This window comes from Arcobacter caeni (assembly GCF_003063245.1).
Classification (GTDB): domain Bacteria; phylum Campylobacterota; class Campylobacteria; order Campylobacterales; family Arcobacteraceae; genus Aliarcobacter; species Aliarcobacter caeni.
This window is the reverse complement of sequence record NZ_MUXE01000015.1, coordinates 1-57,671: the sequence shown is the minus strand read 5'-3', so window position 1 is coordinate 57,671 and position 57,671 is coordinate 1. Positions and strand designations below refer to the sequence as shown.

51 protein-coding genes and 4 tRNA genes (1 of these 55 running past the window's edge) are annotated in these 57,671 nt (G+C 25.9%); 28 read left to right on the top strand and 27 right to left on the bottom strand.

Annotated features, from left to right (window positions below; genetic code table 11):
• Positions 1–481 carry the 3' portion of an exodeoxyribonuclease III gene (locus B0174_RS09950; RefSeq protein WP_205663521.1) on the top strand. 305 nt of this gene lie to the left of the window's left edge, so 481 of the gene's 786 nt are visible here — the last part of the coding sequence; its start codon lies beyond the left edge, outside the window; its stop codon occupies positions 479–481.
• Between the two features lie 12 nt (positions 482–493).
• Here B0174_RS09950 and B0174_RS09945 read toward each other — a convergent pair whose 3' ends face one another.
• Positions 494–1,900 carry a restriction endonuclease subunit S domain-containing protein gene (locus B0174_RS09945; protein ID WP_133174796.1) on the bottom strand — a complete coding sequence of 469 codons (1,407 nt, stop codon included), beginning with the start codon at positions 1,898–1,900 and terminating at the stop codon, positions 494–496.
• Positions 1,901–2,001: 101 nt separating this feature from the next.
• The gene (locus tag B0174_RS09940) at positions 2,002–4,167 is read right to left on the bottom strand and encodes an HsdM family class I SAM-dependent methyltransferase (protein ID WP_108560239.1); all 2,166 of its coding nucleotides are present in this window, start codon (positions 4,165–4,167) and stop codon (positions 2,002–2,004) included.
• A 185-nt stretch (positions 4,168–4,352) separates the two neighbouring features.
• Between B0174_RS09940 and B0174_RS09935 the strand changes: the two genes are divergently transcribed.
• Positions 4,353–4,547, top strand: coding sequence for a hypothetical protein (locus B0174_RS09935; RefSeq protein WP_108560237.1), 195 nt, complete (start codon positions 4,353–4,355; stop codon positions 4,545–4,547).
• Positions 4,548–4,579: 32 nt separating this feature from the next.
• Here the strand turns inward: B0174_RS09935 and B0174_RS09930 are convergent, their stop codons facing one another.
• The gene (locus B0174_RS09930) at positions 4,580–5,056 is read right to left on the bottom strand and encodes a MarR family winged helix-turn-helix transcriptional regulator (protein WP_108560235.1); all 477 of its coding nucleotides are present in this window, start codon (positions 5,054–5,056) and stop codon (positions 4,580–4,582) included.
• Positions 5,057–5,165: 109 nt separating this feature from the next.
• Here B0174_RS09930 and B0174_RS09925 point away from each other — a divergent pair, with 109 nt between their 5' ends.
• Genes B0174_RS09925 through B0174_RS09915 form a run of 3 tightly spaced genes read left to right on the top strand, consistent with a single transcriptional unit; the run spans position 5,166 to position 10,601 of the window.
• Positions 5,166–6,398: a TolC family protein gene (locus tag B0174_RS09925; RefSeq protein WP_108560233.1), complete on the top strand. Its 1,233-nt coding sequence runs from the start codon at positions 5,166–5,168 to the stop codon at positions 6,396–6,398.
• Positions 6,395–7,480 carry an efflux RND transporter periplasmic adaptor subunit gene (locus B0174_RS09920; protein WP_108560231.1) on the top strand — a complete coding sequence of 362 codons (1,086 nt, stop codon included), beginning with the start codon at positions 6,395–6,397 and terminating at the stop codon, positions 7,478–7,480. The genes B0174_RS09925 and B0174_RS09920 overlap by 4 nt, the downstream gene beginning before the upstream one ends.
• A gap of 1 nt (position 7,481) precedes the next feature.
• Positions 7,482–10,601: an efflux RND transporter permease subunit gene (locus tag B0174_RS09915; RefSeq protein WP_108560229.1), complete on the top strand. Its 3,120-nt coding sequence runs from the start codon at positions 7,482–7,484 to the stop codon at positions 10,599–10,601.
• Here the strand turns inward: B0174_RS09915 and B0174_RS09910 are convergent.
• On the bottom strand, positions 10,598–11,716 hold the full coding sequence (locus B0174_RS09910) for a hybrid sensor histidine kinase/response regulator (protein WP_108560227.1): 1,119 nt from the start codon (positions 11,714–11,716) through the stop codon (positions 10,598–10,600). The two genes, B0174_RS09915 and B0174_RS09910, sit on opposite strands and share 4 nt — an antisense overlap.
• A 1-nt stretch (position 11,717) precedes the next feature.
• Complete coding sequence (locus tag B0174_RS09905; protein ID WP_108560225.1) at positions 11,718–13,337, bottom strand: hybrid sensor histidine kinase/response regulator; 1,620 nt, start codon at positions 13,335–13,337, stop codon at positions 11,718–11,720.
• 152 nt (positions 13,338–13,489) lie between these two features.
• Between B0174_RS09905 and B0174_RS09900 the strand changes: the two genes are divergently transcribed.
• From B0174_RS09900 to B0174_RS09885, 4 genes are all read left to right on the top strand, one after another.
• A tRNA-Gln gene (locus B0174_RS09900) sits at positions 13,490–13,564 on the top strand.
• A 23-nt stretch (positions 13,565–13,587) separates the two neighbouring features.
• Positions 13,588–13,672: transfer RNA gene (locus B0174_RS09895), tRNA-Tyr, on the top strand.
• A 24-nt stretch (positions 13,673–13,696) separates the two neighbouring features.
• Positions 13,697–13,772, top strand: a tRNA-Phe gene (locus tag B0174_RS09890).
• 31 nt (positions 13,773–13,803) lie between these two features.
• Positions 13,804–13,890 (top strand) — tRNA-Leu (locus tag B0174_RS09885).
• A 66-nt stretch (positions 13,891–13,956) separates the two neighbouring features.
• Here the strand turns inward: B0174_RS09885 and B0174_RS09880 are convergent.
• Complete coding sequence (locus B0174_RS09880; protein WP_108560223.1) at positions 13,957–15,867, bottom strand: sensor histidine kinase; 1,911 nt, start codon at positions 15,865–15,867, stop codon at positions 13,957–13,959.
• A 148-nt stretch (positions 15,868–16,015) separates the two neighbouring features.
• On the opposite strand from B0174_RS09880, the gene B0174_RS09875 reads away from it, so the two are divergent.
• Positions 16,016–16,525, top strand: coding sequence for an NADPH-dependent FMN reductase (locus B0174_RS09875; RefSeq protein ID WP_108560220.1), 510 nt, complete (start codon positions 16,016–16,018; stop codon positions 16,523–16,525).
• 9 nt (positions 16,526–16,534) lie between these two features.
• Here B0174_RS09875 and B0174_RS09870 read toward each other — a convergent pair whose 3' ends face one another.
• The gene (locus B0174_RS09870) at positions 16,535–18,220 is read right to left on the bottom strand and encodes a bifunctional diguanylate cyclase/phosphodiesterase (RefSeq protein ID WP_228156448.1); all 1,686 of its coding nucleotides are present in this window, start codon (positions 18,218–18,220) and stop codon (positions 16,535–16,537) included.
• Positions 18,221–18,366: 146 nt separating this feature from the next.
• Here B0174_RS09870 and B0174_RS09865 point away from each other — a divergent pair, with 146 nt between their 5' ends.
• The 4 genes from B0174_RS09865 (at position 18,367) to B0174_RS09845 (ending at position 22,882) form a co-directional block, all read left to right on the top strand.
• Entirely contained in the window at positions 18,367–19,743 is a 1,377-nt protein-coding gene (locus B0174_RS09865) for a PhoH family protein (RefSeq protein ID WP_108560218.1), read from the top strand.
• Positions 19,744–20,138: 395 nt separating this feature from the next.
• Complete coding sequence (locus tag B0174_RS09855; protein WP_228156447.1) at positions 20,139–21,740, top strand: HD domain-containing protein; 1,602 nt, start codon at positions 20,139–20,141, stop codon at positions 21,738–21,740.
• Between the two features lie 42 nt (positions 21,741–21,782).
• On the top strand, positions 21,783–22,424 hold the full coding sequence (pdxH, locus tag B0174_RS09850) for a pyridoxamine 5'-phosphate oxidase (RefSeq protein WP_228156450.1): 642 nt from the start codon (positions 21,783–21,785) through the stop codon (positions 22,422–22,424).
• Positions 22,425–22,513: 89 nt separating this feature from the next.
• Complete coding sequence (locus B0174_RS09845; protein WP_108560210.1) at positions 22,514–22,882, top strand: hypothetical protein; 369 nt, start codon at positions 22,514–22,516, stop codon at positions 22,880–22,882.
• Here the strand turns inward: B0174_RS09845 and B0174_RS09840 are convergent.
• The 5 genes from B0174_RS09840 to B0174_RS09820 all read right to left on the bottom strand — a co-directional run bounded on the left by B0174_RS09840 (position 22,868) and on the right by B0174_RS09820 (position 28,255).
• The gene (locus tag B0174_RS09840; RefSeq protein WP_108560208.1) at positions 22,868–23,149 is read right to left on the bottom strand and encodes a peptidylprolyl isomerase; all 282 of its coding nucleotides are present in this window, start codon (positions 23,147–23,149) and stop codon (positions 22,868–22,870) included. The genes B0174_RS09845 and B0174_RS09840 overlap by 15 nt on opposite strands.
• Positions 23,150–23,209: 60 nt before the next feature.
• On the bottom strand, positions 23,210–25,618 hold the full coding sequence (locus B0174_RS09835; protein ID WP_108560206.1) for a diguanylate cyclase domain-containing protein: 2,409 nt from the start codon (positions 25,616–25,618) through the stop codon (positions 23,210–23,212).
• Positions 25,619–25,641: 23 nt separating this feature from the next.
• On the bottom strand, positions 25,642–27,009 hold the full coding sequence (dbpA, locus tag B0174_RS09830) for an ATP-dependent RNA helicase DbpA (protein ID WP_108560204.1): 1,368 nt from the start codon (positions 27,007–27,009) through the stop codon (positions 25,642–25,644).
• Positions 27,010–27,078: 69 nt separating this feature from the next.
• Complete coding sequence (locus tag B0174_RS09825) at positions 27,079–27,618, bottom strand: DedA family protein (protein ID WP_108560202.1); 540 nt, start codon at positions 27,616–27,618, stop codon at positions 27,079–27,081.
• Between the two features lie 4 nt (positions 27,619–27,622).
• Positions 27,623–28,255 carry a hypothetical protein gene (locus B0174_RS09820; RefSeq protein WP_108560200.1) on the bottom strand — a complete coding sequence of 211 codons (633 nt, stop codon included), beginning with the start codon at positions 28,253–28,255 and terminating at the stop codon, positions 27,623–27,625.
• Positions 28,256–28,403: 148 nt separating this feature from the next.
• Here B0174_RS09820 and B0174_RS09815 point away from each other — a divergent pair, with 148 nt between their 5' ends.
• Together B0174_RS09815 and B0174_RS09810 are read left to right on the top strand one after the other, a co-directional pair.
• On the top strand, positions 28,404–29,651 hold the full coding sequence (locus B0174_RS09815; protein WP_108560198.1) for an EAL domain-containing protein: 1,248 nt from the start codon (positions 28,404–28,406) through the stop codon (positions 29,649–29,651).
• A complete protein-coding gene (locus B0174_RS09810) occupies positions 29,623–30,435 on the top strand; it encodes a diguanylate cyclase domain-containing protein (protein WP_108560196.1) in 813 nt (270 codons plus the stop codon). The genes B0174_RS09815 and B0174_RS09810 overlap by 29 nt, the downstream gene beginning before the upstream one ends.
• 22 nt (positions 30,436–30,457) lie before the next feature.
• Here the strand turns inward: B0174_RS09810 and B0174_RS09805 are convergent, their stop codons facing one another.
• Positions 30,458–31,192, bottom strand: a complete 735-nt coding sequence (locus tag B0174_RS09805) for a 5-oxoprolinase subunit PxpA (protein WP_108560194.1) — start codon at positions 31,190–31,192, stop codon at positions 30,458–30,460.
• Positions 31,193–31,201: 9 nt separating this feature from the next.
• A complete protein-coding gene (locus tag B0174_RS09800; protein WP_108560192.1) occupies positions 31,202–31,486 on the bottom strand; it encodes a hypothetical protein in 285 nt (94 codons plus the stop codon).
• A gap of 236 nt (positions 31,487–31,722) precedes the next feature.
• Here B0174_RS09800 and B0174_RS09795 point away from each other — a divergent pair, with 236 nt between their 5' ends.
• The gene (locus tag B0174_RS09795; protein WP_108560191.1) at positions 31,723–32,556 is read left to right on the top strand and encodes a DUF4197 domain-containing protein; all 834 of its coding nucleotides are present in this window, start codon (positions 31,723–31,725) and stop codon (positions 32,554–32,556) included.
• 9 nt (positions 32,557–32,565) lie between these two features.
• Here B0174_RS09795 and B0174_RS09790 read toward each other — a convergent pair whose 3' ends face one another.
• From B0174_RS09790 to htpG, 5 genes are all read right to left on the bottom strand, one after another.
• The gene (locus B0174_RS09790) at positions 32,566–33,147 is read right to left on the bottom strand and encodes a hypothetical protein (RefSeq protein WP_108560189.1); all 582 of its coding nucleotides are present in this window, start codon (positions 33,145–33,147) and stop codon (positions 32,566–32,568) included.
• A 70-nt stretch (positions 33,148–33,217) separates the two neighbouring features.
• Positions 33,218–33,697 carry a GNAT family N-acetyltransferase gene (locus tag B0174_RS09785; RefSeq protein WP_108560186.1) on the bottom strand — a complete coding sequence of 160 codons (480 nt, stop codon included), beginning with the start codon at positions 33,695–33,697 and terminating at the stop codon, positions 33,218–33,220.
• An 11-nt stretch (positions 33,698–33,708) separates the two neighbouring features.
• Positions 33,709–34,062, bottom strand: a complete 354-nt coding sequence (locus tag B0174_RS09780) for a hypothetical protein (protein ID WP_108560184.1) — start codon at positions 34,060–34,062, stop codon at positions 33,709–33,711.
• Positions 34,040–34,504, bottom strand: coding sequence for a DUF2971 domain-containing protein (locus tag B0174_RS12155; protein ID WP_119187495.1), 465 nt, complete (start codon positions 34,502–34,504; stop codon positions 34,040–34,042). Before B0174_RS12155 ends, B0174_RS09780 begins: the two co-directional genes overlap by 23 nt.
• Positions 34,505–34,610: 106 nt before the next feature.
• Positions 34,611–36,521, bottom strand: coding sequence for a molecular chaperone HtpG (htpG, locus tag B0174_RS09770; RefSeq protein WP_108560182.1), 1,911 nt, complete (start codon positions 36,519–36,521; stop codon positions 34,611–34,613).
• A 171-nt stretch (positions 36,522–36,692) separates the two neighbouring features.
• Here htpG and ciaB point away from each other — a divergent pair, with 171 nt between their 5' ends.
• Positions 36,693–38,579, top strand: coding sequence for an invasion protein CiaB (ciaB, locus tag B0174_RS09765; RefSeq protein WP_108560180.1), 1,887 nt, complete (start codon positions 36,693–36,695; stop codon positions 38,577–38,579).
• A 27-nt stretch (positions 38,580–38,606) separates the two neighbouring features.
• Here the strand turns inward: ciaB and B0174_RS09760 are convergent, their stop codons facing one another.
• Complete coding sequence (locus tag B0174_RS09760) at positions 38,607–39,476, bottom strand: aldose 1-epimerase family protein (RefSeq protein WP_108560178.1); 870 nt, start codon at positions 39,474–39,476, stop codon at positions 38,607–38,609.
• A gap of 68 nt (positions 39,477–39,544) precedes the next feature.
• Entirely contained in the window at positions 39,545–40,915 is a 1,371-nt protein-coding gene (locus B0174_RS09755; RefSeq protein WP_108560176.1) for a DEAD/DEAH box helicase, read from the bottom strand.
• Positions 40,916–41,182: 267 nt separating this feature from the next.
• On the opposite strand from B0174_RS09755, the gene B0174_RS09750 reads away from it, so the two are divergent.
• Together B0174_RS09750 and B0174_RS09745 are read left to right on the top strand one after the other, a co-directional pair.
• Positions 41,183–43,060: an AAA family ATPase gene (locus B0174_RS09750; RefSeq protein ID WP_108560174.1), complete on the top strand. Its 1,878-nt coding sequence runs from the start codon at positions 41,183–41,185 to the stop codon at positions 43,058–43,060.
• Entirely contained in the window at positions 43,053–44,048 is a 996-nt protein-coding gene (locus B0174_RS09745) for a hypothetical protein (protein WP_108560172.1), read from the top strand. The genes B0174_RS09750 and B0174_RS09745 overlap by 8 nt, the downstream gene beginning before the upstream one ends.
• 18 nt (positions 44,049–44,066) lie before the next feature.
• Here B0174_RS09745 and B0174_RS09740 read toward each other — a convergent pair whose 3' ends face one another.
• Positions 44,067–44,495 (bottom strand): hypothetical protein, encoded by a 429-nt coding sequence (locus tag B0174_RS09740; protein WP_108560170.1) that lies wholly within the window; start codon positions 44,493–44,495, stop codon positions 44,067–44,069.
• Between the two features lie 141 nt (positions 44,496–44,636).
• Between B0174_RS09740 and B0174_RS09735 the strand changes: the two genes are divergently transcribed.
• From B0174_RS09735 to B0174_RS09715, 5 genes are all read left to right on the top strand, one after another.
• On the top strand, positions 44,637–46,259 hold the full coding sequence (locus B0174_RS09735; RefSeq protein ID WP_108560168.1) for a YcaO-like family protein: 1,623 nt from the start codon (positions 44,637–44,639) through the stop codon (positions 46,257–46,259).
• A gap of 163 nt (positions 46,260–46,422) precedes the next feature.
• On the top strand, positions 46,423–47,886 hold the full coding sequence (locus tag B0174_RS09730) for a methyl-accepting chemotaxis protein (RefSeq protein ID WP_108560166.1): 1,464 nt from the start codon (positions 46,423–46,425) through the stop codon (positions 47,884–47,886).
• A gap of 41 nt (positions 47,887–47,927) precedes the next feature.
• Entirely contained in the window at positions 47,928–48,305 is a 378-nt protein-coding gene (locus tag B0174_RS09725) for a DUF302 domain-containing protein (RefSeq protein WP_108560164.1), read from the top strand.
• Between the two features lie 13 nt (positions 48,306–48,318).
• The gene (locus B0174_RS09720) at positions 48,319–48,792 is read left to right on the top strand and encodes a DUF2721 domain-containing protein (protein WP_108560162.1); all 474 of its coding nucleotides are present in this window, start codon (positions 48,319–48,321) and stop codon (positions 48,790–48,792) included.
• 14 nt (positions 48,793–48,806) lie between these two features.
• Positions 48,807–49,037: a transcriptional antiterminator Rof gene (locus B0174_RS09715; protein WP_108560160.1), complete on the top strand. Its 231-nt coding sequence runs from the start codon at positions 48,807–48,809 to the stop codon at positions 49,035–49,037.
• A gap of 46 nt (positions 49,038–49,083) precedes the next feature.
• On the opposite strand, the gene B0174_RS09710 is transcribed toward B0174_RS09715, so the two are convergent.
• Complete coding sequence (locus B0174_RS09710; RefSeq protein WP_108560158.1) at positions 49,084–51,318, bottom strand: methyl-accepting chemotaxis protein; 2,235 nt, start codon at positions 51,316–51,318, stop codon at positions 49,084–49,086.
• A 111-nt stretch (positions 51,319–51,429) separates the two neighbouring features.
• The gene (locus B0174_RS12210) at positions 51,430–51,576 is read right to left on the bottom strand and encodes a hypothetical protein (RefSeq protein WP_165790414.1); all 147 of its coding nucleotides are present in this window, start codon (positions 51,574–51,576) and stop codon (positions 51,430–51,432) included.
• 236 nt (positions 51,577–51,812) lie between these two features.
• Between B0174_RS12210 and B0174_RS09705 the strand changes: the two genes are divergently transcribed.
• A complete protein-coding gene (locus tag B0174_RS09705) occupies positions 51,813–52,634 on the top strand; it encodes a ribonuclease HI (RefSeq protein WP_108560156.1) in 822 nt (273 codons plus the stop codon).
• Positions 52,635–52,701: 67 nt separating this feature from the next.
• Positions 52,702–53,670 (top strand): aldolase catalytic domain-containing protein, encoded by a 969-nt coding sequence (locus B0174_RS09700; RefSeq protein ID WP_108560153.1) that lies wholly within the window; start codon positions 52,702–52,704, stop codon positions 53,668–53,670.
• A gap of 33 nt (positions 53,671–53,703) precedes the next feature.
• On the opposite strand, the gene B0174_RS09695 is transcribed toward B0174_RS09700, so the two are convergent.
• A complete protein-coding gene (locus B0174_RS09695; RefSeq protein WP_108560151.1) occupies positions 53,704–54,012 on the bottom strand; it encodes a monooxygenase in 309 nt (102 codons plus the stop codon).
• 123 nt (positions 54,013–54,135) lie between these two features.
• Here B0174_RS09695 and B0174_RS09690 point away from each other — a divergent pair, with 123 nt between their 5' ends.
• Positions 54,136–55,623: an inorganic phosphate transporter gene (locus B0174_RS09690; RefSeq protein ID WP_108560149.1), complete on the top strand. Its 1,488-nt coding sequence runs from the start codon at positions 54,136–54,138 to the stop codon at positions 55,621–55,623.
• Positions 55,624–55,669: 46 nt separating this feature from the next.
• Here the strand turns inward: B0174_RS09690 and B0174_RS09685 are convergent, their stop codons facing one another.
• Together B0174_RS09685 and B0174_RS09680 are read right to left on the bottom strand one after the other, a co-directional pair.
• Positions 55,670–56,941, bottom strand: coding sequence for a Y-family DNA polymerase (locus tag B0174_RS09685; protein ID WP_108560147.1), 1,272 nt, complete (start codon positions 56,939–56,941; stop codon positions 55,670–55,672).
• Between the two features lie 132 nt (positions 56,942–57,073).
• Positions 57,074–57,535: an Hpt domain-containing protein gene (locus B0174_RS09680; protein ID WP_228156449.1), complete on the bottom strand. Its 462-nt coding sequence runs from the start codon at positions 57,533–57,535 to the stop codon at positions 57,074–57,076.
• Positions 57,536–57,671: the final 136 nt, after the last annotated feature.

The window sequence follows — 57,671 nt, the reverse complement described above, 5'->3', positions numbered from 1 at the left end:
ACTTGGAGATAAAAATATCGCATTTTTTAATGTGTATTTTCCAAATGGTCAAAGTAAAGAAGAAAGACTTGTGTATAAAATGGAGTTTTACGATAGATTTTTAGAACATTGTGAAAGCTTGAAAAAACAAGGCAAATCAATCATAGTTTGTGGCGATGTAAATACAGCTCACAAAGAAATCGATTTAGCACGACCAAAAGCAAATGAACAAACATCAGGATTTTTACCAATGGAACGAGATTGGATTACAAAGTTTTTAAATCTTGGATATATAGATACTTTAAGACATGTAATTGGTGATGAGCCACACAAATATAGCTGGTGGAGTTACCGAGCAAATGCAAGAGAAAATAATGTTGGCTGGAGAATCGACTACTTTTATGTAAGTGAAGATTTAAAAGATAATGTTAAAGATGCTTATATTATGAGTGATATTTTTGGTAGTGACCATTGCCCTATTGGCTTGGAGATGGAGTTTTAATATTTTGAGAATTTAATTCTCAAAATATATCTTTATCTCTTTCTCATTTACAATATTATCAATGGTTTGGTTTAAAATTTCTTTTAGTTGTTTGGCTGTTTTGTCTAATTCATAAATTCCTGCAAGTAAATTATATTGACTATCTTGTTCTAAAAAACTTTCTAATGTAAATGTTTTGGTTTGGTAGTCAATATCTGGATTATGATAGAATAAGGCTATTTCATCTTGCTTTATTTTATCAAATTTTGGGAAAGGTATTATCTCCCAATATTTTTGGGCTAAACTACCACCATTTCCACCAACAGCATAAAGGTCGATTAATCCTTTATTACGCAAATAATCCAAACAACATTTAACAAATATTGCTTTGTTTACATCGTGTTCTTTTTGTTGAATTGTAATTCCATGTATATTTGTAATTGCGCTACTTTGTTCTTCAATAATTACAATAGAACGACCTTTTTCAAATCCTTCTGCTCCAAAAATCAAATCACCTTTTTGTAAAGTTTTTAAATCATTTGGATTTCCTAAATATTCAATTTTATCAACTGTTCCATATTTTGAAAGAAACTTAGGTAACATCAATGTATAAAAATTAGTATAATATTTTTTTGAATAAATACTTTCGCCAATATTTGAAACCTGTAAATTTTGACCACGAGAAAGGCTAAAGCCTAAATCTGAGATAGTTTGAGAGCCATTTTTATAATTTTGAATTTCAAAAACGATATTCTTAAAATTTTCTCTGTAAAGATTTGTATCTAATCTTCCAACTTCTTCTAACTCATTTATTCTTGGTAATTCAAATCTGAACTTATTTGCTTTTTGATTTTCTAAAAGTTCAATTTCAATGGCTTTTAAAATGGCTTCATGTCTTTCTTTGATTAATTTTTCTTTGTTAATTATAGCTTTAGTTAATATTTCAACAAAATTGATTACATTTTCTGCATTTTTATTTGGCATTGGTATTTTGCAATCCAAAAACATTGTTTTAGCATGGCGAATGGTTGCACCTTTAGGAACCATAAAATCTAATTGTTCTCTAAATATTGAATGTTTTATAAATGCTAGAAGATAGTATTTATTTTCAATTATGGGCAATCGATAAATTGCACTCGATAGCATAAAATTAGGATAGTCTTTATCTAAAATTACTATTTCTCCTATATTACTGTCTTTTGAAATTAGTATATCACCTTGCTTCAAATTCATTTTCACAAATGAGTTTGGCATTATTGGTAAAGCAGTTTCAGGTGTAATTTCTGGTAAAAATGAATGCTTTTGTAATGCCTTCGTTCTTATAAAATAATGGGTTGATTGACCAATATAGTTTAATGAACCTACTTCTTCACCTAAATCTTTTCGTTGCAAATCTCTTGTTAAAAAGTCTTTTACAAAAAAGAAGTTCTTATTTGGCATTATCAAATCCATATATTGAGAGGAAGACAAAGTATAGTCTTTCTCAATAATTGAGTTGAAAGAAATTGAATTTGGTATTTTTATATATGAATTACTCATAATTATTTATCTTTTATAAAAATATCTTGCAAAGATTTTTCTTGTTTCAAACACCATTTTTTAAAATCTTCAATTGTATTTGTAAATTCTTCATCAAGTAAAGCTCTTCCGTCTTTGTCAATTTCTATTTCAAAATTTTCATAATTTATTTTATAGTTTGGTGAAAAGAATTTAACTCTTTTACTTGTTTTAACTTCATAACCAACTTTTTCAATACCTTTAAAATACACTTCATAATTCTGTGCCTTTAATTTGATTAATTCAGTTTCTTTTGGTTTATACGCAACAATTATAGAAGTATTTACTCCTGTTTCAGCAAATACATTAGCAGGTAAATCAAAGATGGCAACAATTCGCATTTTATCCATTAGCCATTTTCTTGCAATTTTATGGCTATCTATACTTGCAATAGAATTAGAAATTACAATTCCCATTCTTCCATTTTCTTTTAAAATATGGTATGCATTTTCTAAAAAAACTACTCCTAAATCGATTTTTGTGGCTTGTTTTCCAGCTTTTTTCTTTTTACCTTCAGTAGATTCTTCTCCTTTATTACTATATAGATGCCAAAGTTCATAACATTGTATCATTTCAAGGTCTTTATCATCTTTTGGTACAAAAGCTCTATCTTCCCCAAATGGAGGATTAGTTAAAACAACATCAAACTTTTTCAATTGATTTTCATCTGGTCGGTTATCCCAATTTCCTTTTTGGTTCATACTTGGTATAAGTTCCAAAACTTCACCTTTATGGTCAAATTTTGAAAGTAAAGAACCATAACCTGCTTGTGCTTTTATTTTTGCATTTCCATCACCATTTAACAACATATTTAAAGTAGCAAGCATTACCATTTGTTCATCAATGTCCATTCCAAAGATGTTATTATCATCTAATTTACTATTTGAGTTTACATAAGAAACAGAAAGAAAATCAGCAATTCCAACTGTTGGGTCTATTACTGTTTCCCCATTTCTTGGATTTACAATATTAACTAAAAAATCAATTAGTGGTAATGGCGTTACAAATTGGGCATTAGCATCTTTTGAAAAGGGAGTAGCAAACTTATAAAATACCAATTGATAAAGGTCTGTTTTATGAGAACGAACAAAAGAATAATCTTGAAACTGATAAACAACTTCAATTAATACTTTTATATGATTTTCATTTTTAGAATTCAAAGGATTATCTTTTAAAATACGATAATAAGTTCCTGATGCTTCTTCTCTTAAACCATTGTTTCGTTTAATAAATTCTTGTAATGATTTATCTGCAAGTGATTTAAAATTTCTCTCTTCTTCTGTAATATAAAAATCTAAAAAACGGCTTGCCATTTTTTCATTTCTTTTCTCATCATAAATTTTCAAAGAAAGAATTTGAATTAATATCTCAAATCCTTTTTGATTTGTCATTCCTACTTTGTCCATTGTACGTAAAATACTACTCATAGCATCATTGATTTGTGTCGAATGAACCCCTGAAATAATATCTAATTCTTTAGTTCCACGCTTAGAACGGTCTATAATTTTTGCTTCTGTCCATTCTAAAATATCTTCAAAACTTGGAATATTTATATATGGATCAGGAAGATGTAAAGCTAATTCTTTCGTTTTACTTTCTTCACCTTTGGTGTTAAATTCTTCACTGTATCGTAAAAATTTATTGTTATGTTTACGAAATAAATAAAGCCTTTCTGTATCGTATAAAACAGCTAAACAAAAAGTTCTTCTACTTTCATTTAAGTAAGCTTTGAGCTGTTTATCCCAAACATCAATTACATTTTTATTATCTTCTTTTTTAAATTCAAGAGCAACAATTAAATGTTCTCGTAACCATTCTAAACTTTCATTGTTTCCATTCTCGTGATAGTCTTTATACTTATCAAACCATGTGATGTCATCAAAAATTGCTCCATCAAGTTTCAAAGGTGCAGAAGATTTATTACCTTTTGGGAAATGGACTTCTGTTCCAATAAAATCTTTAGTAAAAAGTCCTGATTGAATAATTGAATAAAAAAATTGCCACTTGTAATATTGTTCATTTTTAGTTCCATTTTTCTTTTTTAAATTTATTTTCTTTCCAAAAGTTAAATGTTCTTGAATAAAACAATCAAATTCTAATGTGTTTTCGTATTTATTATCGAATTTTTGCTTCGCTTCTGAAAAAGTCATATTAAATTTCTTCTTTTTTTAACTATTTTTATTAATAATAAGGGCATTTAAGTCTCTTTTTTATTGGTTTTCGGAATATATTTCCGAAATAAGAAAAGATTATATACATATAATTCCTAAATATTAATAAAATAGGCTTATTATTCCGAATTTTATTGACATATTTTTTTGTGTAAAGTTTTTTTATGAAATTAACTCAACAAGATAAAGCAAGACTATTAGGCATTGATGCGAGAACTTTACGAAAATGGCGAAAAGAAAAACCTTATTTATACGAAATAATAATGAAAGGCTTTGCCTTTGAAGAAGCAGTAAAAAAAGCACAACAAAATGCAGATGAACTAAAAGCTTTGGAAGAAGAATTTAAAATTAAGAGATAAATAATAATTAGTTTAACAAAAATAAAGTTTATCTAAATCATTGAATATATTACTTTTGCTAAAATTTTTTGTAAATCTTTTTTCTCTTTTTGAGTCAATATATTAAACAGTTTTTCTTTTGACTCAACAAGAGATTCCATACACTCTTTTATTAAAGTTTCACCATCATTTGTCAAACTTATTAGCATACTTCTTTTATCATTTAAAGAAGGTATCTTTTCTATGAGTTTTCTATCTTCTAGTTTTTTTAAAACCTTTGTCATTCCACCAGAAGAAAATAAGGTTGCATCATATAATTCTGTTGGAGAAAGGGCATTTTTATTGAAATATAGTGATGCTAAAACAGATATATCTGAATGTAATAAATCATATGTTGTTTTAAAAAAATGTTCATTTTTATTAAACATATCTTTATGTAATAGAGTAATTGGCAAAGTAAGTGCAAAAACTTCATATTCTTTTAATTTAATTGTTGTGTTGTAGAAGTTATCTATGTATTTTTTTTTCATGTTTCAATTTTAGCGGAATAATTATTAAAATAAATTTATCTTGCTAGCAAGATAAATTTAAGCCTTTTTATTCTAAAATCCAAAATCAAAAAAATTATAAGGAGTTATTTTGAAAAAATTATATTTTATTTTTTTAGTTCCTCTTTTTTTATCCGCTCAAAATTTGGAAGAGTTAGTTAATTTATCTATTCAAAATAAATTAGTTGATTCTTCTCAAAAGAGTTTAGATTCAATAAAAGACGAATATAAAAGTATTAAAAGTGGCTATTTGCCAAGCGTAGATGTAGGTGCAAATCATTCAATAACAGATAAAGAAACTACAAGTGTTCCAAAAAATTCATCAAAAACTTATGCAAGTATTAGTTATGAATTATATGATGGTGGAAAAAAATCAGATATTTATGACAGTTATGAATCAAATATTAAAAGTAGTGAGAAATCACTAGAAGCACTAAAAAATGATATTTCTTTAAATGTTGTGACTTATTATTATAACTATTTATCATATATTTCACAAAAAGAAGCAAAAGAAAAAGAAATAGAACAACTTGATTCAGAATTAACAAGATTATCTAGATTTTTAGATGCTGGAACAACAACTGAAGATGAAGTTCAAAAAATTATTTCTAGATTAGAAAGTTCAAAAGTAACTTTACAAGAATTAGAACTTGAAATTTTAACTATACTTCACAATTTAGAGTATATCACAGGAGAAAAAGTTACTATTAGTGCTGGTTCTAATGTAAAAGAGCTTGAAAACAATGCTCAAACTGATTTAAGATTTGACTTAAAATCTTTAGAATATAATGTAGAAGCAAAACTTGCAAATTCAAAAAGTGAAAAAAGTGGTTATTTACCAACAATAACTCTTGATAATACTTATTCATATTATGATTCAAACTTTGATAATAAAGCTTATGAAAGTAATGCAATCGATCATCAAAATATTGCATCTGCAAATTTAAAATGGAATATATTCTCTTTTGGTGAAACAAAATACAAATATGAATCAAAATACAAAGATTATTTAAGTTTAAAATCTCAATTAGAATATGAAAAAAACAAAGCAAATGTTGATTTAGAATTAGCAATAAAATCTTATGAAATTTCAAAATTAAAAATAAAATCTTCGGAAGCTAATTTAAAAGCAGCAACAACTGCATACGATGTAATTAAATCAAAATACCAAAATGGTTTAATTGATAATGTGGCTTTTTTAGAAAGTCTAAGTGAAAAATTTACAGCTCTTAGTCAATTAAAAACTTCACAAAATGATTTAGAAATTAAAAAAGCAAAAATACTTTACTATAGTGGTAAAAAATTAGAGGAATATATAAAATGAGAAAATCAATAATAGCAATAGCATTTATTTTTTTAGGATTAAATACATTAAATGCTGAGGAAAAACCGCAACTTCCACCTCTTCCTGTGGAAATATTTAAAATAGAAAATAAAGCATCAACTACAATTAAAACTTACCCTTCAATAATAAAAACTTATGAAGAAGTAGAAGTAAGAGCAAGAGTAAAAGGTATTTTAGTTGAAAAATATTTTAATGAAGGAGAATTTGTAAAAAAAGGAACTTTATTATATAAAATTGAACAAGATACATATTTAGCAAATTTAAATGTTGCAAAAGCTAGTGTAAAAACTGCTGAGGCAAATTATAAAAAATCACAAAAAGATTATGAAAGATCAAACTCTTTAATAAAAACAAAATCAATAAGTACTCAACAATATGATGAATATACTTATTCTTATGAAAATGCTTCAAGTCAACTTGAAAGTGCAAAAGCATCATTACAACAAGCACAAATTCAGTTTGATTATACAAAAATTCATGCTCCAATTGATGGAATTGTAGGAATTAAAAAAACTGATTTAGGTAATTTAGTTGGTTCTAATGATTCTGATTCTTTACTTGTTACTATTACAAATACAAATCCTGTTTATGCAGAATTTGCACTTTCAAAAGATGATGTGACAAGATACCTTTCACAAATAAAAGCTAAAAGTGCAAAAGTAAATTTAGTTACAAGTAATAAAACTTATGAAAATGGAGCAGTTGATTTTATCTCACCAAAAATAGATTCAAATACTGACACACTTTTATTAAGAGCCAAATTTGAAAACAAAAATAATGAAATTCTAATTGGCGAATTTGCAAAAATACAAGTATCAAATCTTGATTTAGGAAAAGTTTATATTATTCCTGAAAATGCTATTTTAAAAACTTCTCAAGGTAGTTTTGTTTATGTAGTTACTGATTCAATCGCAAAATTAAGACCTGTACAAACAGGTATTTTAGTAAAAGAGGGAATCACTATAGAAAGTGGACTTAATGAAAATGATGTAATTGTTATCAGCAACATGGCAAAACTAAGACCTGATACAAAAATACAAATTTTAAATAAAGAGAAATAATATGTTTTCTTCATTTTTTATAAAAAACCCAGTATTTGCAGCAGTTGTATCTATTATCATAGTTTTAGCAGGACTTGCTGCTATGCTAAATTTACCAATTGAGCAATACCCAAGGGTAATTCCTCCTCAGATTATTGTAAGTACAACTTATCCAGGAGCAAGTGCTGATACTTTAGCAAAAACAGTTGCTGCTCCTATTGAAGAGCAAATTAATGGTGCAAAAAATATGCTTTATATGAACTCAGTTGCTGAAGATAGTGGACGAGTAAGTATAAATGTATTTTTTGAAGTAGGAACAGATGCTGATTCTGCAAAAATTGATGTAAACAATAGAGTTCAAGCATCTTTGGCAAAACTTCCAGAGCAAGTACAAAGACAAGGTGTAAATGTAAGAGAAAGAAGTCCAAGTATTTTACAATTTATTATGCTTAATTCTCCATCAAATACATACGATACAACTTATTTATCTAACTATGCTTTAATGAATATAGTTGATGATTTAAAAAGAGTAAGTGGTGTTGGTGATGCAATGATTTTTGGAGCAAAAGATTATGCTATTAAAATTTGGATTGATCCTTTAAAACTTTCTAAATATTCACTCACAACAACAGATGTAATAAATGTTGTAAAAGAACAAAATTATCAATACTCAGCTGGAAAAATAGCAGCAGAGCCAATAAAAGAAAAACAAATGTTTACTTATACTATTCAAACTCCTGAAAGATTGAGTAGTCCTGAACAATTTGGTGATATTGTAATTAGAGCAAATGAAGATGGTAGTTCATTGATGTTAAAAGATGTTGCAAATATAGAACTTGGAAGTTCAAGTTATGATATGGTGACAAAATTAAATAATTCACCTGCTATTCCAATAGGTATCTTTTTACAAAGTGGTTCAAATGCTTTAGAAACTGCTAAAGCTGTTAAAAAATCTTTAGAAACTGCAAAATTAAACTTTCCAGATGGTGTAGAATATAGTGTTCCTTATGATAGTACACAATTTGTTGAAATTTCTATTAAAGAAGTTGCAAAAACATTTGTTGAAGCGATTTTATTAGTTATCTTAATTATATTTTTATTTTTACAAAACTGGAGAGCAACTTTAATTCCTATTTTAGCGGTTCCCGTATCAATTATTGGTGCATTTGCTGGAATGTATGCTTTAGGATTTAGTATTAACTTACTAACACTTTTTGGTTTAGTTCTTGCTATTGGTATTGTTGTTGATGATGCTATTATTGTTATTGAAAATGTTGAAAGACATATGAGTGAGGGAATGTCTCCAAGAGAAGCATCATTTAAAGCAATGAAAGAAGTTTCAGGAGCAATTGTTGCAATTGTTTTAGTTCTTTCGTCAGTATTTATTCCTGTTGCATTTATGGGTGGATTAAGTGGGGAAATGTATAGACAATTTGCCATAACTATTGTTATTTCAATCGTTATTTCAGGTTTTGTTGCATTAACATTAACTCCATCACTTTGTGCTTCTTTATTAAAAGATGACCATAAAAAACCAACATTTTTCTTTTTTGTATGGTTTAATAACTTTTTTGAAAAGGCAACAAGTAGCTATACCTATTTAGTTAAAAAAACTATTAGATTTTCTCTTATTTCAATTTTACTTTTTGGTGGATTGATTTTTATATCTTATGATATGTTTAAATCTATGAAAACTGGACTTATTCCAAATGAAGACCAAGGAACTATTTTCGTATTTTCTTACAATCCAGGTGGTGCTTCAATTTCAAGAACAGATGAATTTACGACTGAATTAAATAGTATTATTGCAAAAGATTCAAATGTAAAAGATATTATTACACTTGCTGGATATGATTTAACATCATCATCTCAAAGAACTCATGCGGCAGCAACAATTATAAAACTTAATCCTTGGGATGAAAGACCAAATGCTGATCAACATGCTGATGCGATTCTAAAAAAATTAAGTGGTCAAGTACTAGCAACTTCAGATGGATTCTCTTTTGGAGTTTTACCTCCTCCTATTATGGGAATGAGTGTTGCTGGTGGATTTGAAATGTATATTCAAGATAGAACAGGTGGAAATATTCAGGATTTAGAAAAAGTTGTAAATCAAATTATTGCAAAAGCTAAAGATAGACCTGAATTAATGGGAGTAAGAAGCTCACTTGCAGCAAATATTCCTCAATATAAAATTGATGTAAATATTCCAAAAGCTAAAGCAAAAGGTGTAGCTGTGGATGATATTTATAACACTTTAAATGCAACTTTTGGAAGTTTTTATGTAAATGATTTCTCTTTATATGGAAGAACATATAAAGTAAATTTACAAGCAGAAAGCGAATATAGAAAAAGTGCTGATGACTTAAAATTTGTTTTTGTTAAAGGTAACAATAATGAACTTTTACCAATTAGTTCATTTGTAAATATCAAAAAAGTTGTAGGAGCTGACTTAATTGAAAGATTTAATCTTTTCCAAGCAGCAAAAGTATCAGGACAACCTTCACTTGGATTTAGTTCAGGTGATGCACTAAAAGCTATTGAAGAAGTATCAAATGAAGTTTTACCATCTGGTTATACTATTAGTTGGGTAGGAACTGCATATCAAGAAAAACAAATTTCTAGTAGTTCCAGTACAGCCTTTATTTTTGGTTTAGTTTTATTATTCTTAATTTTGGCTGCATTGTATGGAAAATGGTTATTACCAATTTCAGTTGTTTTAGCTGTTCCTTTTGCAATGTTTGGAGCAATCTTAGCAACATTATTAAGAGGTTTGGAAAATGATATTTATTTCCAAATAGGACTTTTAGTTCTAGCAGGACTAGCTGCAAAAAATGCCATCTTAATCGTAGAATTTGCCTTACAAAAACAAAAAGAAGGCTTTGGATTATTGGATGCTGCATTTGAAGCTGCTAAGATAAGATTAAGACCAATTATTATGACTTCATTGGCATTTACTTTAGGAACTGTTCCATTAGCTATTAGTAATGGTGCAGGAGCTGCAAGTAGACATGCGATTGGAACGGGAGTAATTGGAGGAATGTTAGCAGCTACTTTTATAGCTATTATATTTATTCCATTATTTTATGTTTTAGTTTCAAAAATAGGTCTAAAAAAAGACAAAACAAAAGAAGAGATTTAACTCTCTTCTTTTTGTGGTAAAGCCATAATATATCTCAAACCTTTTTCACTATTATTTATTTTTAAATCCCCTTGAAAACTATTTTTTATTACAAGTTTCACCATATAAAGACCTGTTCCAGTTCCTGTTGATTTAGTAGTATAATATGGATCAAAAAGCTTTTCTAAGTTCTCATCTTTTACGCCACCTGCATTATCTTCCATAATTAAAATTGTATATGATTGTTTTGATAAAACTTTTATATTTATCTCTTTATTTTCAGTTTTTCTTTCTTTAAATACATCCAAAGAATTATTTAATATATTTAAGATTACTTGCTCTAATTCTGTTTTTATTCCATAAACTTTTTCATCTTTATATTCTATGTTTATTTTAACTCTATTTATTTCAAACTGATTTCCCATAAATTTTAGAGATTTTTCGATTGCATCTTTTATTTCAAATACTACCTTTTGTTTATTTGGATTAAAAAAATCTCTAAAATCATCTATTGTTTCACTCAAAAAGCTTATCTGTTCTTTCGCATTTTTTGAAAAATCATCAATAAATTTCTCATTTATTTCATTTGAAAAAAAAGAGTCTTTTACATCATTACAACATAAAGATAAAATATTCAAAGGTTGCTTTAACTGATGTGAAATTACGCCTATCATTTCACCCATTGTTGCCATTTTTGATTGATGAATTAATACTTTATCCTTTGAAGCTATTAACTCAATATCTTGTTTTCTTTTCTCAAAAATATCAATATAAACTCTTAATTTAGAATTTAGCAAAATATCATGAATAGGTTTTGTAATATATTCAATAGCACCTAAATTATAACCTTTGGTTTTATACTCATCTTTATCATAAATTCCTGTTATAAAAATAACTGGAATATTTTTTGTTTTTTCAATATTTTTTAAGTACTCAACAAATTCAAAACCATCAATCTCAGGCATTTGAACATCTGTTAAAATTAAGTCAATATTTTCTTTCATAAGTATTTCCATACCATCTTGAGCACTTAATGCAGAAAAAATATTAACATCAAAACTATCTTCTATCATCATTTTTAAAGAATATATATTTTCAGAGACATCATCTACTAATAAGATATTAAATTTATTCACTTTATCTTCCTAAATAAGTTAAAATTTTATTCATCAGTTCATTTTTCATAAGTTGTTTTTGTAAATAATCTTTTTCCTCTATATTTTCAGAAGAAATTACAATCTTTTTCAACTCATTTTCTTTACAATAATCGAGAAAATCAAATATATCTAAATCAGAATTATCTTCATCAATAATCACTAAATCATATTTATTTTTTAATATATCATAAGCTTCCTCAAATGATTTACAATAAGTTAAAATAAAATTTTGTTTTCGTAATAGAACTGCAATTGGGAAAAAAGCCACATAATCACTATTTATTATTAGTAATTTTTCATCTTTTTTAATAATATTATCTTCTTGTTTTAAAGATTCTTCCATATCAAATAAAATAATATCATCAATAACAATATCAGTATTCTTAGATGAAATAGTAACTTTATCATCAGATATATTTTTTATATTTGTTTTTTTAGGCAAAATTAATTCAAAAGTACTTCCTTGTCCCAAAGTGCTAAAAGCTTTAATTTCTCCACCTAATAAAGAAGCTAACTCTTTAGAAATTGCTAAACCAAGTCCTGTTCCACCATATTTTCTTGTAGTACTTCCATCAGCTTGTTTAAATCTTTCAAAAATATAATCTAACTTTTCTTTTGATATTCCAATACCTTCATCAATTACTTTTATTATAATATCATTTATATTTTCTTCTAAAATAATTTCAATACTTCCCTTGTCAGTAAATTTTATTGCATTACTCATCAAATTTTTTACAATTTGTTTAATTCTATTTAAATCAGATAATAAAAATAACTCCTTATTATTTGAATTATAATTTACAACTAATCCTTTTTCATTAGCCAAAGGTTGCATATCTAAAACTAAATTTTCAAGTAATTCAAATAGATTTATTTTAGATAAATTTATAGATAATTCTCCAGCTTCAATTTTTGAAATATCTAATATATCATTAATTAAAATTAATAAATCATTTCCACAACTATTAATGATTTTCATATTTTTTATTTGTTCATCATCTAATTTTTGATTTCTATTTTTTGCCATTATTGAAGATATTACAATGATAGAATTTAATGGAGTTTTTAATTCGTGGGACATATTTGCCAGAAAATTACTTTTGTATTTATCAGACTCAAGTAACTGTTTTTGTTGTTCTTTTAATTCATTAGCCAAATGATTTAGCATTTTATTTTTATTTTTAATTTTTTGTACATTTAAACAAGCATCAATACTTATATTTAACTTTACAATTAAATCTTGAAACATGGAAATTACAAACTCAAATTTTGAATAATCTTTTTCAAAAACTATAAAAAAAGCAGCTTTTTCTAGAGGTAAAAGTAAAATTATTTCTTTTTGATTATATTCAAAATATTTAATAACTGCTAAATCTTTTATTTGTTCTTGAAATATTGTTTCATCATAAGCAAAATTATCATCATAGGCTAAATATTTATATAATTTATTATTTTCATCAATTAAATAAAAAAATCCTTTTATGGCATTTGTTTCTTCCACAAAAGATGTTAGAACTTCTTTAATCATAATATTTAAATCTAAACTATTGCCTATTGAACTATGACATTTATATGTCAAGGCTAAATGTTCCATAAACATATCTTTACCTTTTTAGAATTAAAATAATTTTTTCTTCATAAAAATAATAGCATAAATAAGATTCTTAGTAAATAAAAATTAACAAAAGAAATATTCTACAATTTAGCTAACTTTAATTATTAAAATATTATAATTCCGTCCACTTAAATTATTGGGGTATCGCCAAGTGGTAAGGCAACTGCTTTTGGTGCAGTCATTCCTAGGTTCGAATCCTAGTACCCCATCCATTTAGTTTAAGTACATATTCAACGGTGAGGTTGGAGAGTGGTCAAATCCTGCGGACTGTAAATCCGCCGCCTACGGCTTCGAAGGTTCAAATCCTTCTCTCACCACCACTTTTTAAATTTAAAAGAAATAATGGCTCGATAGCTCAGTCGGTAGAGCAAAGGATTGAAAATCCTTGTGTCGACAGTTCGATTCTGTCTCGAGCCACCACTTCTTTTGAAGTCTTTTTATATACACATGTGCGAGTGTGGCGGAATAGGTAGACGCGCGGGACTTAAAATCCCGTTCCGGTTTCGGAGTGTGAGTTCGATTCTCACCATTCGCACCATTGTATTATAAATCTCTCATAAAAATTACATTCTAAATTTTAAAAATCATTAGCTATGTTAAAATTTTATTCTTTATCATCATTTATATTTAGTATTATTCGAAATTGAGCACCTACATATTTTTTATTATTATAAACAAACTCTTTGTTTTTTACAGAAAGATGACCATTTAAATGTTTTGTAATAATCTCTTCAGTCATATAAAGCCCTATTCCTGTACCTTGAGACTTATGTTTAGTTGTAAAATATGGTTCAAAAATCTTATTTAGATATTCTTCTTTTATTCCACCTGCATTATCTTTTATTATAATATATACTTGATTTTTGTTATTTTTATATACATCAATAAATATATATTTTTCTTCTTCAACAGATTTTTTAACTAATTCATCTCTTGAGTTATTAAAAATATTAATAAGTGCCTGTATTAACTCATTTTCATAACCAAGAAGTTCTATGTCTTCTATATTTTTTATTATAGTAATATCTTTTGTACTAAATTGTACAGAAATTAAATCCAAAGTTATTGCAAATGTATTTTTTAAAAAAAACTTTGTTTTTTCTTTATTTGGACTAAAGAAATTTCTAAAATCATCTATTGTCTTAGAAAGATATTGTGCTGAACTATTTATTTTTTTAGATGCTTCAAAGAAAAAATCATCTGTTAAAATTCCCATTTCTTTTTGCAATACCATTCCACTTGAAGCAGTTGTTATTGTTGATAAAGGCTGTCTCCATTGATGTGCGATATTACCTATCATTTCACCCATTGCAGCCATTTTTGATTGTTGATGTAAAATCATTTGTTGCTTATTTAACTCTTTTTTATATTGTTTAAATTTATTTTCTAAAAAAGTTGAAACATATTTTGAAATGATTAATAAAATAATCAATAAAATAGCTCCAATAACTAAAATATTCTTTATATAATTTTCGTACTTTTCATCTAATCTTTTTTTAGTTTCTGAAATTTCAAGATTTACATCATCTTCATAAAAACCTGTTCCAATTGCCCATTTCCAATTTTCATAACCTCTTATATAAGCTGTTTTTGTTACAGGTAAGTCTAAATCTGGCTTTTTATATTGTAAGTATGTTAAATAACCATCTCCTGCTTTTGCTATTGATACTAACTCATTAGTTGTTTTATCTATATTATTTACATCTAAAATTTCTTCTGGTTTTTTACCTATAAAATTTTTATTTACATGGCTTAAATAAACCTTATCATAATCTATAATAAAAATATATCCAGCTTTACTATATTTAAGTAAACTAATATCATCTAATGCTTCTTGTTGTATTCCTTTTTCAAAGTCATCAACATATTCACCTGTTCCAATAGCTATATTTAGTGGCTCAAAATATTTATAAAATGATATTTTTCTTGCTATTTCTTTATTTGTATTTGGTTTATACCAGTAATATTCATCAAATCTTTCAGTTTTTTCTTTTATTGTATTTACAATAGCATGAAATAATTTATAACCTTTTGGGTCTGTGTATTCTAAAAAATTTTTACCTTCAATTGAAACATCAACAGGATGAGATAATTTATTTCCATAAATATCATCCATAAAAAAATATCCCCGTCCATCATTAAATCTAATATTATGTAATGCAACTTTTATTAATTGAAAAATTTCTTCTTTAGTTTTTGTATCTTTATATTTTTCATAAATACCTGTTGCTATTGCATGGGCTTCATAAACTCTACTTTTAACACTTTTTTTCAATTCTATTTCTGTAGTTTTTTGAAGATGTTCAATAAAGTCATACACTCTATTTACTTCTTCTTTTATGAGTTCTTTATTTTCTAGAATATATCTTTGTTCAATATCTTTTTTCTCTTGATTAAATGTACTTTTATTTTCAAAATATAAAAATAAAATAACGCAAAATGAAATGAGAATTACAAATATTGATGGTGTAAATTTTATTATTTTTAGGAATTGTTGTTCTTTTTCAATTTTCATATTATTACTTATTCTTAATTTAGGGAACTAATTGTAGCAGTTTTTATTTAAAATATACAGCCGTTAAATATTTTATTGATTTATTATTATATTGGATAAAAGTATTCCTTAGATATAATTAATTATTATAAAAAAATTAAGGATAATTATGTCAAAAATAGGAATATTAGTAGCTAGTTCAAATAATAATTTAAAATTAGGATTAAAACTTCAAGAACTTACTATAAAACTAGGTTATGAAGCAGAATTAATAAATTTAGTAGATTTAAGATTACCATTATATAGCACAGTTGAAGAACAAGAAAATGGAATTCCAGAAAGTGTTTTGGATTTAGCTTCAAAAATATTAGCTTTAAAAGCTTTTATTGTGATTGCACCTGAATACAACGGTGTAATGCCACCTGTACTTAATAATGCAATGGCGTGGACTTCAAGAGCTACAAAAGATTGGAGAGATGCTTTTAATGAGAAAATAGTTGCCCTTGCAACTCACAGTGGTGGAGGTGGAGCGAAAGGTCTTCAAGCTATGAGAATACAATTTCAACATTTAGGTGCAAATATTCTTGCAAGAGAAATTTTAACAACTTATGAAAAACCCTTAAATGAAGAAACAGCTATTTCAATGATTAATAATCTTGTAAAACTATCTATTGCTTAGAATAAATTTCTAAGCAATAGGAGCTAAAATTTCAGGTTTTGGCTCATGAATATAATACCCTTGTGCATAATCAAGCCCTAATTCTTTTACTTTATCAAAAATTTCTTTTGATGATACAAACTCAGCTATTGTTTTAAATCCTTGTCTTTTTGCAAAGTCAACTATTGTTATTACAATTTCTTGATTACTTTTATTTAATAAAATATCTTTTATCAAAGAACCATCAATTTTTATATAATCAGCATTTAGTTTTATTAAATACTCGAAATTTGAATATCCTGAACCAAAATCATCAATAGCTATTTTACAACCTAATTCTTTTACTCTATCAATAAAATTATTTACATATGTAAAATCTTGGATTCCCTCTGATTCAACTATTTCAAATACTACCTTTGAAGCAATGTTATACTCTTTTAACATCTCAATTATATACGAAGAAATATTTTTATTTGTTATATCTTCTAGCGTTAAATTTATTGAAAACTCATAATCTTTATCTTTAAAATATTCAAATGATTTTTTAATTACTACTTTAGTTAATTTCAAATATTGTTTTGATTTTTTTGCAACATCTAAAAAATAATATGGAGATATTGCTATTTTATCCTCATCAATTAATCTAACTAATGCTTCATATTTTTCAATTTTTTCTGTTTTTAGATTATAAATTGCTTGATAATATGGAACAATATTATCATTTTCAAAAGCTTTTTTTAATTTTGAAGTCCATAAAATATTTTTCTCATGAATTTTTTCAATACCTAAATTTTTATCATATACAACAATATCTTTATTAGATTTACTATATCTTTTTATAGTATTTGCAGTTCTTTTTAATTCATTTTTTTCTTCAAATGAAATACTATAAGTCATCTGAATATAAATCTCTTTTCCTTTGATATTCAAAGGAGATAAAGAAATAGAATCTACAATATATTTTATAAATTTTATAAAGTGCTCTTTTTCATCATTATCAGCTAATATTGCAAATTCATCTGAATAAATTCTATATAATGAATATTTATTTCCAGTATGTTCTCTAAATATTTTAGCAACTGTAACTAAAACTTCATCTCCTATTTCATATCCATAAAAATCATTAATATCTCCAAATCTATTTATGTCTAAAAGAGCTAAAAATGGCTTTTTAAATTTTTTTATATCTTCAAGTAATTTAAATCGATTACCCTCTTTTGTTAAATTATCTTCCCTTAAAATTTTTTCTAATTCTTCTGTTTTATGAATTAAGTCTGTAATTTCATGTCTAATTGCAATATATTCTATAATTTCATCATTTTCATCCAAAATTGGCTTAATTGTAATATTTACATAATAAAATCGCCCATCTTTTCTTCTATTTTTCAAAACCCCATGCCAAGTTTTTTTATTTTGAATAGTTTCCCATAACTCTTTAAAAATCTTTTTTGAACTTTCACCTTTTAATAAGTTATGAGGTTGACCTAAAATCTCATTTTTTGAATATAAAGTAACATCACAAAATTTATCATTTACATAAGTTATATTGCCTTTTAAATCAGCAGTAGAAATTATATTACTCTCTTCAATTGCGTGTTTATATTGTTTTAAAATGTGATTTTCTTTTTTTAATTCTTTATTTTTTTTTGAAAAAAAATACATTAAATAAGAAACTAAAAAAATAAAAAAGATAGATATAAATAGAGAAATGCTCAAACAATTTCCTTTTGATTATTTTCTTTCTAAGATAAAAAAGTCGGTTATTTTAACATAAAGTTACTAAGTTTTATATTCTAATAAAATTAGTTATTATTTATACAAAATTGTTTCTAACCTGTAATTACTTTATGTAATTATTTCATATGAAAGAAAAAGTATATGTCCTTGACACAAATATCATTTTACAAAATCTTCAAAATCTCTACAAAATTTCAGACAATAAAACTAACCACATTGTAGTACCTGAAACTGTACTTCTTGAATTAGAGGATAAAAAGAAGTTAGTTAATGAACTTGGGTATTATTCAAGAGAGTTTGCAAGATTATTAGCAAAAATGAAAATAAAAGAAGTTGATTATAAACTTGGCTTTAAAGTTGTGAAACTTTTTAATGATGAAATTAATATTGACATAATCTCAAAAGATAAATATGACACTGTAATTGAACAAATTCATATCTCTGAATCAAATGATAAAAGAATTATTGAAGTGGCTTCAATAGCCCAAGAATATTATAAAGGTTGCCAAACAATCTTTTTATCTTTAGATGTATATGCAAGAACTTTTGCACTATTTAAAAGCATCAAAACAGAAACTTTACATGATGATAAATCAACTGTTCCTAAATTTAATTTTGTAAAAAATATAGAATTTGATTCATCATTATTTAATAGTTTAGAAAATAAAGATATAACATTGGTGGATGAAAATTATGAACCTGAAAATTTTGCTTATAGTTTTGAAAGTGCCGATGGAAATATTGAATATGGAATTATTCATGATAAAAGAATCGATACTTTAAAAGAAAATGATTTTAAAACTTTAAATGTAAAACCTGTAAATCTAAAGCAAAAACTATTCACAAAAGCAATTTTGTCAAATATGTATGATTTACTTGTAATTGACGCAAAAGCAGGAAGTGGAAAAACTTTGATGTCGGTTGTTAGTTCCATGAGACTTATAGATTTAGGATTATATGACAAAATTGTTTATGTAAGAAATTCAATAGAATCTATTGATAAAGGTGCAGATATTGGATATTTATCAGGAAATGATGAGAAGTTTAGAATTTATAATATGGCTTTGAGTGATACCTTAGAATTTATTGCAAAAAAACATCTTAAAAAAAGTGAAAATAAAGAGAATCAAGAATCAATTGAATCAAAAATAGATGAACTAAAATCAAAATATTGTATAGAAACTTTATGGCCAGGAGAAGCTAGAGGACGAACTTTATCAGCTTCAATTGTAATAATGGACGAATGGCAAAACTCTAGTGAAAAAACAACTCAACTTGTACTTTCAAGACTTGATGAAAGTTGTATGGCTATTGTAATTGGATCAAACAGACAAATTGATAATTTATATTTAAATAAATATAACAATGGTTTAACAACTCTTTTAAAACAAACAAATGAGTTGCATCCTGAACTTAAAATGTTTGCAATAGAGCTTGAAAAAGCAGTTCGTGGTAAGTTTGCTCAGTTTACAGAGCGAATTTTTGAAAATAGAAAAGATTGAGTTATAAACTAGTTTTGAATAAGAAATAGAATAAATTATTCTATTTCTTAGAACATTTGCTTTCACCAGAACAACCACAACCTGAATTTTTTCCAAAAGTTTTTTTAATTAAATAAAAAGCAGCTAATAACACTATTGCATATATAAAATAATCTTCCATAATTTCCTCTTTTTGATAATAGTTATTAGTATGATATACTATATGTAATTAAATAGAAATTAAATTACATATAGTTTGAAATTAAGCAACAATACACTTGAAGCAAAATATAATATAAAAGAAAATATACAAGGAATATCTCATCCAAAATAGACTTATAAATGACACTATATACAATCATATAGAGTATACAAAACTTGAAGATAAAATTCTTCAAACAAAAATAGTAAATAGATTGCAATTCATAACTCAAAATGCCTTAGCATATTTTTCATATCCATCTATTACAACTAAAAGATTTATTCATTCTTTGGGAACTATGCATTTAGCCTCTTTTATGTTTAAAAATGCCCTTTTAAATGCAGATAAAAAAACAAAAAATAATTTTTTATCCTCTTTAAAAAAAATCATAGTTTCAATAATAAAAGAAGAAAATCTAAAAGTTAGTCTTGATGATATGGAATATTTTGATAATAAAGCACTTTATCAGTTTACCATTCCTACAAAATCAAAAACTCAAAGAGCAACATATACTATTTTCTTACAAACTTTACGAATAGTTGCCCTACTTCACGATGTTGGTCATTTACCATTTTCACATCAAGTTGAATATGCTTTGAAAAAAGTTTATGACAAAATAAAAGAAAAAGAGTTAAATCAAGAAAGCCTTTGTGAAAAAGAAGTGAAGTTCAAAGATAATTATGAAAGCATAACAAACTATGGTAAAGAAGTTTTACATGAAGCAATTGGAGAAAATCTTTTAAAACTTTTATTTGATTATGAACTTGAAGAACTTATTGTAAAATCTTATGAAAAAGAGTATTTAAAACTAATCAAAAGATTATCAATTTTGATTTTAGAAGAACAAGTTTTTGAAGGTTTTGATTTTAAAGTTTTACATAACTTTATTGATAGTACAGTTGATGCTGATAGGCTTGATTATATAAATCGTGATATGTTGGCAAGTGGTTATATAACAGGACCTAATGACCATATTAGAATCACTAAACAAGCTGTTTTAGTGGAAAAAGATGCAAAATTTTATTTAAGTTTTTTTGACATGAGTTTAATTGATATTGAACATATGCTTGAAATGAGATTTAATTTATATAAAAAAGTACTTTTTAATCATGGAATTGCAAAAACAGATAATTTACTTGAAAATGTTGTTCAATACTTATCAGATAAATATTTTGAAAATGGAGATATAAATGAAAAAATTTCAAATAATATCTCTATGTTATGGAATTTTAAAAATGCACAAGATAAAAATAAAGAACTTGATATTATCTCAATGCTTGATGAAAACTGGCTAATTTCTTTATTTAAAACTAAATATTTTGAAATCAAAGACAAAGAGAATCAAACCCAAGAAGATATAAAATATATGTACTGTTTTGAAGAGGTTTTATTTGGAAAAAGAAGATTTAGAAGCCCTTGGAAGAATCTAAATGAGTTTTATAAAGTCCTAAATTTCACAACAGTTGAGAGATATAAATTTAGAGAGAGTTTTGGATATATCTCACCAATTAATTTAAAAAAACTTCAAATAGCTTTGGATGAATTTATAAAAAAACATGAGGGAACGGTTGATGAACTATTTTTTTCATATCAAATAGTTTCATTTAAACTAGGAATTGCTAAAGATTTTTATTTATATGATGGAGAAGAACTCATAAATATTGATGAAATTTCAACTTTGAGAAAAAGGTTAAAATATTCTATGAGAAATACTGTTCCTTTTTATTTGTATTCAACCAAAAAATATTTAAATGAAGAGATGAAAATAGAACTTAGAAATATATTATTCGACATTTTTGAGGAATCAAATAAATAGTTATTTCGATAAAATAAATTATATTAATAATTCAAAGGATAAATTCTGGATTTAACAAGTTTACGAGCCAAATATACAACAAAAGGTTTAGATATAAAAGATTTAAACCCAAACCCTTTTTTAGAGTTTGAGCTTTGGTTTAATCAAGCAATGGATGCAAAACTAACAGAACCAAATGCTTTTAGTTTAGCCACCGTTGGAGCTGATATGATGCCTAGTATTAGAACTGTGTTACTAAAAATATTTGATGAAAAAGGTTTTGTTTTTTTTACAAATTATAAAAGTAATAAAGCAAAACAAATTGAGCAAAATCCAAAAGCTGCTGCTCTTTTTGCTTGGCTTGATTTAGAGCGACAAGTAAAAATTGAGGGAAATATTGAAAAAATCTCAACAACTGAATCTTTAAAATATTTTTTATCAAGACCAAAAGGAAGTCAAATTGGAGCTTGGGTTTCACACCAAAGTCAAGTAATAAGCTCAAGAAGTTTATTAGAGCAAAAATTTGATGAAATAAGAAGAAAATTTGTAAAAGGAGAAGTTCCTTTTCCTGATTTTTGGGGTGGATATATTATAAAACCCACAAAAATAGAGTTTTGGCAAGGTGGTCAAGATAGACTTCACGATAGATTTGTTTATGAACTTCAAAGTGATAATTCATGGAGTATTTCAAGATTAGCTCCATAAAATAAAAAGATATAACAAATTGTAAGATTTTTGAGACTTCTTTTATATTTTAAGTAAAATTCACTTATTAAATATTTGGAGTTTAAAATATGATATTAGGAAAATGTCCATATTGCAAAGGTAATGTTCAAGCTATAAAAAGCACTGCAAATGGGAAAAAAGTAAATCTTTATTCTTGTGAAAATGCTAAAAAAGAGTATGACGATAGTGAACAATTTGTATTTACATCAGATTCTACTTGTACTTTTAGAGTCTATTCAAATGTATTTTTACGATGGAATAAAAGAAGTTTCTCAAAATATGAAATGAAAACATTATTAGAAGAAGAACAAGTAATTGTTAGGCTTCATGGACGCCGTGGAACACGTGAATATTTTAAATATGTAATTACAGATAAAGAGTATGGAGTTTCTATTTTATGGGATGAAGAAGTAGAAGAGAAATTAATCTCTTCTTGAAGTTGTTTCTAATAAATGAAAACCAAAATCAGTTTTTACAGGACCATGAACTACATTTATAGCTTCGTTAAAAACTACTGCATCAAATTCAGGAACCATTTGTCCTTGAAAAAAGTTACCTAAATCTCCACCATTTGAACCCGATGGACAAGAAGAATATTCTTTTGCAATATCTTCAAATTTTTCACCAGATGCAATTCTATTTTTTAATTCTAAACATAACTCTTCACTATCAACCAATAAATGTCTTGCTGTTGCACTTTTCATAATAATTCCTTAATAAATTTTATAAGGGCGCAATTCTAGCATAAAGAATTAATCACTTCCTTAATCAAAAAACTCTATTGAGTTTTTACCTTGTTTTTTAGCCGCATACATAGCTGTATCTGCTTGTTTAATAATATCTTTTACACTAACACTCGAATCATTAAATAAAGTGATTCCAATGCTTGGAGTTGATACATTTATATTTCCTTCAATATGAGTAATAGCATTTAAAGTATCTTTTATTTTCTCTGCAAGAATATTAATATTTGTTTTTGCATCTTGTTTATTATTTCCAACATTATCAAGTAAAACAATAAACTCATCTCCACCAATTCTAGCAATTGTATCTTCTTCTCTTATTACTTCTTTTATCTTTTTAGCGACCATAATAAGTAAAGTATCTCCAATATCATGTCCTAAAGTATCATTTACTTCTTTGAAATTATCTAAATCAATAAATATCAATCCACCAACTATTTTATGTCTTACAACCTTTGTAATCGCTCTCTCAATTCTATCAAGAAGTAATAATCGATTTGGAAGACCTGTTAAATTATCATGGGTTGCTTGATATTCTAAAACTTTTTCTTTATCTTTTTGTTCACCAATATCTATGTATTGACCTAAAAAGTGCGTAATTTTTCCACTTTTATCTTTTATTGCCGTTATTGTACTTCTTAAAGGAATAATTTTTTCATTTGCTTTTTTATTATAAACTTCTCCACTCCAGAATCCTTTAACTTTAAGTTCATTCCATAAAGCATCCCCAAATTCTTTATCTTGATGAACTGATTTGAAAATTCTTGGATTTCTACCTATTATCTCATCTTTTGTGTAACCCATCGTACTACAAAAAGCTTGGTTAACTTTTATAATATTTCCATCACTATTTGTAATAATCATAGGTTCACTTGATTCAAAAGCATAAGAAGACAATCTTAATTCATCTTCTTGTTTTAATCTAATTTGCTCATAATCAATTTTTTCTAAACAGTGAGTTACATCACTAATTAATTTATCAAATAAAATTTCCACTTCTTGATCAAAGAAATTTAATTCTCTTGAATAAATAGCTAAAGTTCCAATAACTTTATTAAATTTTTTTATTGGAAAACAAGCCATTGATTTGATATCTAAAATTTTTGCTTTATCATAAAAAATCGAAATATTTTTTTCTAAAAAATCATTCGCAATAATATTTGTTTCCCATTTAATAGTTTTAGAAATAATATTATCTTTATTCTTATCACTATAATAATGGCTTTGAGTTAATAGCTTTTCTTTTAATTCTCCCTCTTGAGCAATTATTTCTTTTGATGTTAAGTCATAAATAAAAGAGAATTGAATTTTATCAGTTTGTGAAAGTAGCTCACAAATATTTGAAAACAATAGTTTTCTATCATCAATTTTTAATAAAAACTTATTTGCTTTGTTTAATAATTCATAAACTTCTTTATGTTTTTGAACTTTATAGAAACTTTTTTGTTCATTAAAAATAATATTTCTTAACACAAATAATAAACTAATCAAAGTCGCAAAAGAAACAAATAGAAAAATAAGACTTTTTCTTTTTTCTAACAAAGCATCATCTTCAAATTTTGTTATATGTTTACCAGCTGAATAAATTAGATTTTTATAAATATTATTTAATGTTTCAAGATTTTCAAGTGATATTTTTTCCCATTCTTCAGAGGTCAATTCAAGATGAGAAAAATTCTTATTTTTAATACCATTTCTTATTATAAATATCTTATTATAATACTCTTCATTAAGTTTTGAATTATATCTTTGAACTATTTCTAGATTTACATTATTTAAAAATATATCTTTATTTATTTCAAGTAATGAATAATTTTTCATAAGCATAGAATAAAGTTTATCATTTATTTTAGTATTTATAAAATATGCATTAACCATCGTTTTTTCAACACATATAGCTTCTCTAAAACTTAAAAAATGTACTATATTTCTAAATTCATTGTTAAAGTCAAAAGCCAATTTTATTGGTTTTAACAAGAATAATGAATCTAATAATACTTTATCAAATTGATTATACTCTTCAAAGATTTCATCCAAAGTTGCATCTGAATTATCAATTCTAGCTCTAAATAATTCTAATTTATTTATTTCAGCTTTTAATTCAATAACTTTATTATCTAAATTTTGATTTAGATTTTTCAAAGTTTTTTCTAACTCTTCATAATTTTTTGTAGATAATTCTCTACTTTTTTCTAAAGAAGATTTTTCACTTTTTTCTAAAAGCAATAATACGCTTAGTTCTCTTTCTTCTTGTAGTGAATTAATTAATTTTTCTGTATTAATTAAGTATGTTAAGTTATGATTAATTCCATCAACTTCATTATATGATTGTATTTTTTCATAAACTAAAATAGAACTAAAGTATAAAATACCTAATGCAGGTAAAGTAAATATTAAGATTATTTTAAGGAATAATGTATTTTTAAACAATAAATATCTCCTTTTTTAATTTGTCACTTTTCATAGATTCTATAATATTTACCTTTAATCTTCTCTTTTGATAGCTTTTCTAAAACAAAAGAAATTTTTTCTTTATTAATTGCAACATAAGAAGCAAAATCTAAAATATCAATTTTCCCTATATCTTCTTTTTGTAAACCAATTCCAGCCGTCATTGCACCCAGAATATCTCCAGCTCTTAATTTTTGTTTTTTCCCACCATTTATAAAAATAGTTCGTAAGCCTGAATCAATTTTATAAGATAAATCATCTTCAATTTTTTCTATATTTTCATCTTCAATATCTAAAAAAGCATCTTTTATAAGTTCAACCCTATCAAAATCATTTGAAGTATATAAAGAAACAGCCATTCCACCTTTTCCAGCTCGTGCAGTTCTTCCAATACGATGCGTATGAACTTTTTCATCTGAAGATAAATCATAATTAATAACTAAATCAACATCATCAATATGTAATCCTCTTGAAGCTACATCAGTTGCTATTAAAATTGGATAAGATTTATTTGAAAATAAAATAATTGTTTCATCTCTTTGTTTTTGTTCTAAATCTGAATGTAGCGTTAAAACATCTAAACCTAAAGCATATAAATCATCAGCTAATTGGTCACATTTTATTTTCATATTACAAAAAATCAAAATTGATTTTGCTTTATTTGATGAAATAATTGCAGGAATTAACGCTGTTTTATTCTCTTCTTTAACTTCATAGAATTTTTGTTTTATATGAACTTTTTCTTCATTTTCAATTTTTACAATAGTTGGATTTTTTAATACATTTGAAGCTAATCTTTCTATATTTTTTTCAAAAGTTGCTGAGAAAAGAAGTGTTTGTCTATTCTTTGGCAAAGTATCAATAATTTGCATAATATCGTCATAAAAGCCCATATCTAGCATTTTATCTGCTTCATCCAAAACTAAAGTTGTGATATTTTCTAAATCAATATTATTTTGTTCTATATGTTTTAAAACTCTTCCAGGAGTTGCCACAATTATGTGTGCTTCGTGGCTTAAAGATAAAACTTGAGGTTTAAATGGAGTTCCACCACAAAGTGTAAGAACTTTTAAATTATGAATATGTCTTGAAAGTTTTCTAATTTCCAAAGCAATTTGATTTGCTAACTCTCTTGTGGGAGCTATAATCAATGATTGGATTCTAAAATTTTTAATATTTAATTTATTTATTATTGGAATACAAAAAGCCACAGTTTTTCCAGAACCTGTTTTTGCTTGAGCTATTAAATCACTATTATTTAAACTTAAAGGTAAACTTTTTTGTTGAATTGCTGTTAATTTTGTATAACCTAGAGAATCTAAGTTTGTTAAAAAATCTTTTGAAAGATTTAAGTTTGAAAAATTTTCGATTAAAATGGGAAAGCCTTTATAGTTTTTTATTTATTATATCCAAAACTATAAAGTACTTTTGTGTAACTCTTATTTTTTTTCTATTTTTTTGAAAATATAAGATATTGTTAAAATAATTACAAGAATAATTCCTAAACCAACATATTTAAAATCATCACCTAAACTAAGAATATATTCACCTGCTGTAAAACTCAAATATCCAACAATACAAGCCCAAATAACAGTTGCAAAACCATTAAATATACTAAATTTCAAAGCTGAATATTTTGTAAGTCCCATAGCGAGAGGAATTAAAGTTTTTATTCCATAAATATATTTTTGTATAAAAACTACAAAAGAACCATATTTTCTCATCATCAAATGAGCAAGAGCAATTTTTCTACCATATTTTTTCATCATATCTTTTGCATAGTTTTTATTTTTTCTAGCTAGATAAAATAAAAATTGGTCACCTAAGAAATTTGAAATACCAGCAACTAAAATAGAAATATAAATATTTAAATCCCCGGAATATGATAAAACTCCTGCAAAAACTAAACCTACAAATCCACCACCAAAAGAGTATAAAAATAAAGCTAAATAACCCCAATCTCTTATAATATCTTCCATTTATTTACGCCTTTATTCCAAAAAATTCCAATGCTTCAATAACATCATCTTCTTCTAAATCAATTATTTCTTCTTTAATATTTTCTTTTGTTTTAGTAATAATATATTCTTTAACTTTTTGTTTAACATCATTTAAATCATCAACTATTACAAAACCACTAAATTGAATTTCATTATCATAACAAAGTAAAACTCCCTCGCATGATTCTTCTATAAATTCAGAAATTTCTCTATAATTTATATCTAAAGCACTAGCATTCCAACCATAATCTTCAAGTTCTTTGTCTTCAAACATTTCAACACCATCACTTTGGTGATCAAAATAAAGCATATTTGTTTTATTCATTTCTATAATATTTTGCCAATTCACAACTGGTTTTATTTTACAAATTGTTCCTACAATATTTGGTTTATAATCAGCAAAAAGTTGCGAAGCTATAGCTTTTGCATCTAACATTGAAGATAATTGTTTTAAATCCATATTTTTATAAATTACTGCTTTTTTTTCAACTTCTTCAAGTTTTGTGTAAATATTTCCATCTACATCAATAATAATTGGAGTTTTTAAAGCATATAAATTTAAAATATGTGTAATATCAATATTAAGTTCTAAATCTTTTATATTTATTTTTCTCATTTTTTTATATTCCTATTCATAAAATGTCACGATTTTATCCAAAGTTTGATTAAATCTAAAATTTTGCTAAATTATTTGTTTTTTCACACTTATTAAAGAAAAATAATATATAATTAAACTGATATTTAAGTTCTAGAAAGGGTTAGTAGTGTTATTTAAGAAAATTTTAGACATTTTTCAAAAAAAAAATAATATTAAGACTCTTTTTTTAGTAGATATTTTATATATGAAAGATTTAAATGCTATTTATGACTTTAAAAATGGTGATTTTATAATTAGACAATTAGACTCTATTTTAAAAACAAGCATAAAAGAACTTATAAAACAAGAATTAAAACGAAATATCTCTATTAATATTAGAAATACACACGCAGATGTATTTGAAATTTACTTATTAGATGATTTAAGTATTCAAGAAATTGTTATTGTAAAAAATATTATTTATGAAAGTGTTGTATCAAATGACTTTAAACTTCTAGATAATTACGGCACTATAAATATCGATATTACAATTGGTTGTGCAAAAAGTGAAGACCCGCATATAAAAATTTATGCAGAAAAAGCTTTATATAACGCAAAATTGAATTTTATTCATTATATGTATTATGATTCCTTTTTATATAAAAATGAATCAGTAAATGAAAATCTTCTTGATGTTTTAAATTATAGTATAGAAAATAATTTAGTAGAGCCATATTTTCAAGCTATTATGGATAATAAAACAAATAAAATCGTAAAATACGAAGCTTTAATGAGAATATTTGACAAAGAAGGTCGAATGTTAATGCCAAATAATTTTATTTATAAAGCAAAAAAATGCAGACTTTATAATAAACTTATGGAGATTTTGATTGATAAAATCATAGTTTATATTTTAAAGTATAAAATTCATATTAGTATTAATCTTGATTATACGGACATCTTAAATCCACAAATTAAAAAAGCTTTAGTTAGTAAAATTAGAAAAAATAATATTGGTGAATATTTAACCATTGAAATATTAGAAAGTGAAAAAGTTTCAAGTTTTGATACTGTAAATGAATTTATAAATGATGTAAAACAATTTGGTGTTAAAATTGCAATTGATGATTTTGGTACTGGATTTTCTAACTATGAAAATATTTTAAATTTAAATATTGATTATATAAAAATTGATGGTTCATTAATTAGAAAAATAAATGAAGATATTTATTTAAATCTAATAAAAAGTATTGTTTTATTCTCAAAACAACAAAATATAAAAGTAGTTGCCGAGTTTGTGAGTGATTTGAAAATTTTAAGATATGTAAAAAATATAGAAATTGATTATTCACAAGGTTATTACATAGGAAAACCGAAACATATTCAAGAATTATTTGGAGAAGAAAATGAGACAACAACTAAAAAAGATAACTGATTTAACAATAAATGACATTTTAAATAAAAATATTATACTTCCTTCTACTTATTTTGATAAATTTAATTATCATGCAAAAGAGTTAGAAATTGATTTAGATGATGAGAAATTCAAACATGAAATAAACAAACTTATTTCAGAAGATTTTCATGAGATAGAAAATTATATGAATTTAATTGCTACAAATGCTGCATCATTAAAAGAAAACACAAAAAATGCAGCAGATGCGATATTAAATAATGACATTGATTCTTTAAATGATATTTACAAAAAAATACTTAACTTGGAATTAGAAGTAAAAAACTTAAATGATAAACTTTTTGTAGATGATATTACTAATACTTTTAATAAAAAATGGATTTATAAAATATTTTTAAATGATAATGCTTTATTTCAACAAAATGGTATTTGTATCTTGGTTGATGTAATTGATCACAATTATATTCAAAATGAATATGGTGATCTTTTAGCAAATAATTTATTGATTTTTGCAACAAAATTTATAAAACAAAAACTAAAAGATGAAGACTTTGACTATGATATGGTTAGATATAGTGAAAATAAATTCATAATTTTTATACAAAATCTAACTGAAGAAAAAAAAGATGTTGTAAATTTTATTTTAAATTTAGAGCAGTTGTTATCAAGTACAACTTTAAAAAGTAATTCAGGTCTTTTTATAAAAGCAAAATATGAATTTAAAATTTGTTCATTTAAAATAAATCAAGATTCAAAAGAGATTTTTGAAAGCCTATTAAGTAAAGAAAAAAAAAGAAAAATATAAGCTCTTAATAATATAAAACTAATCAATAAAGAGTTTTTTTTACAAGTTTTATAAAATCAAGAGCTTTTTCATTATCTGCATGAACACAAATAGAATCACTTTTTAGAAATAACATTTGTCCATTTATACTTGAAATAAAACCTTTTTCTTTTAGATTTACAACTCTTGCAATTACATCTAATTCTTCATGAATAATCGCATTTTCTTCCATTCTTGAAACCAAAGTTCCATCATCTTTATAATTTTTATCAGCAAATACTTCAAAAAGTAATTTTATATCATAAAGTTTTGCTGTATATTCATACTCTTCATTTTTGGGACCTGATATAACCATAAGCTTTATATTTTTATTAAAAGATGAAATAGCATTTAAAACTGCTTTAAAAATATTTTCATCTCTCATCATATCATTGTATAAAGCACCATGAGGTTTTACATAAGAAACAGCAGTACCATTTGCTCTGCAAAAGGCATTTAATGCTCCTAATTGATATAAGACTATAGATTTTATCTCTTCAAGTGAACATAAAACTGTTCTTCTTCCAAAACCTAACAAATCATGATATGATGGATGTGAACCAATTGTTACATTATATTTTTTTGCTAAGATTACAGACCTACTCATTGTAACCGCATCACTTGCATGAAAACCACAAGCTAAATTTGCCATATCAATATAAGGCATTATTTCCTCATCATTTCCCATTTTCCAAATACCAAAACTCTCGCCCATGTCGCAATTTAATCTTATAGCCATAACCTATTCCTAATATTGATACATATGATACTTTTTATTTTCTGCTGCTTTTTTCTCTTCTATCTTTTTATAAACTTCTAAAGCTTTTTGTTTTTGTTCGATATTTATCTCTTTAGTTTTGTACTCTTTCATTATTGAGTCTAAAACCAAAACATAAACTATAGAATTTAATTTTAAAGAATCTTCATTTCTTATTAATTTATCTAAATCAATAGCATAAATTGCTTCTGAGAAAGTAAAAAATAATCTTTGAGAAATATCCTCAAGTCTATATGAATATCCTAAAATAATCAAAAAGTTTTCTTCATACTCTTTATCTAAATCTAATTTTTTTAATTCATTTGCAAATAAAGATATTTGCTCTTCATATTTTGTTGCTATTTCAGTAGCTTCAACTATTTTATTTTTAAAACCATAAATAAAATTAGAGATTTCGTTGATTAGTTCTATTTGTAATCCTTTTTCACAATTATTCTATTATATCTATTATATAATGTAAATCTAAAAAATACAAAATATTAGGAAAAATTATGAAAAAATCACTTATCGTTTCAACTTTACTTTTAACTTCAACATTAACTTTTGCTTTAGATTTAGGAAGTATTACAAAAAGCGTTGTTGATACAGTTTCAAAAGACACAAGTATCTCAGAACAAATAACAAATGCTACGACAACAACTTCAAGTAAAACAAGCAATCTTGATAATGCAACTGTATCAAATGGACTAAAAGAGGCTCTAAAATCAGGTGTAACTTATGCAACAACACAACTTGGAAGTAATAATGGATATTTAAATAATAAAGCAGTAAAAATTCCTCTTCCAAATAATTTATCAAAAGCTGAAAGTTTAATCCGAACAGCAGGTGGTGATAAAATGGCAGATGATTTAATAAATTCAATGAATGCAGCAGCTTCAAAAGCAGCTCCAAAAACAGCAGAAATTTTTATCTCTGCAATTGATAAAATGAGTGTAACAGATGCTCAAAAAATTCTAGGTGGCGGAAATAGTGCTGCAACAGAATATTTCAAAACAAATACAACAGAATCACTAAAAAAATCAATAGCACCAATTATTCAAGAAACAATGAAAGAAAATCAAGTAGCAGGTTATTATGAAACTGTTAACAACATTTATAAATCAAGTGCAAAAGGTTTAGTAGATAATAGTGCAGTAATGGGAATGGCAAAAAGTTTTGGAGTTGACTCTTATGTTCCTGGAAATTCAAATGAAAGTTTAGATGAGTTTGTTACAAACAAAGCAATTGAAGGATTATTTACAATGATTGCACAAAAAGAAGCAGCAATTAGAACAAATCCAGTTGAACAAACAAGTTCAATTTTAAAACAAGTATTTGGGAAATAAATATCTCTTTTAATCTCCACTATGAAGAGCAAAATAGCTTTTCATAGCGTTGTTTTTTACTAAACTAAAATTTAAATCTATAAAATCCATCTTATTTTTTTCGAATTTATAAACATAATTTTTATCAAGATTTTTTAATAAATTTTCATAAAGATCACCTTTTTGATCTACAATAAAAACCTCTTTGTTTATCTCATAAATATAAATAATATTTAAAATATATTTTTCATCTATTTTATAAACCAAAAATTCATAATGCCTAAACTCTTTTTTTTCTAATAAATCCATAGAATAAGCATTTATACTCTCTTTTAATAAATCTTTGAAAAAAGATAAAGCTTGAGCATTCCAAGAAGTATCATTATCTGTATGAATATATTCTAAGTGTATATTATCCGCTTTTAAAGTATAAGCATCAAGGATATAAGAATCATATCTTGTTTTTGTTTCGATATTTAAAATTGGGAATTTGTAAAAAGTATCAGTATCAATCTTAAATTTTAACTCATTTTCTTCAAGGCTAAAATAAGGTCTTGATAGTTTTTTAATTGTCTTAAAAAGTGATTTAAAGAAATCTACGATAATACCCATTTTCTGCCTTTGTCAAAATAATATAAAGATTACTCTTTAATTGTAAAATAATCATGTAACAAGGATTATATCAATTATTTGCAAATTTTTCTAAAGTTTCACCCTCAAGTCTATAACCAATCCATTGAGTTTGTGGCACAGCACCAAAACTTTCATAAAAATCTCGTGAAGGAGTATTCCAATCAAGACAAGCCCACTCAAATCGTCCACAGTTTTCGCTTATTGCTTTTTTTGCTAAATATTTAATCATAGCTTTTCCAGCACCTTTTCCTCTTTTTACTTCACTAACATATAAATCCTCAAGATAAATACCATTTTTCCCAAGCCAAGTTGAATAGTTGTAAAAATAAACAGCATAACCAATAGCCGTTTCATCTTCTTCACAAATCAAAGCTTTAACAGTAGAGTTTGAAGCAAAGATAGACTCTTTTATCTCCTCAACTGTAGTTTTTACTTCATTTGGAAGTTTCTCATAAATTGCAAGTTCCATAATGAAATCAAAAATAGTTTGTGAATCTTCTGGTATTGCTTCTCTAATTTTTAGTGGCATTTTTGTCCTTATTAAATTCTATATGCTTTATATTTTCCATATTCAAATGACAATTGAAATAATGGTATATTATAATCTTTTAATAAATATTTACATTTTGTATTTGTATCTACACCAAAAACAACAGCTTTTAATGCACTTCCAAAATTAACATTAAATTCTTTTGTTTCTTTAGTAAAAATCAACCATCTATATTCATTCTCAGTTTTCCAATCTATATGTTTTCTAAAATATTTACTTTTTAATAAATAGTTTTTATCTATTACTTCATATAATAATTTAGAATTATTAGTTGTTGATTGTAAACTTTTTAATTCATCAATTGATAATGAAATGCTATTTTCAAGTATAGCAATATAAGGCAAATTTTATTTTATCTTCATATAATTTTTCATATTTATCACAAATTTTATTGATTTCTTTTGATAATTCTTCTTTATCAAAAATTAAACATAACCCTTTATGATTATCTCCATAATTTGCCCACATTCTAGGCTTCCCATAAATATCACTTGACAAATCAAAACAATTTATACTAGCTTCATCATAGGAAGCTAAACAAAATAACTTTATGTGATTAAAAAAATTTGTTTTTAATTCATTTAAAATTTTATGAGATTCTATAATATCTTCTTTAGAATAAATTCCATCATTTTCAATCCATGTAGTATCTTTTTCGTATGGGTCATTTACTATGGATACAGAACTAAATCTAATTTCATTAAAAGGTAATATATCTTTAATAACTCTATCAAATTTGGTATAGTGAGCAACATATTTATCAGTATTAAAATCTTTTAAATTCAATTATTTCCTTTAACTAATAATTAAATATTTTTGTATGAAATAATTATATACAACTTAAGAAAAACTATTTGCAACGCCAAAGATGCGTGCAAATAGTTCTTTTATTTTATAAAGCTTTAGCAGTAATTCTTGATAATCTTTTTGCAAATGCTACAGTATCAGTAATTTCCATACCCTCACTTAATTTCGCTTGGTCTAGTAAAATCCAAGATACATCTTCGATTGTTGATTCATCTGCACAACCGTTTAATTTTTTTACGATTTCGTGTTCTGGATTGATTTCTAAGATTGGTGCTGATTGGGGCATTTCTTGTCCCATTGCTCTCATCATTTGCATCATCTGAGCCATTTGTGCATCTGCTACATCTTTTACTACACAAGATGGAGATTCACTTAGTCTATTTGTAACTTTTACATCTTTTACAGCATCACCTAGTTTGTCTTTGATTTTTTTCGTGATGTCTTGGAATTTCTCTTCAACTTCTTTTTTTGCTTCTTCTGATTGTTCTACTTTTGGAGGTTCGCAAGCTGTGATGTCTTTGAATTCCCAATCTTTATAAGCACCCATTGTTGGAGTTATAATTTCATCAATTTCTTTGTCATCTAAGATTAAAACTTCGATATTATTTTTGTTATAAGACTCTAATAATGGTGAACTTCTTAAGATTTTTTCATTTTCTCCAACGATATAAAAAATTGCTTTTTGTTCTGTATCAGCTCTATGTTTATAATCTTCTAATGAAGTTAATTTTCCAGTTTCAGCTTTTGTAGATTTGTATCTTAATAAATCTAAAATCGCTTCTTTATTCATGTGGTCTTGATAAACACCCTCTTTTAAAGGTCTGATATATTGAGCGATAAATTCAGCATATTTTTCTTCATCTTTTGATAGTTTTTTGATTTCACTTAGGATTTTTTTAACTGAACTTTGTTTGATATTTGCTAAGATTCTATTTTCTTGTAAAATCTCTCTTGAAACATTTAAAGGTAAATCCTCAGAGTCGATAATTCCTCTTACAAATCTTAAGTAAGTTGGTAATAACTCTTTTTCGCTATCTGTAATAAATACTCTTTTAACATAAAGTTTTACACCACTTTGGAAATCCGCTCTATACATATCCATTGGTGCTATTTTTGGAATATAAAAAAGTGTTGTATATTCGTTTACACCCTCAGTTTTTGTGTGAATTGTAAGCATTGGCTCTGATGAGTCATGAGAAATAGATTTATAAAAATCATTATAATCTTCATCTTTTAATTTCGCTTTTGGCTGCATCCATAAAGCAGTTGCTTCATTGATTTTTTCTCTTTTATCTTCAATTGATTTAACAGCTTCTTTGCCTGCTTTTTTATCCTCTTCACTTAAAGTTTCAGTAACTTCTTCTTTGTAATTTAAGAAAATTGGATATGCGATGTGATTTGAGTATTTTCCAACGATATTTTTGATTCTATATTTACTTGCAAACTCACTTGCTTCTTCATCTTTTAATTTGATGTAAATTACAGTTCCATTTGACTCTTTTGTGCAAGGAGCTAAATCAAACTCACCTGTTCCAGTACTTGTCCATTTGTAAGCAGTTTCTTCACCAGCTTTTTTAGAAATAACATCTACACTTGAAGCCACCATAAATACAGAATAAAAACCAACTCCAAATTGACCGATTAAGTTTGAGTCTTTTTTTGCATCACCTGTTAGTGCTTCAACAAAAGATTTTGTACCTGATTTTGCGATTGTTCCAATAGAAGCAATTAAGTCCTCTTCATTCATACCAACACCGTTGTCAATAATAGTTAAAGATTTGTCAGCTTCATCAAAAGTGATATTAATCTCACCTTTCCAGTCCGCATAATCAGCCTTAAGATTGTCATCCGTAAGTCTTAAATAGTTTAATTTATCAATAGCATCACTTGAATTTGATACTAACTCTCTTATAAAAATCTCTTTATTTGAATATAAAGAGTGTGTCATTAATTGTAATAATTGTCCTACTTCTGTTTGAAATTGATGTTTTGCCATGCTAAATTTCTCCTATAAATTTTAATTTTTTAGAAGAGAATTTTATCACAACTTTATAAAAGAAAGCTAAAGTTTTTATTAAAATTAGCACTTTTTGTATTTGAGTGCTAATTTAACTAAAAAAAAGTACAATAAAGATAAACTTTACTTTTACAATTAAGGATTAAAAAAATGACAAAACAAGAATTTTTAAACGACTTACAAAAAATATATGACTTTTTAAATACACAAAAATCACAAACAAACGAACTGATAAAACATCTTGAAAATGAAGAGTTTAACAAACTAGGACTTATTGATGATTTTGCAAAGGCTTTAAATCTTGAAATGACAAGTGATTTAAGATTTGCACTTGTTACAAGACTTGTGAATTTAAGAGATGATTCTTTAGTTCAGGTTTTGAAAAAGTTAGAGAAAAATGAAAAAGAAATCATAACTTTACAAGAAAAAGCATACTCTTTTGTGAAAGAGTATTGGCACGAAATTCATACAAAATTAATTGATTTTATAACTCAAAACTCTCTTTTAACACCTTTTTATCAAGAAGTATTTATTGGGGTTTATAATGTTGGACTTCAAATGTCAGCATGGCAAACTTCTTGGACAGCTCATATTATAAATGGAATAAACAAAGATTTGATGGTCAAGTTTGATGGAAACGAAGAAAAAATCATGCAATATCTTGAAGATGAAAAACTTCTTGATTTAGGACATGGTGAAATCACTGCTGATAGATGTTATTCTGCTTTAATAAAAGATGGTGAAAAATACAAATCTCAAGCTTATATCAAAGCTTTTAAAAAAGAAACAACGGAAGTTGTAGATGCTTTAGAAGAATTCGCTGATAAACTAATTGAACTTGAAGATGATATTTTTAATCAAAAATGGGATTATGTTTTATATATTCAAGCACTTATCAAAGCATTTTCTGAGGATAAAACAAATGAACTTGTAAGTAAATGGGCAGATGTTGATAGAGCTTGGATGAAAATAAAAACTCCAATTCAAATCGGTCATCCTTTAGAATATTATGAAGATCACTTTAGAAAAGCAGTTGCACTTGAATGGGATATAAGATTAACAAATCCTAAATTTGCACAAAATGACCATAGAGTAAATAAAATAAAATCAGCTTTTTCTAAAATATTTGATAGTTTTGAAGCAAGTGAAAAGAAAGAAGAATATAAAAAAATCTATGATTTTTCTTTTAAATCACTGGATAAAGTACAACTTTATGTGGGACGACCTGCTTTATTTTTTGGAGCTGGATTTAATGGAATGTTTTCAGCACAAGTTGTACCAAATGATGAAATTGTAAGTTTGGAAGAAGGTAAAAAAATCTTTGCATTTTCTGATGAGATTTTACAATCAAGTAGGGCTAAACCATTTTTAAAACTTTCAAGAGAGATTTTTGGACAAGAAATTTTAACAAAAGATAGAACATTTTTATTTAATGAAACAACATCTTGGCATCAAGTTTATGATATTAGCACTGTTGGGCATGAATATGGACATATTTTATGGTGTGATGAGCAAACAGAATCTATTATGAATAAAACTGGAAACTTCAAAAATATTGAAGAGTTTAAAGCAACAACTGGTGGATTGATTTCTTATTTACTTGATGAGAATACAGATGAAGCTCACTTAAAATCACAAGTTTTAATTGACCTTGTAAAAAGAAGTGTTGGGCTTATTGGTTGGATGGAAGTTGATGAAGTTCAACCTTATTATTGTGAGGGTTTGATTCATTTAAGTGGACTGTTTTCAACAGGTGTTTTATCTTGGGAAAATGAAAAGTTAGAAATAGATTTAAGTGATGAAAAATATGAAGCACTTAAAGCTTGGTATATCAAAAACTATACAGCATTAGCAAAACACTATTTAGACAAAAAAGATGCAACTATATTTTTAAATAATTATGCTACAAAAAAAGAAAAATATTTTATGCCAAATGATGAAAAAATAAACTCATTTGTAAAATATTACTTCAAAAGATACCAAGAAATTGGGCAAGAATTAGACACAAATGATAAAAAAAGCAACTATATAAAATAAGAGATTTTTATCTCTTATTTTTTGTTTTCAAACTTCAATACTATAAAAACAAGAAAAAACCTCATCTTTTTCTAAAATAATTATTCCTTTTTTATCTTCAAGATTTTGAGTAGAATTTTTTTCATCAGCAACTCCAAACCACGGTTCTATGCAGATAAAAGGTGCGCCACTAGGTTTTGACCAAATACCTAAATATGGAAAATTATCAAAATTTACTTTTATAAAATTATCATTTTTTGTATTTTTCAAACTCACATTTTTTATATTTAAATCATTAAAAACTAAAGCATCATTTTTAAATAACCCTTCATTTAAAGGCATTTTATTCTCTATTATTTCTAAATCTTCATTTTTATAAACTAATCCCAAATCATTTAAAAAGTATCTTTTTGTTTGTTTTATATCGTCAAACTCTAAAAAATAGTTCTCTTTTTTTTCATTTTTTATTAATCCCCAATTAAATGCAGGATGTGCACCTATTGAAAAAAATATTTTTTCATCACTTTTATTTATTACTTTATATGAGATTATTAGTTTTGAAAATTCAAGTTTATAAGATAAATATAACTCAAAAGAAAAAGGATAAATCTCAAAAGTTTTTTCATCACTTTTTAATCTAAATTCTATAAAATCCTCTTTTTGATTTACAAGTTCAAACTCTTTATCTCTAGCAAATCCATGTTGAGTCATATTGTATTTTTGATTTTTATAAAAATAACTATCATTTTTTAATCTTCCAACTATTGGAAAAAGAATTGGCGAATGACGATTCCAAAACTCTTTATTTCCTTGCCAAATATATTCTAAATCATTATCATTTTTTTGTAAACTATTTAATTCAGCTCCAAAAGATTTGATTTTTGCTTTTATGAAATTATTTTTTATTTCGTAATTCATTTTGTAGTTCCTAAATTTCAAGTAAGGTATTTTATAAAATACTACCTTACTTAAATATTTTAAACTAATTAGTTATTTTTAAAACCTGAGTTTGTTCTTCTATTTTTTGTTACGCTAGATGATGAATCACTTTTTTTAGAAGCAAATCTATTGTTGTTATTACTTTTTGGTTTTGAAGATGAACCTTCTTCTTTTTTTCTTCCAAAAGATTTTCTTGAATCTTCTTTTGGTTTTGCAGTTCTATTTTGGTTCGAACTATTTCCTCTGTTGCTTCTATTTTGAATTGGTTCTGCTTTGATATTTGGATCAACTTTAAATCCAAGTGTTTCAATTTTTCTGATTTTTTGTTTGATTAATTTTTCAATTCCAAACAAATAATCATGTTCATCAACACAAACCAAAGATATAGCTTCACCTGTATTTCCAGCTCGTCCAGTTCTTCCGATTCTATGCACATAATCTTCTGCGATATTTGGTAATTCAAAGTTTATAACATGTGGAAGATTGTCAATGTCAATTCCACGCGCTGCAATATCAGTTGCCACAAGAACTCTTACATTTCCAGATTTAAAATCATCTAAGGCTTTTGTTCTTGCACCTTGAGATTTATTTCCATGAATTGCAGATGATGTGATTCCATCTTTTACAAGTGCTTCACTTAGTTTATTTGCACCATGTTTTGTTCTTGTAAAAACTAAAACTTGTTTCCAGTTGTTTTTATTTACAAGATGTAATAAAAGCTCTTTTTTTCTTTCTCTATCAACATGATGAACTGTTTGTTCAACTTTATGAGAAGTACTATTTGCAGTTGTTGCTTCAATTAAAACAGGTGAATTTAATAAACCATCTGCTAATTTTTTGATATCATCTGAAAAAGTTGCTGAAAAAAGAAGATTTTGTCTCTCTTTTGGCAAAATTGCTAGAACTTTTTTAATATCGTTTATAAATCCCATATCAAGCATTCTATCTGCTTCATCTAAGATGAAAAATTCTACTTTTGTTAAATCTAAACAGTTTTGAGAAACTAAATCAAGAAGTCTTCCAGGAGTTGCAATAACAATATCAACGCCTTTTTTTAAAAGTGAAATTTGTGGATTTATTCCAACTCCACCAAAAATAACAGCTGATTTAAAAGGAAGATATTTCCCATAAGTTTCAACACTTTGTGCAACTTGAGCTGCAAGTTCTCTTGTAGGAGTTAAAATAAGTGCTCTAACATGAGATTTTTTATCTTTATTATAAGCAGTTTTTAATCTTTGTAATAATGGAAGTGTAAATCCAGCCGTTTTTCCAGTACCCGTTTGAGCACCTGCTAGTACATCTTTTTTTGATAAAATCACTGGGATTGATTTTGCTTGGATTGGAGTTGGAGTTGTATAACCCTCTTCTTTGATTGCACGAAGAAGTTCCGCACATAATCCTAAATTTGAAAATGACATAAGTACCTTGTTTTGTTATGAACCTATCAAAAGTTGTAAACTTGAGTTACGATCTAGGTTATATAATTTGAGTTTAGTTGAGTTGTAATTTGACTACAAAAACGAAGTCAGGCATAGACCGATATGTATGCTGAAATTGCTGGATTATAGCATAAATAATTGGATTAAATGAGTAAAAAGAATTTTGAAGTGAAATTTAAAGTTTAGAATAATTATTTTCTTATCTTTTATTGATATAATTTATCCAAATAATAATCAAGGTTTTTTATGGAATTAGTTTATTTGTGGGTTGAAGAATATAAGAATATTAAGAATCAGGGGTTTAATTTTTCGCCTAGGTTTGAGTGTGAATACAAAGATGGCAATTTAACGATATGTGATAAAAAGAAAAAAGAGTGTAAAGATAATGAATATTTAGAAAACTTTTTTGGTGAAAATATCAATGTTACTGCTATTGTTGGAGAGAATGGAACGGGTAAAAGTAATGTTTTTGAAATTATTATTACTTTGCTTACGGCAATAAATAAAAGTGTAAATTCAGAAAGTAAAGTATATATGATATTTTTTAAAAATGACATGTATTACTATAAAACCATTAATATGAAAAAACCTAATAACGAATTTGAAGAATTATCTAATGAAAATTTAGATACTTTTACTATGAATTTCAATTATTCTTTAGATTATCCCAAAAATAATCAAGTAAATTTTAATGATTTATATCACAAAGTTGATAGCTATAATACACCTATACATTTAATCCCTGATAAAAAATTTGGGCAAATTGATATATCAAACTTAAATTATTTGCAAAATAGAACTATATTAAAATTTACAATACAAAATAATCAAACAATACAAAATATTGAGAGCTTTTTTATTCCGATAGAATTTAGTCTATTTATAAATACAGATAAAATTTATGAGGGATTACCGAACTACAATGAAAATGATGTTCAAGTGGAAAGTATAAGAAAAGAAAACTATACATATTTATTTAAAAAAGATAAACAATTAATAGATAAATCTCAATCAAAATACACAAAATATGATTTAATACTTTTAAATAATCTATATTTGATAAAAAAAATTTATAATATTTTGGAAATAAAAGGAGATATTTTAAATGATGAAGAACTAAAAAAATATATTCTAAATTACGATTGGGAAAATAATTATCAAGAAATTATAAAAATTTTAGATGTTAATACTTATACATCATTATTTAGAAATATATCAAATGAAAAAATTGAAGATAGTTTTAAATTTAGAGATTTTATTTTTAAAAAAGATGATTCTTATATTTTTGAATTTAGTCAGGGAAATAACTATAATATTCAAAAATATAAAGAAATTTTAGAATATTTACCCGCTTGGATTGATATAAAGTTTTATGATGAAAAAAAGATAGATTTAGATTTTTTAAGTTATGGACAAAAAATTTTAATAAGATTTATCTACACAATTTTATATCAACTTTTAAAAATAAAAAAAACAAATAAATATAGTTCAATCAATTTATTTTTAGATGAAATTGAAATTGGATTACATCCAAAATGGCAAAAAGATTATATTTCTTTATTATTAAAAGTATTAACTGATTACTTTAAAGATGAGTTTAAAATTTTTAATATTGTGTGTGCTACACATTCCCCATTTATTCTTTCAGATATTCCAAAAGAAAATGTAATATTTTTGGATAAATTTGATAAAAAAGAAACAAAGATAAAATATCCAAAATTAGACATCAAAGGTTTAGAAAATGGAAATTGTATAAATGTAAGTAAACATATAGAACTCAAAACCTTTGGTGCAAATATTCATACTTTACTTGCAGATGGATTTTTTATGACTGATGGGCTTATGGGTGAGTTTGCTAAAAGTAAAATCAATGAGATTAAAGATTTTTATGATACAAATAAAAATTTAAAAAAAGAAGATTCTAATTTTGAATCAAAAAAAGATGAGTTTAAAAAAAATAAAAAATATTTTGAGAATATTCAAAAAATAATTGGTGAACCATTTTTAAAAACTGTAATTAAAAACTATCTTGATGAATTAGAAATTTTATTTTATGGTAAAAAAGAGTTTTTAAACAATGAAATAAAAAGATTACAAGACTTACAAAAGAGTTTAAATGACTAATTTAAATTATTCAAACTATTTAATAAAGAAAGATTTTAATATTGAAAAAGAATACTTAAATGATTTGAAGATTATTACAAAATTTGAAAAACCAAATGAAGATATTGAAATAAGATTTAATAGATACAAAGTTAACAATAACTCATTTAAAAAAGTATTTAGAAATTATAAATTTGAGGATATTCTTTATGCTAAAGAAAATGAAATACATTTAATAATCGAAACAATAGAAAAAAGAATTAATTCACTTACAAAAAAGAAAAAAGAAGAATTAATAATAATCGTACAAAATTTATTTAAATATACAAATAAATTTCAAGGAAAAGTATTAACTCCATTTTTTACTAAAAATTTCTCTTTTAGAACTTGTTTTTATTGCAATAAAGATTTTATTACAAACTTTGAAAAAGAGAAAAAAGATTTAGTATCTACTTTTCAATTAGACCATTTTTATGATAAAGATACTTATCCATATTTAGCATTATCATTTTATAATCTAATACCATCTTGTCCTACTTGTAATTCTTCAAAAGTAAAAGGAACAAAAAATACTTTTATTCATGATAGCAGAGTTGGTAAATTTAAAATAGAAAAATGTTTAAAACCCAATGATGAAAAATTTGATTTCCACCAAAAAGTAAAATTCAAACTACTTTTAGATGATTCTTGCAAAAATTTATATATAAAATCAAAAGATGATATAGATATAAATTTAAAAGAAAATTATTCAGATATGTACGACAAATATATCGAGATTTTCAAACTAAATCCTCGATATAAAGCCCACAAAGATATAGTTTTTGACATGATACAAAAAGCTGAATTCTACCCAGAAAGTAGGCTCAAAGAGTTAGAAAATTTAACTGGTATTCCATTTCAGCAAATCAAAAAAGATATTTTTAATCTCATAGATGAAAATGAAGATTTATCAAAACAACCATTTTCAAAACTAATAGTTGATATGAGTAAAGAGCTAGGGATTTTATAGAAAATCCCTTTAAAATTTTTACGCCTCTTCCGTCACATAAAATGTTGTTTTTCCATTTTTTGGGTCAAAATTTACACCATCTTTTGAGATATATGTATTTATGATTTTTCTAGCTTTTTTAAATGAACTTGCATTTCCTATTTCTTCTCTTTTATCATCTTTTGTGATTACTGTTTTGTCATAACCTTTTGCAAATTTTTTGGCATTACTTGCATCTACAAATGAATATTTAACTATATCAATATCTCTTTTTACATCAATTGTTGCTTTTTTCTTTTCATCTTCAAATCTTAAAATTCTATTTCCATTTGATGAAATTTTCATTGTTGTTGCTGTTTCGATATTTTCTGTGTCTTCAACAATTACATACTCTTTTCCGTTTATTAATAATATTTCATCATCTATTTTTTTGATTTCTTTGATTATTGTTTTTTTACCTTTTGCCATTTATAAACCTTTATATTTTTTTTACATTGATTTCGTATTGTAGCCAATAATTACGCCCTATTCTTAGAATATAATTTTTTTTAGCTATAATCTAAACCTTTATACAGAAAAAATTAATATGAATCGAGAAAAAATAATCAAATGAATTTATTATCAAAAAACTCTTCACTTGAAGAATCAATCAATAAACTAAAAGCTGTTTTAGTAGATGTAGGAATAGAAACTACTTTTTCACAAGAAAAACATCCTTTAAAAAACTGTTTTTCTGTAAATCTAGCTTCAACAGAAGCTCCAAATCATATTTATACAAATGGAAAAGGTATCATTTCAGATGCCTCTATTGCCAGCGCTTATGGTGAATATATCGAAAGATTACAAACAAACAATGTATTTATTGATTTTTATACACCAAACAGAAAATACTTTCCCGATGAAATTGCTTTTGATTTTGATGGAGATTATTTAAATGCAAAACTTAAAAAAATCTATAATCCAAACGGTGAATTAGAAGCAAAAGATTTAGTTGATTTTAATAGCGATTATATGGACAAAATAGTAGCACTTCCTTTTATAAATCAAACAACAAATGAAAAAACATATATTCCAATAAATATTCTTAGCAATCTTTTTGTAAGCAACGGACTTGCAACTGGAAACACAGCAGATGAAGCAAAAGTTCAAGCTTTAAGTGAGATATTTGAAAGATATGTAAAAATCAAAATAATAAAAGAAGGTCTTAGCCTTCCAAAGTTTCCAGACGAAATCGTAAAATCGTTTCCTAAAGTTTATGAGGATTTAATAGCTTTAAGAGAAATGGGATATATAGTAGAAGTTTTAGATTCAAGTTTAGGCGGAGTTTTTCCTGTAACTGCAATATCTTTTATAAATCCAAAGAACTCAACACTGTTTGTATCTTTTGGTGCGCACCCTATTTTGGAAGTAAGCTTAGAGCGAACAATGACAGAACTTATGCAAGGAAGAGATTTAACAAACCTTGATGCCTTTGAAATCCCTACTTTTGATATGGATTTAGTAAGTGATAGTTTTAATATCGAAGCTCACTTTATAGACTCAAATGGAAAAATTGGTTTTCCTTTTTTAAGTGCTAAAAAAAGTTATGAATACGCACCTTGGAATTATGCTGGAAATGGAAGTGCTGATGAATATGCTTATTTATTAGATATTTTAGCTGCTCAAGATAAAGAGATGTATTTAAGAGAATATACATATTTAGGTTTTTATTCATGTCAAATGATAATCCCAGGTTTTTCAGAAGTTTATCCAATAGATGACATGATTTATAACAATAAAAACAATGGAAAACTAATCCGAGATATGGTTTTAAACTTTGAAAAATACGATATAAACGACATTTTAGATACGGTTGATAGTTTAGATGATTCTTTAAATATGCAACTTTATATTGGAGTTATTTTTGAAGAAAACTTTACAATGCAAGATTTCAAAGCTCAAATGCTTTTACTTTTAGAAGAGTATGATGATGCTTTACAAATCTTAGAATTTTCAAATAATAGCCTTGGTCATCTTGTAGCACAACTTATTAGAATGCAAAATGATGAGTTAAATTGGGAAGATTATGAAGAGGCACTTTTTAATGTTTATGGTGAAGAAAAAATTCAAAAAGCTGTAAATATTTTAGAAGGAAAAGAGTTTTTAATAAACAGAACTTTTAAACAAGATTACAAAAATATACTTACTATGTTTGATAAACTTGAAGTGAAAAAACTAGCATTTTATAAATAAAATATTTTAATTATGATTCAAATTTTTTGAATCATAATTTTCTACTGCTTTCATACGAACAAACAATAAAAGACTACAAATATACTTTACTTTAAGATATAGTTTAAACAAATATATATTATATGTGATAAGATAATAAATAATAAAAAAGAGGAATATTACTATGTTTAATTTAGGGAAAACGGAAGAAGATGCTGCAAGATTAACTGCGATGGAAGAAAACTTTGCAATTATATCATTCAAACCAGATGGTACTATATTACATGCAAATGATAATTTCTTAAATGTATTAGGTTATAAACAAAATGAAGCGGTAGGTAATCATCATAGTATGTTTTGTAATAAAACATATACAAGCACAAAAGAATACGCTGATTTTTGGAATAATTTAGCAAATGGAAAATCTCAAATAAATGAGTTTGAAAGAATTCATAAAAATGGTAGTTCAGTTTGGATTCAAGCTTCATATACTCCTGTAAAAAACAAAAATGGAAAAGTAACTCGTGTTGTTAAATTTGCTCAAGATATAACAGAGGCTAAAAAAGTAATTGATGCTGTTAAAAAAGCTATTAACCTTGCAAAAACAGGAATTATGAATCAAACGATAAGTGAATCAACTAAAAATGAAGGAATAGAAGAACTTAAAAATGGAGTTAATGACTTATTTCAAGTTGTATCTACAAAAGTTGATGGGGATTTAAATAAAATTTCAGAGGCTTTATCATCTTATCAAAAATTAGACTTTAGACACAGAGTTACGGGAAATAATTTAGGAGAAGTATCAGTAGGACTTAATAACCTTGCAAATGTTGTAAATGAGATGTTAGTTGAAAATAAATCAAATGGATTGACACTTGATAAAGGTTCAGATTTACTTTTAGCGAATGTAGATAAATTAAATGTTAGTTCAAATGAAGCGGCAGCATCACTTGAAGAAACAGCAGCAGCTTTAGAAGAGATAACCTCAAACATTAGAAACAATACACAAAATATCCAAAAAATGGCAACTTATTCAAACAGTGTTACAAAATCTGCAAAAGATGGAGAAAATTTAGCAAATCAAACAACAGTTGCTATGGAAGAGATAAATATTCAAGTTAATTCTATAAATGAAGCAATTAGCGTAATAGACCAAATAGCATTTCAAACAAATATTCTTTCATTAAATGCAGCTGTTGAAGCAGCAACTGCTGGAGAAGCTGGACGAGGATTTGCTGTTGTTGCAGCAGAGGTGCGAAATCTTGCAAGTAGAAGTGCAGAAGCAGCCAAAGAGATAAAAAATATAGTAGGAAATGCCACTTCTAAAGCGAATCAAGGTAAAGAAATTGCAAATAATATGATTACTGGTTATAAAGAATTAAATCAAAACATTACAAATACAATAAATCTAATATCTGATATTGAGATGTCAAGTAAAGAACAACTTACAGGAATTGAACAAATCAATGATGCAATAAACAACCTTGATCAACAAACTCAACAAAATGCAGCTGTTGCATCACAAACTCATGATGTGGCAGTTACAACAGATGAAATTGCAAAACTTATTGTTTCAACTGCAAACGAAAAAGAGTTTATCGGTAAAAATGAAGTTAAAGCAAAAGAAATAGATTTAAAAATTAATTAGTTATAATCAAAAAGAATTTATACATAAAAAAGGGAAATAATATGCAATATATGGAAGTAACTAAAAAAAGTGTTCAAGAAGTTATTAATTGTTTAAAAGAAGTATCGTCAAAATATAAATTTGGAATTCAACATATTCACAATGTACAAGAAACTTTAAAATCAAAAGGTATAGATTTTAAAAATGAGTGTCAAATTGTTGATATTTGTAACCCAATAATTGCAGAAAAATTCTTAAGTGAAGATATGTCACTTTCGATTATTATGCCTTGTAAAATCTCTGTTTATTCACAAGATGGCGAAACATTTATAGCTATGAACTCTTTAGTTCAGTTAGTTGATGATATAAATCCTGATTTAATTGAACTTGCACAAGAAACTCAAGAGCAATTATTAGAAATTATTGATGAGATAAAATAAAGAAGAAAATATAATGTTAACAATGATAGAAGCAAATAGTGTAAATAGCGTTTCTCAACTAATTCAACTCTCTGTTGCACCTGTATTTTTACTAGCAGGCGTTGCAGGATTATTAAATGTTTTCACAGGAAGACTTTCAAGAATTATTGATAAAGTTGATAAATTAGATAAATACGAAGACGAACACCAACTTACCCATAAAAAAGATGAAGATGTTTTAAAACTTAAACTAAGAAGAAAATTTCTTACAATGAGAATGAGAAATACAAACCTTGCTATACTTTTTTGTACAAGTACTGGTTTATTAATTGCATTAGTTATTGTAACTATGTTTTTAAGTGCTATTTTTGAGTTTAAAGACTCTTTTTTTATAGTTTTGCTTTTCATTTGTGCGATGCTTTGTTTAATTATCTCTTTATTTTTATTTTTAAGAGAAATTTTTTATACAACTTCTTTTATAAAAAGTAGAAAAAGTTATATACCATAAAGGAAAACCTAAATATGTACACTCCAATTTCATGTGAATTTTTTGACCAGCTAAATGTAGCAATGAAAAGAAATATTCCCTCAACTATTGTTTATTTAGAAAATGATGAAAAAAAGACTCTAAAAGGTTTGATAGAAACTATGAGTGTAATTGATGGTTTTGAATATTTGATTTTAAAAACAAAAGAGCAAATAAAACTAGATACAGTTTTAACTTTTAATGGAAGAAGACACAAAGAAGAATAAGAAAGAAGAAGTAAAAGAGATTAACTCTTTTACTTCTTGTTAAATCCTAAAAAGAATTTTTCCCATTAAACTCTTTTGCATCTGCTTGAGTAATGATTGTATTTGATATGTCTAGTGTTCTTTGAGCTATTTCATTAGCTTGTGAAGCATTTTGTGCATTTTGTTGAGTTATTTGATCTAGATTATTAACTGCATCATTTATTTGAATCATTCCTGTTGATTGCTCTTTACTAGCAGTCGTAACATTTTGAATTAAATCTAAAGTGATACTAATATTTTCATTTAGTTCTGTATAACCTTTTATCATATTTGAAGCAATATCTTTACCCTCTTGCGTTTTTCTTTGGGCATTTTCAACTAAGCTTTTTATTTGTTTAGCAGCTTCCGCACTTCTGCTTGCAAGTGTTCTTACTTCTCCTGCAACAACGGCAAATCCTTTTCCAGCTTCACCAGCAGTTGCTGCTTCTACGGCTGCATTTAAAGAAAGAATATTTGTTTGAAATGCAATTTGGTCAATAATTGTAATTGCTTCATTAATAGCTGATGTTTGAGAATTTATATCTTCCATAGATAAAGCTGTTTTATTTGCTAAATCTTGACCTAAAGTAATTGATTCTTTAACTTTATTTCCAAAACTTGCCATTTTTATAGCTGTTTGAGTATTGTTTGTAATATTTGCAGTTATCTCTTCTAAAGATGCCGCTGTTTCTTCTAAAGATGCTGCTTGTGAATTTGCAGCACTTGCAATTCCTTGCATATTTTGAGTTAAAGTATTTGCATTATTACTTAATACAATACCTGTTTTTTTATTTTCCATTAAAGTTTGAGTAATAACTTCGCCTAAAATATTCACATCTTTTTCTAACTCTTTTATAATACCTTCAAGATTATTTGGAGCTATATTTGATCTGAAATCTAGTTTTGAATATGAAGTTAAAACATTTAAAATATTTGAAATATTACTATTTAATGTTCCTAACATTTCATTTATAATATTTTTTAGTTCATTTAAAGAAGGGTTATTTGAGTCAAGTTCAATTTTACAGTCTAAATGACCTTTATTAATTTCATTTGTAACTCTAATTGTATCAGCTATTAAAGCTCTATCTTTTTGAATATTCATTTTTGTATCTTCAATGTTTTTATTTATGATTTTTGACATCATTCCTAATTCATCATTAGATTTAACATTAATAAGTTCAATATCATCTTTTTCAAAATTTATAAATGCAAAGAAGTTTTCAACACCTTTTTTTACAGAATCAACATCAATTAAAATTGTAAAAGCAATTGTTCTTGCTAAAATCATTGTTAAAGCCACACCAAAAGCACTTAATAATCCAAAGATAATCATATTTTGACTAGCATTATGCATTTCAGCACCAATTGTATCTGATAAACTTTGTGAAATATAATCTTCGATTTTCTTTAAAATATTGATTTTTTCAGTTATTTGTTTGAACCAAACATTTGCATCAATATTAAAATTTGAGTCAAGATCACTATATAATGCAATTTTTCTCATTTTTTCAACTTCATTTATAGAATCAGCTTGAAAAGTTTTTTTGTAAAAATCAGCCATAGTTAAACTACTTACTTTCAAAAATGAATCCATATATGCATTTTGTTCAGCAACTAAGGTATAAAACTTAGCTTTCATTCCCTCTCCAAAACTATTTTTTGCAAAAGTATTAGTTCCAACTGCTCTTTCGATTCCAGCTCTCTCTTTTGACAATAAAAAGTTCATATAAGATACTAATTCTTGAGATACTTTAGCACTACTATTTGATAATTTTGTGATAGTTGCGATTACATTTAATAACAATTTATTTGTATCTGTATAGTAATCAATAGCAACAGCAGCATTTATACTAAAAGCCGTAACTCCACTTCTAATATTTGGTAAATCTTGAAGTTTTTTAAGACCATTGTTTAGATTTTCTAAGAATTCTTCGCTATAAGCATTTTTATCAAATGTACTTAGAAATTCATTTACTTCTTTCAGTCTATCATCAACAACTACTCTTTGAGTTAAAAGTTCTGTACTAAACTTTTCACCTTTACTACCCAAAAATCCAGCTGTCATTCCTCTTTCTTTTTGTGTTTCATGAACTAAATTTCCAATTTTTATAGAAAGAACAACTACTTTATCTAATGATTGTAAATTTTTAGAAGAACTAAATGAGTCTACCGCTAATTTTGCTGCTAATAATATAACAACAATAAGCGGTATTAACATTATTAAAATCAATTTTTGTTTTATTGATAATCTTGAAAGCATAACATCTCCATAACTTTATTTTTTCTAATAATACCAAAATAATATTTTATTAGTAATGATTATAATCAAGTAAAAATAAGATTTCTGTATATAAAATAACCTTTTTAGGAATTAACTTTTTTTGTTATTTATTAATAATCTTGTTTTTTCGATATTTAATCCAGCTTTTGAACTTGCGTCCTCTAAACTTTCTTTATTTTCTAAAAGTCTTAATAAAACTTCTATTTTTTTGTTTGTTTTTATATGTGTAATTGACATATGATTTCCTTTTTTTATTCTTCATTTCAATGAAGTTATTAAAAAAGATAAAAATGAGCTTGTTGTCTAAATGAGTAATATTAACGCTGTGGGTAATCAATAAAAGGCAAATAACAGATGAAACTCGAATTCATCTTTAGTGCATACAGTCTAACAGAATAAAAAAATAAAAGCAAGGGCTATAGTATATTTTAGTATAATTCTTAACAAATTTAAAAATATAAAGAAAATAAAATATGAAAATAGACAATAATTTTATCCAATTAATTTCCCATAAAAATACACTAAACAAGGAACAATTCAAGATTTTAGGGTTAGATTCTCAAGAAAATGAAAACTGGAAAAATGAAGCTTTAGAAAAAGAAGTTTCAAGAAATGATGCAAATATGCTTATGCTTTTAAAAGGTGAATTATCATTAAAAGCACAAGAACAAATTATAAAAAATTATCATACGGTTTTAGAATTTAACAATATAAAACCAAAATCAGTCTATGAAATATCTGAAGTAAAAAGCGAAATCAAAAATACTCAAACAAACGATGATGAAGAGTTTATAAAAATTTATTGTGATGGTGCATGTTCAGGAAATCCTGGAAATGCGGGAAGTGGCTTGGCTATTTATTCAAACAAAAAAAATCCTGTTTTACTTTATGGAGCTTATGAAGAAGAGGGAACAAATAATATCGCTGAATTAAATGCTTTACATCAGGCTTTAATAATTGCCAAACAAACAAGTAGTGAAAATATTATCTCTATTTTTTCAGATTCAAAATACGCAATTGATTGTATTACAACTTGGGCATTTGGTTGGAAAGCTAATGGTTGGAGCAAAAAAGGTGGAGAAATTAAAAACCTTGAATTAATAAAAGAAGCTCATGATTTATTTTTAAGATTAAAAGATAAAATCGAAATAAAACATGTAAAAGGTCACGCAGGAGTTGAGGGAAATGAACTAGCTGATAGAATGGCTGTTTACACAATAAAAGCAAAAAATAAGAATTTTGAGTTTTATTCTTATAATAAAATAGAAGAAGTTTTAAGTATGAAATCTTATTAAAGATTGATTTGAGTGCCTTTTAGGTATTATGTGAGTAATTATTAAGAAGAAAGAACAAGGAACAATAATGATTGAAAAAAAAGGTTCAATACTAACAGTTAGAGAAGACATCAAAGTTTTTGATTGCACAATCAGAGATGGTGGATTAGTAAATAATTACCATTTTAATGATGCTTTTGTAAAAGCACATTATGAAGCTTGTTTAGCTGCTGGTGTTGATTATATGGAAATCGGGAAAAATGTATCTCCTACAATTATGAGTGAAGATGAATATGGTCCTTGGAATTTCTGTAAAGAAGAAGATATTAGAAGAATTGTTGGTGAAAACAAAACAAATATGAAAATTGCTGTTATGAGCGATATTGGAAGATGTTTAAAAGATGAACTTAGACCAAAATCTGAAAGTGTTGTTGATATGATAAGAATAGCAACATATATTCACCAAATTCCAGCAGCTATTGAGTTAATTTTAGATGCTCATGAAAAAGGTTATGAAACAACTGTAAATATTATGGCAATCTCAAAATCATTTGATGATGAACTGGATGAAGTTTTAGCACAATTAGCAAAAACACCTGTTGATGTTATTTATATAGCTGATAGTTTTGGTTCTTTTTATCCTGAACAAATCAAAAAATTAACAGAAAAATATTTAAAAGTAGCGGTTGAAAGTGGAAAACAAATAGGAATTCACGCACATAATAATCTTCAATTAGCTTATGCAAATACTTTGGAATCAATGATTTATGGAGCTAGTTTCCTTGATGTTACAATTTCAGGATTTGGAAGAGGTGCTGGAAATTGTCCACTTGAACTTCTAATTGGATTTTTAAAAAATCCAAAATATAAATTAATGCCTGTATTAAAATTTATTGAAGAGTTTATTGTTCCACTTGAAAAAGAGTTAGATTGGGGATACAGTATTCCTTATATGCTAACTGGACAATTAAACGAACATCCAAGAGCTGCTATGAAAGCTAGAGATGAAAAAGACACAAACTATAGAGAGTTTTATAGAACTTTATTAGCTGACTAAAAAAAGGGCTTTGCCCTTTTTTTACACTACCTTTTATTTTAGAAAATCTACCTTTGTAATAAAACTAAGTGCTTCATTTACTTTAAAAATCTTTCCTCTAATATCTTTATATCCAAATGATTCAAGTCTAAGTGTATGTTTTTCTAAATATCTTTTTGCATCATTTTCATTTGAAAATAGATAAATACCACCTGCTTCTTTTGTATTTTTATTTTCAGTCCAAATTTTCCAAATCAAACCAGCTTCTTGTGATATATCATTTGCCAAAGGCTCAAATGCTTTTGAAAACTCTTCACCAAAAATTCCATCATGTGGAAAATCCACTTGTAAAATATATGCCATAAAATATCCTTTAAATTTATTGAATTCTAGACTTTAAAAGCTTTAGTTTTAGTTATAAAGTTTCAAAAGTTAAACTAGGATATAATCCCAAACTTTTTAGCTTTAAAATTCAAGGATGTATTAATGTCTGTTTTGTGGGATGCTTTAAATAATATCGATAACTTTACAATTGGATTATTACTTTTGTCATTAGGTATTGCATTATTTTATGAAATGATTAACGGTTTTCATGATACAGCAAATGCTGTTGCCATGATTATTTACACTAATTCTATGAAAGCTGGATACTCAGTTATTATGGCTGGAATTATGAATTTTATTGGTGTAATTCTTGGTGGAATTGGTGTTGCTTATGTAATTGTACATTTATTGCCACTTGATATTATGGTGTCAACTGATCAAAATGCAACTTTAGTAATGATTTATTCATTATTAATTTCAGCACTTGTTTGGAATTTTGGAACATGGTATTTTGGTTTACCAATTTCTAGTTCACATTCATTAATAGGTTCGCTTGTTGGTGTGAGTGTTGCTTTTGGAATGTTACATGGATTTACTTTTGCTCAAAGTCTAAACTGGAAAGTTGTTTATGGAATTTTAATTGCCTTGGCTGTTTCTCCACTTGTAGGTTTTGGATTTGCTTTTTTAATTATGAAAGTATCTAGAAAATTTATTAAAAATCCGAAATTTTTCAAAACTACAGGAACTGAGGGAAAAAAGAAACCTAATTTTTGGATGAGAACTGGAATAATTGCCACAGGTGCAGGAGTTAGTTTTGCACATGGTTCTAATGATGGACAAAAAGGAATAGGTCTTATTATGATTATTCTTATTGGAATTTTGCCAACTTATTATTCTTTAAACATGGAAGCTCATCAATATAAAATCATGCAAACAAGAGATAGTGCAGCAAATTTAACGAAATTTTATGCAGATAATAATGATACTATTACAAAACTTTTGGATGAAAAACAACTGATTAGTGCATTAAAAATTCAAAATACAATTACTGAGTGTAATGTTAATCAAGTATATAAAACAACTCTTGAAGTTTCTAAAAAAATTGATGGTTTAAAATCATATTCTGAACTTCCAAAAGAGGAAAGATGGAAAATTCACACAGCTGTTTTATGCTCCAATAATTTTTTTGAACAGGTTGAAAGAGCCTATAAATCAATAGATAAAGATAAATCAGATTATATTGCAGATCAAAGAAAACAGATGATTACTTCTACTGAATATGTGCCTTATTGGGTTATTATTTCTGTTGCTTTAATGATTGGGATTGGAACAATGATAGGTTATAAAAGAGTTGTTCATACGATTGGTGAAAAAATAGGTTCAAAACCAATAAATCATATGCAAGGAACAGTATCTCAAGCAATGGCAATGATAACTATTTTATTAGCAAACTTTGCTCATGCCCCTGTTAGTACCACACATATTGTTTCAAGTGCAGTTGCTGGAACCATGGTTGCAGAACCCGATGGTGGAGTTCAAAAAAAGACTATTAATACTATTTTACTTGCATGGATTTTTACATTACCAGTTACTGCGATACTTGGTGCTTGTATTTACATTGGATTAAATTATATTATAAAAATTGCTTAGTCAAAATATAAAAGATTTAGATAAATTTTCTATCTAAATCTTGAACTTATTCTTTAATCTCAAATCCACTTTTAATAATATCAATCCCATATTTACTTCTTAGTTTTTGCAGTTGATTTGTCAAAGCTCTTTTTTTTGTATCAGCTTCATATTCAAAAAGGTTGTAAGTATATTCATTTATTTTTGCGAAGTTTAAAACTGTGATATTTAGCTGTATTATTCCATGGGTTTTGTGATTATCTGTTTGTTCAAAGAGTTTTACCATTTCATTTTTGAAATCCATTTCATTAAAAATTCTATTTACATTTATATAATCTTTTGATTTTATTTTATATTCATATCTTATTTGTATTGCATAAGTCAAAGGATTTACACCCTCTTTTTTCACTAAAAAACAAAGGTATCGACAAAGTATCATAACTCTTCTTTTTAGTTCCTCTCTATCAAAAATAACATCAAATGTTCGCCCTATTCCTATTGATTTTTTTTCTCTTTCAAAAGTTAATTTATTATCTCGTATTCCACAAACACGATTATATAAATCAATTCCAGATTTTTGCCATGAATAAAAAAGTTTTTGGTTTTTTTTAATATCACCTAATGTTTTTATTCCATAACCTTTAAGTTTTTCTTGAAAAGCCTTTCCGATTCCTGGGAACTCTTTGATTGGAATATCTCTTGTAAAATTTGTGATATTATCGACACTCACATATTTTACACCATCTGGTTTTGCATATTCTGTTATTAGTTTTGAAAGATATTTTGTATTTGCTATTCCTATTGAAATAGGCAGTTTTAACTCATCAAATATCTTTTTTTTTAGATAATATGCAAACTCAACTATTTCATGTTCATCAATATAACCACTTACATCTCCAAAAAATTCATCTATTGAATACTGTTCTACAAGAGGAATTTCTTTAATCAAAAGCTCTTTTAGTTTATTTGATAAATCATGATACAAGGGATAATTTGGTGCTAACATTTTTAAGTGTGGACACAAAGTCAAAGCTTCATTTACACTCATGGCTGTTTTAACACCAAAAGCTCTTGCTTCATAAGATGATGTTGTAATTATTCCTCTAATTTTCCCATTTTCATCTACAAAATATTCTTTGAAACTTTTCATTCCTTCATTTGTAAGAATGGAACTAACAAATGCACCACTATTTGAAGATATTTTTCTAATCTCTTTTTTTGAAGAAAAAATATTAAGATTACTTCGTCCTCCAACCGCAACTGGAATATGAAACAAACTATCATCAATGGTTCTATGGGCTGAAACAAAAAAACAATCTATATCAAGGTGTATGAACATTTAAAAACTTTTAATTATTGGATTTTATAATTTGTAAGTATATATGATTAAAAAAAAGAGTCTTTATAATATGTCAGTTTGTAATGTTTTATTAAAATATAATCATTGACTAATTTCTAGTTTATTCTATTTTTATCTCTTATTTTTTTGAACTTCGTTTTTTAAAAGTTTTAAATATTCACTAGCTTTATCAAAATCAAAATCAGAAACCACATTCATAAAATTATCTAAATGAGTCAAATATTCTAACTTTTCAAGCTCATTATGTAATTCATTTGCTTTTATAAGTGCGTTAGAATCTAGCTCGTTTAAAAGTTGTTCAAGTTCTATAAAAAGCTTATCTATTTTTAACATATCTACATTATTTTTTTCTAGAAAATTTTTATTATTTTTATTAGAAAAAGATACATCTACAACTTTTTTTATATTTTCTATCAAATACTTTAAATTGATTTCTAAAGATTTAATCAAAACATTAGTTTTATCATCAAAGCCTTTTTCTTTTAGATGAAATTCCAACTCTTTTGCTTTTTCAAAGAGTAAATCAGCGCCGATATTTCCACAAAGTCCTTTTAAAGTATGAGCTTCTCTAATTACTGAGTTTGGAGAGGTAACATAAATTCATACTCAGAATTAAAAGATTCTGAGATAAAATAAATGAATAAAGGTTGCAAATGAGACAAAGTAAATATAGTCAAGAGTTTAAGGATTCAACAGTACAGTTGATTAT

Excerpts from the sequence above, each read along its gene's own strand:
- B0174_RS09945 (WP_133174796.1), bottom strand. The coding sequence starts at position 1,900 with ATGCCAAATAAGAACTTCTTTTTTGTAAAAGACTTTTTAACAAGAGAT.
- B0174_RS09940 (WP_108560239.1), bottom strand. The coding sequence starts at position 4,167 with ATGACTTTTTCAGAAGCGAAGCAAAAATTCGATAATAAATACGAAAAC.
- B0174_RS09935 (WP_108560237.1), top strand. The coding sequence starts at position 4,353 with ATGAAATTAACTCAACAAGATAAAGCAAGACTATTAGGCATTGATGCG.
- B0174_RS09930 (WP_108560235.1), bottom strand. The coding sequence starts at position 5,056 with ATGAAAAAAAAATACATAGATAACTTCTACAACACAACAATTAAATTA.
- B0174_RS09920 (WP_108560231.1), top strand. The coding sequence starts at position 6,395 with ATGAGAAAATCAATAATAGCAATAGCATTTATTTTTTTAGGATTAAAT.
- B0174_RS09915 (WP_108560229.1), top strand. The coding sequence starts at position 7,482 with ATGTTTTCTTCATTTTTTATAAAAAACCCAGTATTTGCAGCAGTTGTA.
- B0174_RS09905 (WP_108560225.1), bottom strand. The coding sequence starts at position 13,337 with ATGTTTATGGAACATTTAGCCTTGACATATAAATGTCATAGTTCAATA.
- B0174_RS09880 (WP_108560223.1), bottom strand. The coding sequence starts at position 15,867 with ATGAAAATTGAAAAAGAACAACAATTCCTAAAAATAATAAAATTTACA.
- B0174_RS09875 (WP_108560220.1), top strand. The coding sequence starts at position 16,016 with ATGTCAAAAATAGGAATATTAGTAGCTAGTTCAAATAATAATTTAAAA.
- B0174_RS09865 (WP_108560218.1), top strand. The coding sequence starts at position 18,367 with ATGAAAGAAAAAGTATATGTCCTTGACACAAATATCATTTTACAAAAT.
- B0174_RS09845 (WP_108560210.1), top strand. The coding sequence starts at position 22,514 with ATGATATTAGGAAAATGTCCATATTGCAAAGGTAATGTTCAAGCTATA.
- B0174_RS09840 (WP_108560208.1), bottom strand. The coding sequence starts at position 23,149 with ATGAAAAGTGCAACAGCAAGACATTTATTGGTTGATAGTGAAGAGTTA.
- B0174_RS09825 (WP_108560202.1), bottom strand. The coding sequence starts at position 27,618 with ATGGAAGATATTATAAGAGATTGGGGTTATTTAGCTTTATTTTTATAC.
- B0174_RS09820 (WP_108560200.1), bottom strand. The coding sequence starts at position 28,255 with ATGAGAAAAATAAATATAAAAGATTTAGAACTTAATATTGATATTACA.
- B0174_RS09810 (WP_108560196.1), top strand. The coding sequence starts at position 29,623 with ATGAGACAACAACTAAAAAAGATAACTGATTTAACAATAAATGACATT.
- B0174_RS09805 (WP_108560194.1), bottom strand. The coding sequence starts at position 31,192 with ATGGCTATAAGATTAAATTGCGACATGGGCGAGAGTTTTGGTATTTGG.
- B0174_RS09795 (WP_108560191.1), top strand. The coding sequence starts at position 31,723 with ATGAAAAAATCACTTATCGTTTCAACTTTACTTTTAACTTCAACATTA.
- B0174_RS09790 (WP_108560189.1), bottom strand. The coding sequence starts at position 33,147 with ATGGGTATTATCGTAGATTTCTTTAAATCACTTTTTAAGACAATTAAA.
- B0174_RS09785 (WP_108560186.1), bottom strand. The coding sequence starts at position 33,697 with ATGCCACTAAAAATTAGAGAAGCAATACCAGAAGATTCACAAACTATT.
- htpG (WP_108560182.1), bottom strand. The coding sequence starts at position 36,521 with ATGGCAAAACATCAATTTCAAACAGAAGTAGGACAATTATTACAATTA.
- ciaB (WP_108560180.1), top strand. The coding sequence starts at position 36,693 with ATGACAAAACAAGAATTTTTAAACGACTTACAAAAAATATATGACTTT.
- B0174_RS09760 (WP_108560178.1), bottom strand. The coding sequence starts at position 39,476 with ATGAATTACGAAATAAAAAATAATTTCATAAAAGCAAAAATCAAATCT.
- B0174_RS09755 (WP_108560176.1), bottom strand. The coding sequence starts at position 40,915 with ATGTCATTTTCAAATTTAGGATTATGTGCGGAACTTCTTCGTGCAATC.
- B0174_RS09750 (WP_108560174.1), top strand. The coding sequence starts at position 41,183 with ATGGAATTAGTTTATTTGTGGGTTGAAGAATATAAGAATATTAAGAAT.
- B0174_RS09745 (WP_108560172.1), top strand. The coding sequence starts at position 43,053 with ATGACTAATTTAAATTATTCAAACTATTTAATAAAGAAAGATTTTAAT.
- B0174_RS09740 (WP_108560170.1), bottom strand. The coding sequence starts at position 44,495 with ATGGCAAAAGGTAAAAAAACAATAATCAAAGAAATCAAAAAAATAGAT.
- B0174_RS09735 (WP_108560168.1), top strand. The coding sequence starts at position 44,637 with ATGAATTTATTATCAAAAAACTCTTCACTTGAAGAATCAATCAATAAA.
- B0174_RS09730 (WP_108560166.1), top strand. The coding sequence starts at position 46,423 with ATGTTTAATTTAGGGAAAACGGAAGAAGATGCTGCAAGATTAACTGCG.
- B0174_RS09725 (WP_108560164.1), top strand. The coding sequence starts at position 47,928 with ATGCAATATATGGAAGTAACTAAAAAAAGTGTTCAAGAAGTTATTAAT.
- B0174_RS09720 (WP_108560162.1), top strand. The coding sequence starts at position 48,319 with ATGTTAACAATGATAGAAGCAAATAGTGTAAATAGCGTTTCTCAACTA.
- B0174_RS09715 (WP_108560160.1), top strand. The coding sequence starts at position 48,807 with ATGTACACTCCAATTTCATGTGAATTTTTTGACCAGCTAAATGTAGCA.
- B0174_RS09710 (WP_108560158.1), bottom strand. The coding sequence starts at position 51,318 with ATGCTTTCAAGATTATCAATAAAACAAAAATTGATTTTAATAATGTTA.
- B0174_RS12210 (WP_165790414.1), bottom strand. The coding sequence starts at position 51,576 with ATGTCAATTACACATATAAAAACAAACAAAAAAATAGAAGTTTTATTA.
- B0174_RS09705 (WP_108560156.1), top strand. The coding sequence starts at position 51,813 with ATGAAAATAGACAATAATTTTATCCAATTAATTTCCCATAAAAATACA.
- B0174_RS09700 (WP_108560153.1), top strand. The coding sequence starts at position 52,702 with ATGATTGAAAAAAAAGGTTCAATACTAACAGTTAGAGAAGACATCAAA.
- B0174_RS09695 (WP_108560151.1), bottom strand. The coding sequence starts at position 54,012 with ATGGCATATATTTTACAAGTGGATTTTCCACATGATGGAATTTTTGGT.
- B0174_RS09690 (WP_108560149.1), top strand. The coding sequence starts at position 54,136 with ATGTCTGTTTTGTGGGATGCTTTAAATAATATCGATAACTTTACAATT.
- B0174_RS09685 (WP_108560147.1), bottom strand. The coding sequence starts at position 56,941 with ATGTTCATACACCTTGATATAGATTGTTTTTTTGTTTCAGCCCATAGA.